The organism is Flavobacterium sp. 270 (assembly GCF_004368785.1).
Taxonomy (GTDB): domain Bacteria; phylum Bacteroidota; class Bacteroidia; order Flavobacteriales; family Flavobacteriaceae; genus Flavobacterium.
Map to the genome: position 1 here is coordinate 1 of NZ_SODM01000003.1, position 57,671 is coordinate 57,671.

The window sequence follows — 57,671 nt, forward strand, 5'->3', positions numbered from 1 at the left end:
CACCTCTTCCCATCCCGAACAGAGTAGTTAAGCCCGCCTGCGCAGATGGTACTGCAGTATTGTGGGAGAGTATGTCGTCGCCTTTCTTTTGAAAACCCTATCCTAAACGGATAGGGTTTTTTGCTTTTACGAATGTTTGAATTTTTTAAGCTAAATGCGAAAATCGATATATTCAATAAAATCTATCCATTTTATTCTGTCATATTTTATTACAGACGGGCATTTTAATAGCCTGCAAGGTTAGATTGCTTTGTAAATATACTCCAATTATATACTGATACTCTGTTAAATTATAGTCAATTTTGGTTATTAGATTAAAGTGAATTAGAGTTTTTAAATGTGAATCTGTATTTTTGTATTTCAAATTATAATCTGAATATGAAAAAAAGTATTTTATTGTTGACGCTATTTGTTATCTCAAATTTAAGTGCTCAACAGCGTCCAAAATTAGTTGTAGGTATTGTAGTTGATCAAATGAAAATGGAATATTTATATCGGTTTTCTGATGATTTTTCTCCAAACGGATTCAAGAGGTTAATGAATAATGGATATACTTTTCAAAATATGCATTATAATTATATGCCAACTTATACTGCACCAGGACATGCTTCTATTTATACAGGAACAACCCCTGCAACACACGGAATTGTAGGGAATGAATGGTTTAGCAGAACGCTTGGAAAAGATGTTTACTGCACAGATGATGCATCTGTAAAAACTGTTGGTGATGGAACTGCAGAAGAAGGTGCTATGTCTCCTAAAAATCTACAAAGTACTACAATCACTGATGAAGTGAGAATGGCTACTAATTTTAACGGAAAAGTAATTGGGATTAGTTTAAAAGACCGTGGTGCTATTTTACCAGCTGGACATTTTGCTAATTGGGCTTTTTGGTATAGTAAAACGGGCGCATTTATTTCAAGTACTTTTTATGGGGATAAATTGCCGGAATGGGTTTCTCAATTCAATAACGAGAAGCACTATATGCCTTATATAAATAAAGGGTGGGATTTATTTAAACCTGCTAGCACATATAATGAAAGTTTGCCAGACAATAACCCTTACGAAGGGAAACTTTATGGCAGTGCAGCTCCAGTTTTTCCATATAACTTGAAAACAATGTATGAGAAAAATGATGCTGGAATTTTAAGAGCTACTCCTTATGGGAATGATTTACTGGCTGAATTTGCAATGAAAGCTATTGAAAAAGAAGATTTAGGTAAAGATAATATTACGGACTTCCTGACAGTTAGTTTTTCATCTACAGATTATGTTGGGCACTTACTTGGACCGCGTTCTATAGAGCTTCAAGATACTTATTTAAGATTAGACCAAACTATTGCTGATTTTTTAGCCTACTTAGATAAAACGGTTGGAAAAGACAATTACTTACTTTTCTTAACAGCAGATCATGCTGGTGCTGAAAATGTAATTTATTTAAAAGATCATAAATATAATGTAGATAATTATCCATCAAAAGATGTAAAGAAAAGCATGCAGGATTTCTCTACTAAAACTTTTGGAGTAGATTTGGTTACTGATTACTCAAATTTTAATGTTTTCTTTAATAAACAGCTTATTAAAGAAAAAGGATTAGATTTAGTAAATGTAAAAAAAGCTTTTAAAGATTTTTTAATTGCACAGCCACAAGTTAAAAAAGTATATACAGAAGAAGAAATCTTAGCTAATTCTGGAAATGATTATTATCTAAACTTTGTTGCCAAAGGATATGATGTAACTCAAAATGGAGATTTAGTTATAATTGATAAACCTGGTGATATAGAATATTCAACAACAGGAACATCACACGGTACACCTTACAGCTATGATACTCATGTGCCTGCAATTTTCTACGGATGGCATATTAAAAAAGGAGAATCTTTTGATAAAAAAGTTATCACAGAAATTGCACCAACAATTGCTCAAAAAATTAAAGTTTCTTTCCCTAATGGAACTGAGGCTAAAGTATTGCAAGAAGTTTTAAATGAGAATTAAACTCTTATCTTAAATATATTAAACTGTCAATGACAGGTTTTTTTATACCCCATAAAAAAAGGCTTTTCAATTAAGAAAAGCCTTTTAAATTTAGTGTTTAGTAAGCACTTATTTAATGTTAGCCTATGCGTTTGCTAACACTAATTCTTCGTTAAAAGGAAGATTCCAAGCTTCTGCAACCCCTTTATAAAGGATTTTTCCATTAGCAACGTTTAATCCTTTTTTCAATTCTTCATTTTCAGCACAAGCTTTTTCCCATCCTTTGTTTGCTAATTGCAATGCATATGGTAAAGTTGCATTTGTTAAAGCTAATGTAGATGTGTAAGGAACAGCTCCTGGCATATTAGCCACACAGTAATGAACAATATCATCAATGATGAAAGTTGGATTCTCGTGTGTTGTAGGAGTACAAGTTTCGATACAACCACCTTGATCTACTGCTACGTCAACTACTACAGTTCCTGGACGCATTAATTTTAGCATATCACGAGTAATTAAGTGAGGTGCTTTTGCTCCCGGAATTAAAACTGCTCCAACAATTAAATCAGCATCTTTAATAGCTTTAGTAATATTATAGTGATTAGACATCTCTGTGTTTACATTTGCTGGCATAATATCATCTAACTGACGTAAACGTGGTAAACTCAAATCCATGATAGTTACTTGAGCTCCTAAACCAGCAGCCATTTTTGCAGCCTGAGTTCCAACGATTCCACCGCCTAATACTAATACTTTTGCAGGAGGTACACCTGGAACTCCACCTAAAAGAATTCCTCTTCCTTTTAATGGTTTCTCTAAATATTTTGCTCCTTGTTGAATAGCCATACGACCAGCAACTTCAGACATTGGTACTAATAATGGTAAACTACGGTCTGTTTTTTCAACTGTTTCGTAAGCTAAACATACTGCACCTTTTTCAAGCATTGCATGAGTTAATTCTTCTGAAGAAGCAAAATGGAAATAGGTAAAAAGCAATTGATTTTTTTTAATTAAAGGATATTCAGAAGCAATTGGCTCTTTTACTTTAATAATCATTTCAGCAATAGCATAAACTTCTTCAATAGTTCCTAAAACTGTTGCACCTGCATTTGTATACTCTTCATCAGCAAAACCACTTCCTAAACCTGCAGTTGCTTGTACATAAACTACATGTCCATGTTTTTTCATTTCAGAAACACCAGCTGGAGTTAAAGCCACACGATTTTCGTTATTCTTGATTTCTTTTGGAACACCTATTATCATATTGATATATTTTTTTGTTTTTTGAATTTTGTTCTTACAAAGCTACTGATAGAGAATATATTATTGATAATAGACTTATAAATAAGAAAATATTATTTTATTTTATACTTTTACAGAAAAATATTCTTTTTTGAGAATTAAATAAGCCTTCAAAAAGAAAAAATGACTGAATTTTAATGTTTAAATAAAACGTTTTCGTTATGGCTTTAGATGAAATTGACAAGAAAATCCTACGTCTTTTACAAGAAGATGCACATTATACGCTAAAAGACATTGCAAACAAGATAAATTTATCACTAACACCTGTTCATGATCGTGTGAAACGTCTTGAAAAAGAAGGAGTTATTGAGAAGTATGTTTCCATTTTAAACAAGAAAAAACTAGGAAATAATCTAACTGTTTATTGTCAGGTTACCTTAACAAAACAGACTTATGATACTTCTGAAGGTTTTAATCAATCTATTTTGAATTTACCGGAAGTTGTAGAATGTAATTATGTGTCAGGAAACTTCGATTATATGCTTAAAATAATCATTCCGGATATGGAAAGTTATCATCATTTTCACCAAAAAAAATTATCTGTTTTGCCCGAAGTTTCTTTGATAAATACTGTTTTTGTAATATCGGAAGTAAAAAGCACAACGGTTTTACCAATTTAAAATAAATTAAAAAGCCACCAAGAGAACTTGATGGCTTTAAAAAATGTGGTTTTGGTTTTATATTAATAGTAAGTGAATCTTCTAACTTTAGCAATATATTTCGCCAAACGAATAACTTGGTGACTATACCCATATTCGTTATCATACCAAATATAAAGGATAATGTTTTTCCCATCTTTAGAAACAATCGTAGCATTACTGTCATAAATTGAAGGAGCCGAAGTTCCTACAATGTCAGATGAGACCAATTCGTTGTTCAAAGAGTATTTAATCTGCTCCACCAATTCACCTTCAAGAGCATATTTTTTGATTATTTTATTAATTGCAAGAATAGAAGTCGCTTTTTTAACTTCTAAATTTAAAACCACCAAAGAACCGTTTGGGACCGGAACACGAATAGCATTCGAAGTTAATTTTCCTTCCAAAGAAGGCAATGCTTTTGCAGCAGCGCTTCCAGCTCCCGTTTCCGTAATAACCATATTTAGCGCAGCAGCTCTACCACGACGGTATTTTTTGTGCATATTATCAACCAAATTTTGGTCATTAGTATAAGCATGAATCGTCTCTAAATGCCCTTTTACAACTCCCAAAGTATCTTCGACAACTTTTAAGATTGGCGTAATGGCATTTGTAGTGCAAGAAGCCGCTGAGAAAATATTATTTTTATCCGGATCGTATTCGTTATGATTTACACCGTGTACAATATTAGGAACTCCCTTTCCTGGAGCAGTTAATAAAACCTTGCTGATTCCTTTAGAAGTCAGATGTCTTTTTAAAGCTTCCTGAGTTGTAAAAGCCCCTGTGTTATCAATTACCAGTGCATCATTGATTCCGTATTGTGTATAATCAATTTCTTCTGGTGAATCTGCTGTTATAATATGTACCGTGGTTCCGTTAATAATTAAAGCATTATTTTTAAGATCGGCAGTTACAGATCCTTGAAAATCGCCATGAATAGAATCATATCGCAAAAGAGAAGCTCTTTTCTCTAAACTTGATATATCGTTTTTATCACGGATTACAATTGCTCTCAGACGCAATTGATTTCCTTTTCCGGTTTTAGACATTAATTCGCGCGCCAATAAACGCCCAATTCTTCCAAATCCATATAAAACAACATCTTTGGGTTGAATTTCTTCAGATGATTTGGCTTTTTTTAATTTATCCATTACAAAATATCTGGCATCAGGATATTTTTCATCTTCCAATCGGTATTCATAAGTCAATTTTCCCAAATCGATTTTTGAAGGCGGAAGATCTAAAGATAGAACAACCTGTGCGATTTCAACCGAATCAAAAATTGTAATGGGCTTGCCTACAAATTCACCAGCGTATTGATGCAGGTTGATTATATCGCTGACATTTTTATCCAATAATTGATTTTTGAATAAAACCATTTCAATGGATTTGTCATACCATAAATCGCTTATAATTTTAATTAATTCGACGCCAGCTCTTCTTCGGTCGACTTGTAATGATACCTCTTTTTGGTATAAAGATTTTTTAGTCATGATTGATAAATTGAAAAAATAAAATGCTCACTATTTTAAAATTTTGCGCAAAAGTATCTATTTCAATCGATTTCGTAAACTATTTTGGTATTTATTTTCAAAAATAAAAAAGCCACCTTAATTTTTAAGGTGGCTTTAAAAATTTAAATTCTATTACTTTTAGATGATAATTCTGAAGATTTCTCCACCTTTATTTATCATTTCAATTCGAACGCTTTGACCTTCGTCTTTTTTACTTAAAAGTTTAGAAACAGTCTCAACATTTGTCGCTTTTACATTATCAATACTCAAAATAATATTGCCTTGTAATTCGTTTTGATATTGCATTAAATTCTCGTTTGTGATGTTTTTAATTTTAACACCATAATCAATTTTGAATTTCTTTTTATCCGCAGCATCAATATTCTCTAATTCAATTCCTTTAAATTCGGCGCTGAAAAATTCATTTTTGCTTAAAGTAACAGGAACAGTTTTTATATTTCCATCTTTACGATAAGTAACTTTTACAACATCATTCGGACGTTTGGTATTAATGTATCCGGAAAGATCTGCATAAGTAGAAATGTTCTGATCATCTAATTTTACAATAATATCTCCTTTTGCCAGACCCGCTTTTTCTGCTCCGGAATTTTTAGAAACTTTACTGATATAAAAACCTTGAGTTTCAGTAACGCCTAATTCTTTAGAAACAGAACTATTCAATTCACCTCCTTCAACACCCAAAATCCCTCTTTGCACATTACCAAATTCCATAATATCTTCGATAATTTTTCGGGCAATATTAGAAGGAACGGCAAAAGAATAGCCAACATAAGAACCTGTCATAGAAGAAATCATAGTATTAATTCCGATTAATTCACCTCGAGTATTCACCAAAGCACCACCGCTGTTTCCTGGATTAACTGCAGCATCTGTTTGAATAAAAGACTGAATACCGCTGGTGTCTAGATTTCTGGCTTTCGCCGAAACAATCCCGGCGGTTACGGTAGAAGTTAAGTTATACGGATTTCCAACTGCCAATACCCATTCTCCAACTTTTACATTATCAGAATTTGCAAAAGGTGTATAAGGAAGTTTTTCATCGGCATTGATTTTTAATAAAGCGATATCCATTTTAGAATCTGTACCAATTAATTTTGCCGTATACGATTTTTTATTGTTTAGAGTAATCTCAATTTCTGATGCATCTTTAATCACGTGATTGTTGGTAACAATATATCCGTCTTCAGAAATGATAACACCAGAACCTGTTCCTACTTGTTCTTGTTGCTGCTGACCGCCATAGCCATAGAAAAATTCCATCATAGGATTACTTACCGTTCTTCGCGAAACATTTTTTACGTGTACAACAGTATGAATTGTTTTATCTGCTGCTTCAGTAAAATCTACAGTTTCTGCTGCTAAGCCAACATTTTTTCCAAAAGAATTGGGGGCAAGAGTAACAACAGAATTTCCTTTTCCAAAAAAAGAATTGTTGCTTTCAAATAATAACTTGTAAGCACCAAGAGTAATAGCGCCACTTAATAACGACACTAAAAATAAGGCTGAAAATCTTTTCATATTAGAATTTATGTTTAAGTTATTTTACGTAAAATTAATTGAAAAAATTATTTCTAAAAATGCTTTAACGCTCTTTAACAATGATTAACATTTCATTAATTAATAGTTCGTACTTTTGTATTTCTAACAACTAAAAAATGCAAATAGAATTTTATAAATATCAAGGAACAGGGAATGATTTTGTAATGATTGATAACCGATCAGAATTTTTTCCAAAAGAAGATGTTAAACTTATAGAGCGCTTATGTGACAGACGTTTTGGCATTGGTGCAGACGGACTTATTTTGCTTGAAAATGACGCTAATACCGATTTTAGAATGGTGTATTATAACTCTGACGGAAATCAAAGTTCGATGTGTGGAAATGGCGGACGCTGTCTGGTTGCTTTTGCTAATAAATTAGGCGTTATCGAAAATAATACTATTTTTAATGCTACAGATGGTCTTCATCATGCCTCTATAGGAGCCGATGCGATTGTTTCTTTAGGAATGATTGATGTAAATGAAGTGCAAAGAAAAGATTCTTATACTTTTTTAAATACTGGTTCGCCGCATCACGTTCAGATTGTTGATGATTTGAAACATTATAATGTAAAAGATAATGGTGCTGCAATTCGTTACGGAGAATTATATGGCGAAAAAGGAAGCAACGTAAATTTTGTTGAAAAAATTGATAACGATACTTTTTCTCTTCGTACTTACGAAAGAGGCGTTGAAGATGAAACTCTTGCTTGTGGAACTGGTGCAACTGCCGTTGCAATTGCTATGAATGCCATTGGAGAAACAGACAAAACATCGATTAATTTGAATGTTGAAGGTGGGAAATTAGTAGTTTCTTTTGATAAAATGGGAGATCATTTCAGCAATGTTTTTTTAAACGGCCCTGCGAAATTTGTTTTTAAAGGAACAATTGAAATTTAATTTTGAAAATAAACTCCAAAATTTAAATCCCAAATCCCAATCTAAATTCTAAAATCAACAATCTAAAATAACAAATGATAACACTCAAAGGCGATTCTATTTATCTGCGTGCACTCGAACCTAATGATTTAGAGTTTGTTTATGCTATGGAAAATGATCAGAGTATTTGGGAAGTCAGCAACACACAAACGCCTTACAGTCGTTTTTTGGTTCGACAGTATTTAGAAAATGCACATCAGGACATTTATGAGGCAAAACAATTGCGTTTAGCAATCTGTCAGGATGAAGATTTTCCTGCTGTTGGATTGATCGATTTATTTGAATTTGACCCTAAAAATAATAGAGCAGGAGTTGGAATTGTGATTCAAAGTGCAGAAAACAGAAAACAAAATATTGGTTCTGAGGCATTAGGATTACTAATTAAATATGCATTTCATAATTTAAACCTACATCAATTATATGCAAATATTAGTACAAAAAATGCAGCAAGTATAGCTCTTTTTACTAAATTTGGTTTTGAAAATATAGGAATTAAAAAAGATTGGATTTTGCTAAATGGCCACTATCAAGATGAAGCAATTTTCCAGTTAATCAACAAACAAATTTAAAACATACAAAAGCTTTGACTATAAAAAAAATTATCTCGCTAACTGCCATAGCCGTAATTTCGGTTTTACTGATTTACGGATTTATATTAATAAGCAGGATTTTTAGTGCCAATACTAAATTTGAAGAAAAAGAACTTTATGTATATGTTCCAACAGGAGCTAATTATACTGATGTTAAAAAAATATTAGAACCCTACATTAAGAATTTTGAAGATTTTGAAATGGTGGCAAGTAAAAGAAACTATCCAGAAAATGTAAAATCGGGACGTTTCCTGCTTAAAAAAGATATGAATAATATCGATTTGGTTCGCGCCATGCGTTCTAATGTTCCTGTAAAACTTTCGTTTAACAATCAGGAACGTTTAGAAAATTTTGCCGGAAGGGTAGGATCTGAGATTGAAGCAGATAGTCTTTCATTGTTAAAAGCTTTTAGAGATCCAGCTTTTTTAAAGGAAAATGGTTTCAATGAAGAAAACGTTTTTTCAATGTTTATTCCTAATACGTATGAAATTTATTGGAATACATCGGCAGAAAAGTTCCGTGATAAAATGATTAAGGAATATCATAACTTCTGGACAGACGAACGAATTGCAAAAGCTAAAGCACAAGGATTAACCCCAGTTGAAGCTACAATTCTAGCGTCAATAGTTCATAAAGAGTCTGTTAAAAAAGACGAAAGACCTAGAATTGCCGGTGTTTATTTGAACCGTCTGCGTCTTGAAATGCCATTACAAGCAGATCCAACCGTTATTTACTCTTTAAAATTGAGAGATAATAATTTTGATCAGGTTATCAAAAAAGTATTCTATAATGACTTGCTGATAAAATCTCCATACAATACATATGTGCATACGGGGCTTCCTCCGGGACCAGTTGCTATGCCAGATATTACTGCGGTTGAAGCAGTTCTAAATCCAGAAAAACATGATTATATTTATTTCTGTGCTAGTATTGATCGTTTTGGATATCACGAATTCGCCTCAACTTATGCAGAGCATACCATTAATGCAAAAAAATACTCAGACTGGATTAACAAGCAAGGAGTAACAAGATAAGTTTTTCAAATCAAAACCGAAGTTTTAAAGCTTCGGTTTTTTTGTGTTCAATTCGAAAGTAAATAATAAAATTCGGATAAAAATTCAAAATGATTATTTTTCGTTTTAATGATGAAATCTTAATATCAAAATTCAATTTTTTTGATATATTTTGAGAAATTCAAAATTTAATTTGAAACAATTTAAAGAAAAATCAAAAACATATTGTAAGATTTTATCTATAAAATGTTAAAATTTCCTTAAAATTGAAATTTATTATGGGCTAATTTTCACTGTTTTTGGCTCAAAATAAAAGTAGTTCTAACAGGGCTTAGCTACTATAATCACAGTGCTTACCACGGTTAATAGATTTTTGATATAATTGCTAAATTGCTGAAAATCAGTATATATTTAAAAGTATTATCTTTGCATCGTAGAAATTTCAAGAGGGTGACAGCGTTTTGAAGAAAAACAATTTATGATAAAGAAGTGGTATTTTTATGCGAGTTTAATCGTTATTATTACATTTTTGAGTTTGGGTTTTAAACCCTCAAATCTAGAAACCAAACCTTGGTTTTTAATAGAAAAAACAGATGGGGCAGAATACATGTTTCCATCGCAAGAAAAGGATGATTATCCTAATCTAAACTTCCCATACACCGGAAATCATTTTATAGGTTTTAAAGAAGCAGTAGCTTTCAAAGAATCTCAAGGAAAATACCGGTTAGTCAATTCACTAGGTTATATGGGTAAATACCAGTTTGGTTCTAAAGCTTTAAGAGCAATAGGTATTTACAACAACCAGGCCTTTCTAAAAGATCCAGCTTTACAAGAAAAAGCATTTGTAGCTTTATTGTCTAAAAACAAATGGATTTTGCGTTATGAAATTCAAAAGTACGAAGGCAAAATAATCAATGGAATTGAAATTACAGAATCTGGAATTTTAGCAGCAGCTCATTTAGGTGGCGCAGGCTCAGTTAAGAATTTCTTTAAAAACAAAGGAAAAACACATTTCAGAGATGCTTTTGGAACTTCTTTAAGAAGTTACATGAAAGACTTTGGAGGTTATGATCTTTCTTACATTGAGGCAGATAGTAATGCCGTAATTAAGAAATAAAAGAAAATAAAAAATCCCGAATTATCGGGATTTTTTATTTTAATCAATTAAGATTTCCAGTATTTTAATAGCAGCTTCGCTAATCTTAGTTCCAGGGCCAAAAACAGCAATTGCACCAGCATCAAACAAGAATTGATAGTCCTGTGCCGGAATTACGCCGCCTACAATTACCATAATATCTTCTCGACCGTGTTTTTTAAGCTCTTCTATTACTTGTGGAACTAATGTTTTATGTCCGGCAGCGAGAGAAGAAACACCTAAAATATGTACATCGTTTTCAACAGCCTGCTTTGCCGCTTCTGCAGGAGTTTGAAAAAGCGGACCTATATCCACATCAAAACCTACATCGGCATAACCGGTCGCTACAACTTTTGCTCCACGGTCATGTCCGTCTTGTCCCATTTTAGCAATCATAATTCTAGGACGACGGCCTTCTTGTTTGGCAAAGGCATCGGCTAGTTTTTTTGCTTTTTCAAAATTCTCGTCATTTTTTATTGCTGCACTATACACACCGCTAAAGGATTTAATTTGTGCTTTAAATCGACCGAAGATAGTTTCGAGCGCATTACTGATTTCTCCTAAAGTCGCTCTGTTTCGAGCAGCTTCAATAGCAATTTCCAGTAAGTTACCTTCGCCGGTTTTTGCACAAAGTATTAATTTTTCCAGTGATAGATTTACTTTTTTAGTATCTCTTTTTGCTTTGATATCTTCAAGTCGCTCAATTTGTTGCTTACGAACCATTTGGTTGTCAACATCCAAAATATGTAAAGGATCTTCTTTTTCTAATCGAAACTGATTTACACCAACAATAATATCTTGTCCGCTGTCTATTCGCGCTTGTTTACGCGCAGCAGCTTCTTCAATTCGTAATTTCGGAATTCCAGCTTCAATCGCTTTAGTCATGCCGCCCAATTCTTCTACTTCCTGAATAAGTTTCCAGGTACTTTCAGTAATTTCATTTGTCAGGCTCTCCACATAATAACTTCCTGCCCAAGGATCTACTGTTTTGGTAATCTTTGTTTCTTCCTGTAAAAAAATCTGAGTATTGCGTGCAATTCTTGCAGAAAAATCTGTCGGCAATGCAATCGCTTCATCAAGCGCATTGGTATGCAAAGATTGTGTTCCTCCAAAAGCTGCTGCAGATGCTTCAATGCAAGTTCTGGCAACATTATTAAAAGGATCTTGCTCTGTCAGACTCCATCCACTCGTTTGGCAGTGTGTTCTTAAAGCCAATGATTTATCACTTTTAGGATTGAATTGTTGTAACAATTTCGCCCAAATCATTCGTCCGGCTCTCATTTTAGCAATTTCCATAAAATGATTCATCCCAATTGCCCAAAAGAAAGATAATCTGGGAGCAAACTCATCAATAGTCATTCCGGTAGATAATCCGGTTCTAATATATTCTAAACCATCAGCAAGCGTATAAGCCAATTCAATATCGGCTGTTGCTCCAGCTTCCTGCATATGATAACCCGAAATAGAGATAGAATTGAATTTTGGCATTTTCTTGCTCGTAAATTCAAAAATATCAGCAATAATTTTCATCGAAGGTGTTGGCGGATAGATATAAGTATTTCGCACCATAAACTCCTTTAAAATATCATTCTGAATAGTTCCAGAAAGTTTCTCAATTGCTACACCTTGTTCTTCGGCAGCAACAATATAAAAAGCCATAATTGGTAAAACAGCACCATTCATGGTCATAGAAACAGACATTTCGTCAAGCGGAATTTGATCAAATAGCACTTTCATGTCTTCAACAGAATCTATGGCAACTCCAGCTTTGCCAACATCACCAACAACGCGTTCGTGATCAGAGTCGTAACCGCGGTGCGTTGGTAAATCAAAAGCTATTGAAAGTCCTTTTTGGCCCGCAGCTAAGTTTCTTCTATAAAAAGCATTACTTTCTTCTGCTGTAGAAAATCCGGCATATTGGCGAATGGTCCACGGACGTCTTACGTACATTGTTGCATAAGGCCCGCGTAAATTTGGTGCAAAACCAGCTCCAAAATCAAGAAACTCTAAATCTTCAATATCTTTTTCAGAATAGGTTTTTTTGATTTCGATTCCTTCGGCTGTGGTAAAGTTTTGTGCTAAAGGTTCTGAATTATGCGTCTTTTCGCTTAACTCTTTACTTTTAACATCTAACTTTATATGTTTAAGGTCTTTTCTTATCATCGGAAATACTCTTTTGAGTAGTTTATTAATTACGTTGAAAAATGATTATTCAAGTTCTAGTCGCTCTTGCTCTATTTTTTCAGCTAATCTTTTTTCTATAATAGGTGTAATTAATGTTTTTCTCGGCTTAATTTTTACAAACGGAAACAATTCTAAATCATGTTTCATTTTGTCTTCTTTGTTCGGATATTTATTCGTTCCTAATAAAACTTCTTTTTTAGCATCAAATAATTCCTGTTCTTTATTGGCACTTTCCTGAATTTTCTTTTTGATTGTTCCGTCGTTCAAAAGTTTCAGAAAACCGCCATTGGCTTCAATATCTTTAAATAAAACCAAACTTTTTTCTGCCAATTGCATTGTTAAACTTTCAATATAATAACTTCCGTCTGCAGGATTGTTTACTTTATCAAAATAGCTTTCATGTTTTAAAATCAACAACTGATTTCTCGCAATTCTGTCGCCAAATTCATTGTCTTTATGGTATAATGCATCGTAAGGCAAATTTGCAACTGAATCTGCACCGCCAAGAATCGCCGACATACATTCGGTTGTTGTGCGAAGCATGTTTACATTATAATCGTAAATGGTTTTATTTCTTTTAGTTGGTGTAACCAATAAATGACATTCTAAATCTGGATTGTATTCAGAAGCAATTAATTTAAAAAGCATTCGTAAGGCACGAAGTTTAGCAATTTCAAAAAAATAATTAGTTCCTACTGCAACTTGAAAAAGGATTTGCTTTGGAATATTCGGCAGACGATTTAAATATTCGTTTGCATGAGCTAAACTATACGCAATTTGCTGTGTAATATTGGCGCCGGCATTTTGATACAAACCAGCATCTATACTAACTAAAGATAGATTTGTAGTTGCTTTTGAAATTAAATCTATAGTTTCAAAATTATTTTTATCCGATGTTGTAATCCAGTTTCCTTCTCTTGCAAAATATCCAATTGGATCTAAATTGCAATAAAAAATCGTTTTCTTTTGGATTGATATTGAGTCTAATAGTTTTACGAAATCGATTGAAATAAAATTCAAATTAAAGTAAACGATTCTGTTTTCTAAAGGAAGATTTTCTAGTAATTTTTGAACGTCAGTTTTTTCGTTTTCAATTGTAAAACGCAAACTTTCTGCACCTCTTTCAAGTGTGTTTATTGCTCTTTGAATGGATTTTTCGATATCGTAAACAAAGATATTCTGGCAGATTTTAAAATCAGCAGCTTTTGTTTCTACGTCAGCAGCTTTAGAAAATTCATCAATATGATAAAAAGGCTTCACCTGAATATCTTCTGGAGAATTCCAGATTACAGTTTCGTTATAATCGGCTCCATCTAATTCAAACTGAATTTTTTGTTTCCATTGTTTGGATGAAATCGGATTAAAATCGTCGAATAGGGTAGTAGCCATTTTTTATTTTTTCTGATTATTCTCTAGTATCTTGAATACTATCTTCTTCAAATTTTATGATGTAAATATCCTCGCTGTCTTTTTTCATAAAATACTTTTCGCGGGCATATTTTTCTATTTGTTCGGGATTTTTAAGCTCTTTTATCTGCTCTTGATCTTTTCTGATTTCTTCCTGGTAATATTTTTTATTATCCTGAAGTTCATTGATCTGACCGTCTAAAAAGCGATGATCAAAATAGGAGTAATTGTCTAAAAATAACATCCAAATGATGAAAAATAGTAAAACCCAGACATATTTATTGCCTAGGTATTTAAACCAGGATTTGTCTTTGTACGGATTTTTTAATTTAAATTTCAATTGAAAATAAGTTTAGTTTTATAATTCGGCTGGTCTTTTAGCCCCGATAGCAGTGAAAATCCTTTTGTGTCTCGTTTCTTTAACGAGACACAAAAGATTGTAACGGATAGCGGGAAACAGCTCCTAATTTTTATGGAATAAATTTACAATAAAAATTATGAAATTCTCTGATTAATTACGGCACGAACCACATCAATTGCTACAGTATTGTATTTGTCGTTAGGGATAATAATATCAGCAAAAGCTTTTGATGGTTCTATAAATTGCTCATGCATAGGTTTTAAGGTGTTTTGATAACGGTTTAAAACCTCGTCGATATCACGTCCGCGCTCTGAAATATCTCTTTTTAAACGACGAATTAATCTTTCGTCAGAATCTGCATGAACAAAAACTTTAATGTCAAAAAGCTCACGAAGTTCTGGATTTGTCAAAATAAGGATTCCTTCAACAATCATAACTTTTCTAGGATGTGTAGAAACGGTATCGTCTGTTCTATTGTGTTGAATAAACGAATATACAGGCTGATCGATTGTTTCTCCGGCTTTTAATGCTTTTAAATGTTTTACCAATAATTCAAAATCAATAGCGCGCGGATGATCAAAATTAATTAATGCTCTTTCGTCAAACGACAAATTGTGGGTTTCTTTATAGTACGAATCCTGAGAAATTACCCCCACTTCTGTGTCTGGTAATTCGTTCATGATTTGATGTACTACTGTTGTTTTTCCACTTCCTGTTCCTCCTGCAAGTCCAATAATGAGCATAAAATTGATGTTATATATTTGTTTGGCAAAAATAATAATTTAAGTGAATTGAATAAACATATTATGTATTTAAACCATATAAGTAATGTAAGTAAATATTAGCCTCAAAATATTTATATAAAAGAGAACTTAACTGAACTTATATCACTTATATAGTAAAATAAATAAAAAAAATCCCGAAAGCTATGCGATCGGGATTTTGGTGCAATCAGTATAGTTTTGATTTATTCTGACCTTAGTAAGCACTTTTCTATTTATTCTTTTTTGCTTTTATCATCATTTCAAGCTGATCCCAAAGCTCTTCTGGAATTGCTTCTAATAAATTAAATTGTCCGGCACCTTTCAGCCATTCGCCGCCATCAATAGTAATAACATCTCCGTTTACATAAGCAGAAAAATCAGATACTAAATAAGCTGCTAAATTTGCCAATTCCTGGTGATCGCCAACACGTTTTAATGGAACTTTTTTGGCCATATCAAATTTTTCAGCCAAATCGCCAGGCAATAATCTGTCCCAAGCGCCTTTTGTTGGAAATGGTCCCGGAGCAATTGCGTTAGAACGAATTCCGTATTTTGCCCATTCTACAGCAAGACTTCTTGTCATGGCCAAAACTCCAGCTTTTGCAGTTGCACTTGGCACCACATAAGCAGAACCTGTCCAGGCGTAAGTTGTCACAATATTTAATATCGTAACCGAAGTTTGTTTAGTGTCAATCCAATGTTTTCCAAAAGCCAGCGTGCAGTTTTTAGAACCTTTAAGTACAATATCTATAACAGTATCAAATGCATTTGCAGATAAACGTTCTGTTGGAGAAATAAAATTTCCGGCAGCGTTGTTCAAAAGAACATCAACCTTTCCGAAAACTTTTAAAGTTTCCTGAAGCATGTTTTCTACTTCTTCGTAATGACGAACGTCACATTGAAGAGGAAGACATTTTCCGCCAGTTTCGCTTTCCAGTTCCGAGGCTGTATTTTTTAGTTTTTCTAAATCTCTAGAAGTGATTGCGACCTGTGCGCCTAATTCTAAGAAATATTTGGTCATAGCTTTTCCTAAACCACTTCCGCCGCCTGTAACTACAATGACTTTACCTTTTAAAGCATCGTCACGTAACATTTTATCTGTATAACTCATACTTTTCTTTTTTACAATATTAATTAAATAAAATAGGATGCATGCATAATAATGTTATAAAATTTTAAAAACTTTATATATTAGATAATTTTTCTGCTGCAGATTCTAGAGTGAAGTCATCTTTGGCGAAGCAAAAACGTATTAATTTCTGGTCTTTATGATCAGAATAAAAGGTAGAAATCGGAATTGCTGCAACTCCGTGGTCGGTAATTAATTTTTTACAGAAAGTAACATCGTCTTCATTGGAAATATTCGCATAAGAAGCAACTTGAAAATAAGTTCCTTCACAAGGTTTTAATTCAAAACGGCTGTTTTGAAGAAGTTTTCGAAAATAATCTCGTTTTTCTTGATAGAATTTTCCAAGGAGATTGGTATCAACAATATCTAAATATTCACTTAGAGCTATTTGTGAGATACTATTTACGCTGAAAACCAAAAACTGATGTACTTTTTTGATTTCTATCATTAGATGTTCGGGAGCGACTGTATATCCAATTTTCCATCCTGTTATGTGAAATGATTTTCCAAAAGAAGAAACCATAATGCATCGATCTAAAAGAAAACTTTTTGTATGTGCCGAAATATGTTTTTCTTCAAATGTGATGTATTCGTAAACTTCATCAGATAAAACTAATAAATCAGGATATTTTGAAAGTATTTTTTCTAGCTGTATAAAATCTGAATCCAATAATATTTTTCCTGTTGGATTATGAGGGTTATTGATGATTATCATTCTGGTTTTTACAGAACAAGCTTTTTCAATCATTTCCCAATTTGGGGTGTAATCATCATTTAAAGCAATTCTTACAGGTTTAGCTTTGCATAGCAAGATTGGAGATTCATAAGAATCAAAACTCGGATCAAGCATAATTACTTCATCATTCTCTTTTATTAATGCCAGAATAGAAGTGAAAATCCCCTGTGTAGCGCCAGCTGTAACTAAAAGTTCTAAATCAGGATTTATAGTCCTTTTGTATGAATTAAAAAGGAGTTTACTAATTTGATTCATTAAAGGCGGATAGCCTGTTACAGGTGTGTATTGATGGACATTTTCCTTGGCTAATCTAGCAACAATATCAGTTAGCCTTTCATCGACAGGGAAATTTGGAAATCCTTGTGAAAGATTTATTGCATTATATTCGGCTGCCATTTTTGACATAATTGTAAATATACTGGTGCCAACGTTTGGAAGTTTACTCATAAAAAAATTGGTTAGAAAAGTTTTTTGAGTACAATATAAGGCAAATTTTATTTTATTGAATAATTAATTTACGAAATTATTTACAAGAATTGGTGCGGAAAAAAGAACTCTGACTAATTTACCATTTTGTTTTCCGGGATTCCAATTAGAAGAACTTTTTAGAACCCGAATAGCTTCTTCCTTAGTGCCAAAACCAAGATCTCTTAATACATTAATGTTACTTAATGATCCATCTTTTTCAATAATAAAAGTGGTGTATATCTTTCCTTTTAAATTTGGTTTATCTTGTGGAAGAATGAAGTTTGTAGTCAGAAATTTTTGAAAAGCTTCATATCCTCCAGGGAAACTAGGAACAACTTCTAATCCTGCAGCGTTGTAGAGTTGATTTTCATCTGCAATAACTTCTTCCTTTTGATAATTATCTAAATTACCTTTTAAATCATCTTTAGTTTTTTGATTTCCTTTATTTTGAGAAAATACATTTTGTACGCAACAAATTAAAATCAGAATTAGAAACTTTTTCATAGAAGAGAGTTTAAAAGTTAGTTTACATTTTATGAAGAATAAAAATGGTAGGTCTGTTATGCAAATCAACTTTTAATTTCTTCCAATCAGAAACTTTCATTGTTTTTATGAATTCTGTTGGCAAAGTAATATCTGTCGCAATACATAAATGTGTCGAAGGATTTAAAATCTGCAAAAGATCTTCCACTAATTTATTGTTTCTATAAGGAGTTTCGATAAAAATCTGAGATTGATTTTTGTCCTGAGATAATTTTTCAAAATGTCTCAATGCCGATTTTTTCTCGTCTTTATCAATTGGCAAATATCCGTTAAAAGTAAAACTCTGGCCATTCATTCCAGAAGCCATCATTGCTAATAAAATAGAAGAAGGGCCAACTAACGGCACAACCTGAATTCCTTTTTCATGCGCCAGTTTTACAATCACAGCACCGGGATCTGCGACTCCGGGACAACCGGCTTCGCTCATTAAACCCATATTTTTTCCTTCTAATAGAGGCTTTATAAAGTCTAAATGTTCGCTAGGTTCGGTTCGTTTGTTCAGAGTAAAAAGAACCAATTCAGATTGTTTTTTTTCTGGGTAAACTGCTTTTATAGATTTTCGGGCAGTTTTGTCGTTCTCTACAATATAATAATCTATAAGTTCGATACTTCTTTTTACAGTCTGCGGTAAAACGTCCATCGGATCGCTTTCGCCCATAGTTGTTGGAATTAGATATAATTTTCCTAGAAGTTTCATGTGCGTATTTTTAAGATTATAATTCGGGTGAATTATTGGTGTTTTTGAATAAGCTTTTCTGCAATCAAATCGGTTACTTCGTCCAGCATTTCATAAACATTGTCAAATCCATTTGCTGTACCATAATAAGGATCTGGTACATCGACATTTTCGTCTGGAAATAATTCGTTTAAGATAAGGCTGACTTTAGCTCTTTGTTCTGGAGTTTTTGCAAGGTGAATAACATCATTATAGTTTGAATTATCCATTACAAAAATATAATCAAACTCGTCAAAATCAGAAGTTTTAAATTGTCTTCCTTTTTGTGCGCTGATGTTAATTCCGTTTTTTTTGGCAGTTTCTATAGAGCGTTTATCAGGACAATGTCCAACGTGCCAGGAACCTGTACCGGCAGAATCTACAAAGAATTTGTCTTTAGGTAGTTTTGATGCCATAATACCCTCAGCTAAAGGAGATCTGCAAATATTCCCCAAACAAACCATTAAGATTTTTACAGGCATGACTTCGCGTTTACAGCGTTAGTTTTTTGTTGATGTCTTCGACAAACTTTTTGAATTGTTTGTCTGTAGAAACTAAATTGTCAACTGTTTTACAAGCGTGTAATACAGTAGCGTGATCGCGGTCTCCAATTTGTGAACCAATGTTTGCCAAAGAAGCTTTTGTAAATTTCTTTGCAAAAAACATAGCCAGCTGTCTTGCTTGTACAACGTGCCTTTTTCTGGTTTTAGATTGAAGTGTTTCGATATCCAATTGAAAATAATCAGATACAATTTTTTGAATATAATCGATAGAGATTTCTCTCTTTACGTTTTTAACAAATTTCTCTACAACACTTTTGGCAAGTTCAATTGTAACCTCTTTTTTGTTGAAAGAAGATTGAGCAATTAACGAAATAATCGCACCTTCTAATTCCCTAACATTAGATTTGATATTACGCGCAACATATTCTAAAATATCTTCCGGCATTTCTACACCATCACGATACAAAATGTTTTTTAAGATCGAAATACGGGTTTCGTAATCCGGCTGATGTAACTCTGCAGACAATCCCCATTTAAAACGAGACAATAATCTTTGCTCAATATCCTGCATATCAACAGGAGCTTTATCAGAAGTAAGGATTACTTGTTTTCCGTTTTGATGTAAATAATTAAAAATATGGAAGAAAACGTCCTGAGTTCCAGATTTTCCAGATAAAAACTGAACGTCGTCAATAATCAAAACATCGATCAATTGGTAAAAGTGAATAAAATCATTACGATTATTCTTTTTTACAGAATCAATATATTGTTGTGTGAAAATTTCGGCAGAAATATATAAAACCGTTTTTTCAGGATATTTATCTTTTACTTCTACACCTATAGCGTGTGCCAAGTGTGTTTTTCCTAAACCAACTCCACCAAAAATCAATAACGGATTAAATGATGTTCCTCCAGGTTTATTAGCAACAGCCATACCTGCAGAACGCGCCAAACGGTTAGAATCTCCTTCAAGGAAATTATCAAAACTGTAGTTGGCATTTAACTGCGACTCAATTTTTAAATTTCTAATTCCAGGAATTACAAACGGATTTTTAAGTTCAGGATTTAAGTTTTTAAACGGAGCATCAACCTCTTGCGGTTTCATTGGCACTCTATTGGCACTTGGCAGCTGCTCGGTAAACGGCTGTTTATTACCATAAGTGTTTTCCATTTTAATTTTATAGAGTAACTTTGCGTTTTTTCCCAGTTCTTTGGTAAGCGCAACTTTTAATAATTTTACGTAATGCTCTTCGAGCCATTCGTAGAAAAATTTACTTGGTACTTGAATATATAATGCGTTATCGGTTAGCTCAACTGACTTGATTGGTTCAAACCAAGTTTTGTATGCTTGATCTTGAATATTGTCTTTTATAAAGGACAAACAGTTTTCCCATACCGATTGAGCAGTTTTAGTCATAGATTCAAATAAGTTTTTTATTATTTATAAAGATTTTCCTAGTAAAAAAGGAGCAATTTTATTCCGAATTTCGGGATAACAAATATGTGAACAAATTTCTGTAAAAAAAAATAAATTGACCTCTAATTTTATAAAAAAATGTTGTAAGCAACTTTTTAAAACTAATTTTTTTTAATATATAAAGAATGAAAAATCATCAAACTCAAATTAGAGTTCGTTACTCAGAAACCGATCAAATGGGCATCGTATATCACGGAAATTATGTGCCTTATTTTGAGATAGGACGCGTGGAATGGCTTAGAGATAAAGGGATTTCGTATAAAAGCATGGAAGAAAGCGGTATCGGACTACCGATTGTTTCGATGCAGATAAATTACAAAAAATCGGCACGTTATGACGAGGTTCTTACAATTCATACTACTTTCAAAAGTCAGTCATCTGTCAAGATCGAATTTGACTGCGCGATCTATAATGAAGCAAATGAGTTATTAACAACTGCGGTGTTTATTTTAGTATTTGTATCGTTAAAAACAGGCCGTCCAACGGCGCCGCCAGATTACATTTTAGAGTTGTTTAAAACACTAGTATAATTGTTAAAATACAATGTGTTTTTATAATAATTTACATAGTTTTAATATCGATTTCAAACATTAAATCAAAAATGTCGAATATCATTTCGGCATTTTTTTTTCGTGTTTTTGTCTCAATTTTACCAATTGGCAATCCAGAATCTTCACTAATTTCCATTTCCTGAGACACAATATCAAGCTTCTTTTCTTTGATGACACGCATCACTTTATTCATGTTTTTATAATCAAAAGAAATCAAAAAATGCACATCAATTGTCTTTTCAATAATCTCACAAATTTCAAGTGTCATTTGCGCAGTCGTTTTATAAGCTGCAATCAATCCGCCGACACCTAATTTGGTACCGCCAAAAAATCGAACTACCACTACAAGAACGTTAGTTACGCCAAAAGATTGTATCTGGCCGTAAATTGGTGCTCCCGCCGTATTACTCGGTTCGCCGTCATCGTTTGCGCGGTAAGAAATCTTTGTGCCAGTACCTAATTGGTACGCATAACAGAAATGAACAGCGTGCGGATGTTGTTTTTTTAAAACTTCAATAATTGGTTTTACTTCGTCTTCACTTTCTATAGGAAAAGCATAACCAAAGAATTTACTGCCTTTTTCCTTCAGCAAAACCTCTTCAGATTCAAAAGCAATGGTCTGATACGTATCGTTGTAATCCAAAGTAAAAATCTAAATTATATTTTTTTCAAATAAATCAACGACATCTTCCTCGCCAACCTGTAAATTCCAAACATTAAAGCCTAAAGAAGCGGCGCTGTCTGTGTTTTCTTTTTTATCATCAATAAACAAGGTGCGTTTTGGAGACAATTCGTGTTTATTGATTAAATATTGAAAAACCTCAGGATTTGGTTTTCGCATTCCAATTTCAAAAGAAAAATAAACTTTCTCAAAACATTGGTAGAAATCGCTGTAAAAAGAAACTCCCGTTTTATTCTCAAAAGTTTCAATGTGAATAGAATCCGTATTGCTCAGTAAAAACAAGCGGTATTTTTTAGAAAGCATTTGTAGAAACTCTAAACGGTATAAAGGGAAATCTGCCAAAACTGCATTCCATGCTTCCAGAAAATCTTCTCGGGAAGCATTTGGAAGTTCTTTCTGAAAACCACTTACAAAAAGTTCATGCGAAATATCTCCCGTTTCAAACATAAGATTCAAACGGTCCATTTCGGCATTCCATTCCGTCATGCCTAATTTTTGCAATCCCGAAATTGTAGCTTGTTTATCTAAATTGATAAAAATATCTCCAAAGTCAAAAATTATAGTATCAATCATGATTTCTAATGTAAATTAATTCATCGCTCCCAATTTGCGTTTTCGAAATTCTATTCCCGCTAATAACAGGAGCTTTTGTCCCTTTTTCGAAAACAGTTTTTCCGATAAAAACGCGGGCTTCATCCCAAATATTGTGGTCGATAAAAGTTTGTAAAGTCTGTAAACCGCCTTCTATAATAATAGATTGTATTTGATTTTGATACAAAATACTTAACAGTTGAGGAACTATATTTTGATTAAAATCAATTACTATAAAGATAGTGTTTTCTTTTTCGCTGACAATTTCAGATTTTGTTAATACAATAGTTTTAACACTGTCATCAAAAATAAAACTGTCTTTAGAAATTCGATTGTGCTGGTCTAAAACTACCCGAACCGGATTATTGCCGCTCCAATCCCGAACATTCAATTTTGGATTGTCATCAATAACAGTTTGAGTTCCGACTAAAATTGCCTGTTCTTCGCTTCGCCATTTGTGCACCAATTGTCTCGAATATGTATTCGTAATCCAAACTGGTTTTCTCTCCTGATTAATTTCTTTTTCTGGTGCCAAAAAACCATCCTGACTTTCTGCCCATTTTAATATAATATAGGGTCTTTGTTTTTGATGAAAAGTAAAAAAGCGTTTATTAAGTTCGTTACATTCCTCTTCTAAAATGCCAACAACAACACTCGCGCCAGATTCTACTATTTTTTTAATCCCTCTTCCTGCAACTTTTTCGTTAGGATCTACCGTGCCTACTACGACATTCGGAATTCTATGCTCAATAATCAAATCACAACACGGAGGCGTTTTGCCAAAATGACTGCAAGGTTCTAAACTTACATAAATTGTGGCTTTTTTTAGTAACGATTTATCTTTTACAGATTTAATCGCATTTACTTCTGCGTGCGGTTCTCCGGATTTTTTGTGCCAGCCTTCGCCAATTATTTTGCCATCGTAAACAATTACACTTCCCACCATCGGGTTTGGGTAAGTTGTTCCGAAACCATTTTTGGCCAGTTCGATGCAGCGTTTTATGTATTTCTCATGTATATTCACAGTACAAAAGTAGTTATTTTTGAGTTTACCGTCGAGTTAAGAAAACTATCGGAAAACTATCTTTACTTTTGTAGATATAAGAGGAATAAAGAAAAATGGAAAATTGGATTATCAGAACAATTAAAAAAGAAGACAATCAGGCAGTTGCACAATTAATACGATCGGTTTTTGACGAAATGGAAATTCCGAAAGTAGGAACAGCTTACGAAGATCCGTATTTAGATTTAATGTTTGAAGAATATAATAAACCGCAGTCTGTTTATTTTGTGGTAGAAAATGAGGGCAAAATCATGGGATGCGCCGGAATTGCACCTTTAGAAAATGGAGACCCCGAAATCTGCGAATTGCAGAAAATGTATTTCTTGCCGGAAACAAGAGGTTTAGGAATTGGGAGTGAAATGATGGGGAAATGTTTGGAGCAGGCAAAAGATTTTGGTTTTAAAAAATGCTATATCGAGACGATGCCGTTTATGCATGCAGCTCAAAAATTATATAAAAAATCTGGTTTTGAATATTTAGATGCCCCAATGGGATCTACTGGGCATAGTTCTTGCCCTGTTTGGATGTTGAAAGATTTATACCGCTAAAAATTGTAATAAATTTTGGTTGTATATACTTATTATCGTAGAAAACAATTGGCTATGGCTGATAATTAATACTCAAATACCCGAAATGAAAATTAAACAATATCGTACACACTTTATTAAAGAATTATCACCTTTTTACGATGCGTACGAAGCGGAGAGTTTTTTCTATTTAATTCTGGAAGATAAAAATAAACTTAGGCAGATTGATTTGGCTTTAAATCATGAATTGGCTTTTGAGACAGCCGATTTTGTGTATTGGGATGCTATTTTAGAAGAACTAAAAAAAGAAGTCCCAATCCAGTATTTACTTGGGAAAACGAGCTTTTATAGTTTGGATTTTGAAGTAAATGAAAATGTTTTGATTCCGAGACCAGAAACCGAAGAATTGGTAGAATGGATTATTAATGAAAATTCAAAAACAGATAAGTCTAAGAAACTAAAGATTTTAGATATTGGAACAGGAAGCGGTTGTATTGCCATTTCGCTGGCTAAAAATCTTCCGAATGCCGAAGTTTATGCGATTGATGTTTCAAAGAAAGCAATTGAAACAGCCAAACGAAATGCGATAAGAAATAACGTAGAAGTTACTTTTGTATTTCAGGATATTTTAGAACTCGAACAATTAAGATGTACTTTTGATATTATAGTCTCTAATCCGCCTTATGTCAGGAATTTAGAAAAAGAAGAAATCAAAAAAAATGTGCTCGATTATGAACCGCATTTGGCGCTTTTTGTAGAAGATAGTGATGCTTTGATTTTTTATAGAAAGATAGCCGAACTGGCGCAAAAAAGTCTTCTTGAAAACGGACAATTGTATTTTGAAATTAACCAATATCTTGGTAAAGAGACAGCGGATTTATTAGAAAAATTGCAGTTTGAAAATATCGAAATAAGAAAAGATATTTATGATAATGACCGTATGATTTCCTGCAAGGTTTCCAAAACCTTGTAGGTATAAAACCGTTGCGCATACAATTAAATATAAAGGTTTTTGAAACCTTAAATATCGAGGAAAATTTACTCGCTATGAGGAAGATTTACTCGTAACGCAATGCCTCGATAGGATCTAATTTGGAAGCTTTTATAGCAGGATATAATCCGGAAACAATCGCAACCATAAAACTTGTAGCAAAGGCGGCAAAAATCGCCATCCACGGAATTACAAATGCAAAACCCATTGCGCCAGCAATACCAAATCCAAGAAGTATTCCTAATACAATTCCGACCAAACCGCCAATTTGTCCAATTAATAAAGTTTCGATGAAAAATTGAGTTGCAACAGTTACCCTTTTGGCGCCTAATGCTTTACGGACTCCAATTTCACGAGTGCGCTCTGTAACCGAAACAATCATAATATTCATTAAAGCAATCGAAGAACCTAAAATCGTTATAATACTGATAATCCAGGCAGCCCAGCCTAAATATTTGGTAATTCCGAGAATTCTGTTAATTAAGTCATCGCTTCGGCCAATACCAAAGTTATTGTCACGAACAGGACTTAATTTACGAACTCTTCGCATTGTACTTGTTGCGTTGTCAACAGCTTCGTCTAAAAGTTCTTTTTTAGAAACCATTACACTCATCGTATAATTAATATTAGGAGCCGTAAATAAAGAACGCGCTACCTGAATCGGAATTAAAACACGTAAATCCTGACTGTTTCCAAAAGTTGATCCTTTTTCTTTTAAAACACCGATAACTTTGAAACGTGCACCGCGAATAGAAATTATTTTATCAATTGGATTAACATCTTTTAATAAACCTTTTTCAAAATCAGAACCCACAATACAAGAATACGTATTGTTGTCGATATCAAACTGATTGAAGCTTCTTCCTAAATTAATTTCCAATCCAGAGTTGCTTATAAAATGTTCATCAACACCAACAACTTTAATTTCCGGATCTGTTTTTTTGTCTAAATATTTAACCTCTGCTGTAGAAGTTGCTGTAAAAGAAAGTGAAGTTTCTGTAAAAGGATATTTGTATTTGTTTTTGAAAGCAACAGCTTCAGGATAAGAAATGATAGGATTTATAACCTCACGTTCGTTACCGCCACGATTTCTAACCGTGTTTTCATATTGGTTGATATTGAAAGTATTCGCTCCCATCGATGCAAAATTGGTAGAAATCGTATTTTCTAATGCCGTTACAACGGTTAGAATCCCAACCAAAGCCGTGATTCCAATAGCGATAATTAAAACGGTAAGAATAGTACGCAGCAATTGGGTCTTAATGGAACCAAACGCAATTCGGATATTTTCTTTAAATAATTTTAGCATCATGACCAATTTGTCACGAAAATACGGTTTTTGTTACAAGTTTGTTTTGCAACTGCCATTATTTATTTTAAAAAATAAGATATTTGCACTCCATTAGAAAGTAAGAGAAATCTAAAATCTAAAAAATATAATAACCCATAAGATTTAATTTGAGATTGGAAAAAAAATCTAAAATCTAAAATCTGCAATCTAAAATAATAAAGAAGATGGCTTCAAAACCAAGCATACCACAAGGAACAAGAGATTTTTCGCCAGCAGAGGTGTCAAAACGTCAATATATTATTCAAACCATAAAAAGTAATTTCGAAAAGTTTGGTTTTCAGCCAATCGAAACACCTTCGTTTGAAAACTCAGATACTTTGATGGGGAAATACGGTGAAGAAGGAGATCGTTTGATTTTTAAAATATTAAACTCAGGGAATTTTTTCTTCAACAAGACAAAAATTGAATTACCAGAATCGCTGGAACAATTACAATTAAATTCTGCTGAAACAATTGATATCAACCAAAGAATTGAGCTGAATAAATTTACCGGAAAAATTTCTGAAAAAGCATTGCGTTACGATTTGACAGTTCCGTTTGCGAGATATGTGGTACAGCACCAAAACGAAATTGAATTTCCTTTTAAAAGATATCAAATTCAACCGGTTTGGAGAGCAGACCGTCCGCAAAAAGGACGTTACAGAGAATTTTTTCAATGTGATGCCGATGTTGTAGGTTCAAAATCTTTATGGCAGGAAGTAGAATTAGTACAATTGTACGATACTGTTTTTACTTCTTTAGGTTTAGAAGGCGTAACAATAAAAATCAACAACAGAAAAATATTATCTGGAATCGCAGAAGTTATCGGCGCTTCAGATAAATTAATTGATTTTACAGTTGCTTTAGACAAACTGGATAAAATTGGAGAAGACGGAGTAAAAAAAGAAATGATCGAAAAAGGAATTGCAGAAGAAGCTTTAGTAAAAGTACAGCCTCTGTTTAATTTCACTGGAACATTTGCAGATAAAATTACACAGCTTTCAGATTTACTTGCTTCATCAGAAGTTGGAATGAAAGGTGTTGAAGAACTTAAATTTATCTGTGATAATGTAGCGACTTTAGGATTGTCAACTGCGATTTTAGATCTTGATGTTACTTTGGCTCGTGGTTTAAATTATTATACAGGAGCAATTTTTGAAGTTGCGGCGCCAAAAACTGTTTCAATTGGTTCAATCGGCGGTGGCGGAAGATACGATGATTTGACTGGTATTTTTGGATTAAAAAATATGAGCGGTGTCGGAATCTCTTTTGGCTTAGATCGTATTTATTTGGTTTTAGAAGAATTACAGTTGTTTCCTGAAACTGTTGCAGCAACTTCTAAAGCTTTATTTATCAATTACGGAGATGCAGAAGCGTTGTACGCATCGCAGGCAATTCAGAAATTGAGAAAAGAAAATATAAAAGTAGAATTATATCCAGACAATGTAAAAGTTGGAAAACAATTTCAATACGCAGACAAACGTCTAATTCCGTTTGCTGTAATTGCTGGAGATAATGAAATTGCTTCAAATTCTTATTCGCTTAAAAATTTAGTAAGCGGAGAACAAATTTCTGTAGATTTTGAAGGATTGAAAAATGCATTGATTTAATAATCAGATTAAAAGATTTGTTTAACGCAGATTTTGCAAATTTTAGCAGATTAAATTTGATTTTTCTAATTTTAAAAAATCTGTGCAAATCAGCTTAAATCTTTTTAAATCTGCGTGAAATACTTGCTGGGGAAGAAAAAAAGCTTTTAATTTGCCGACCTTAAGCTACGGGCGTAGTTCAAGGGTAGAATAGCGGTCTCCAAAACCGTTGATGGGGGTTCGAATCCCTCCGCCCGTGCAATAAAATATTGTAATGACAAAATAGTTATTGAATATAAAAACTTCGAGTTAAGAAAAAAGCAAAAAAAAGCTTCGTCTGAAATAGGCGAAGCTTTTTTTAATATAAGGTAAACTTGAATTAATAATTATTTATAAGGCCGAGGCCAAACCCTTAAATTCAATTTTGGTGGTAATAAATTTGTTTTTAATTTTGAATCCAAATATAGTTCAAACTAAATCGTAATAGTCTTAAAATTATACTAAATTTTTTGTAGTAAAATCAGTAAAAAAATAAACCTTTGTTTTTGATAAAGTGACAATTTGACATTTTAAAAGATTTGGCAGTACTTTTGCAATCTAAAAGAAAGAATAAAAATGAAGTTTAAAAATATTTTTAAAAATAAAAGTAATATGACTACGGAAAATACAGAATTCGATCAGGAATTAGATGATGTAACGTTAGAGAACAATGCCAACGGTGAGCAGTTAATTGTTGAAGAATTAAGTGTTGAAGAGCAATTGGCTCAAGACTTGGCAAAAGAAAAAGATAAGTTTTTGAGATTATTTGCCGAATTTGAAAATTACAAAAAAAGAACTTCAAAAGAGCGTATTGATTTATTTAAAACAGCCAATCAAGAAGTTTTGTTAGCAATGCTTCCTGTTTTAGATGATTTTGACAGAGCTACTGTAGAAATTAACAAATCTGACGATGAGAATTTGAAAAAAGGAGTAGAGTTAATTCACGAGAAACTAAAAAGCACTTTGGTTGCTAAAGGTTTAGAGCAAGTTGAAGTAAGAGCGGGAGACGCTTTTAATGCTGATTTTGCTGAAGCAATTACTCAAATTCCTGCACCTTCTGACAAATTGAAAGGTAAGATTGTTGATGTTATTGAAAAAGGATACAAATTAGGAGACAAAATTATTCGTTTCCCAAAAGTAGTTATTGGAAACTAAAAAGTGCAAGTAATTTATTCTGAAAGACACTTTTAAAGTTGGAATTTGGAATTTAAAATTTGGAATCTAACCTAATTATGAAAAAAGATTTTTACGAAATACTTGGCATTTCTAAAGGTGCCGATGCTGCCGAAATTAAAAAAGCGTATAGAAAAAGTGCGTTAAAATATCACCCGGATAAAAATCCAGGCGACAAAGAGGCAGAAGAAAACTTTAAACTTGCGGCAGAAGCCTATGAAGTTTTAAGTGATCCGAACAAAAAAGCTAAATACGATCAATACGGACATCAGGCATTTGATGGTTCTGGTGGATTTGGCGGTGGCCACGGCGGTATGAATATGGATGACATTTTCAGCCAGTTTGGTGACATTTTTGGTGGCGGATTTGGCGGTTTCGGTGGAGGCGGTGGCGGTCCTCGTCGCGCTAAAGGAAGTAATCTTAGAATTAAAGTGAAATTAACTTTAGAAGAGATTGCAAATGGAGTTGAGAAAAAAGTTAAAGTAAAACGTAAAGTTCAGGCAAAAGGCGCTACATACAAAACTTGTACGACTTGTAACGGTCAAGGACAAGTTATGCGTGTAACCAACACCATTTTAGGAAGAATGCAATCTGCATCTACCTGTCCAACTTGTGGTGGTTCTGGACAAATTCTAGATAAAAAACCTTCTGAGGCAGATGCTCAGGGAATGGTTGTAGAAGACGAAACTGTATCTATCAAAATTCCTGCTGGAGTTGTTGATGGAATGCAGCTTAAAGTTTCTAACAAAGGTAACGATGCTCCTGGAAACAGTATTCCTGGTGATTTGATTGTTGCAATCGAAGAATTAGAGCACGAATTCCTGAAACGTGAAGGTGAAAATGTTCACTTTGATTTATATATCAGTTTCCCAGAAGCAGTTTTGGGAGTTTCTAAAGATATCGAAGCCATCAACGGAAAAGTTCGTATTAAATTAGAAGAAGGAATTCAATCTGGAAAAATCTTAAGATTAAAAGGAAAAGGAATTCCAAGCATTAATGGTTACGGAAGTGGTGATTTATTAGTTCACGTAAATGTTTGGACTCCAAAAACGTTGAATAAAGAGCAAAAGCAATTTTTTGAAAATGCACTAACCGACGAACACTTTGTACCGAACCCTGAAAAATCAGAAAAATCATTTTTTGAAAAAGTAAAAGATATGTTTTCATAATCGAGCTTTTTCTTAAATGTTAAAATAGTTTTAAAAAACCCATTCTACAGAAATATAGAATGGGTTTTTTGTTGATTAATAAAAAGTTTCGCTCCGAATTATTTACTTTTACACACGCAGACCACAAAAGGTCAAACTGACGCAGAAAATTCTAAAAACAGCATGAGCAACTTACTCGAAGTACATAAAGTCGTAAAACAATACGGTGATTATGTAGCGCTTAACGAAGTTTCATTAAATGTACCAAAAGGAAGCATTTACGGATTATTAGGTCCTAATGGAGCAGGAAAAACTTCCCTTATCAGAATTATAAACCAGATTACACTGCCAGACAGCGGTGAAGTAATTTTGGACGGAGAAAAATTACAGCCAAAACACGTGCAGACCATTGGTTATCTTCCCGAAGAAAGAGGTTTGTACAGCTCTATGAAAGTAGGAGAACAATGTTTGTATCTGGCACAAATGAAAGGACTTTCTAAAGCCGAAGCCAAACTGCAGTTAGAATATTGGTTTGACCGTTTAGGAATACAAGGATGGTGGAACAAAAAAATCCAAGAGCTTTCTAAAGGAATGGCACAGAAAATTCAATTTGTTGTTTGTGTTCTTCACAAACCAAAACTATTGATTTTTGACGAGCCTTTTTCTGGGTTTGATCCTGTAAATGCCAATGTGATAAAAGACGAAATTTTAGCTTTAAAAGAACAAGGTGCAACAATTATTTTCTCGACACACCGAATGGAAAGTGTAGAAGAACTTTGCGATCATATTGCTTTAATTCATAAATCGAATAAATTAATCGAAGGAAAACTAAGCGATGTAAAACGTCAGTTTAGAAAAAACAGTTTCGAAGTCGGAATCTTGACAGACAATGTTGAAGGTTTGATGTATGACATTACACAAAAATTTACCGTTTCTCCAGCAAATTTTAAATCTTTAAACGATGATTTAAAACTAGACATTCAGATCGGAAACGCTTCGCCAAACGAACTATTAAACGTTCTGACACAACGCGGACAAGTAACACACTTTGTGGAAAAAATTCCAAGTGTAAACGATATTTTTATTCAAACGGTAACAGAAAACAAAATTTAGATTTTAGACTTTAGATTTTAGATTGAAAAACCTAAAATCATAAATCTAAAATCAACAATCATAAATCTAAAATAAGAAATGAGCATAATTTCATTAATTATAAAAAGAGAATTTATTGCCAAAGTCCGCAATAAATCTTTTGTTGTTATGACTTTTTTAAGTCCGTTATTGTTTGTTGCAATAGCAGGATTTATTGGTTATTTGAGTTCGATGAAAGCCGAAACCAAACGAATCGCCATTCATGACGAAACAGGATTATTTGCCGATGATTTTGTAAAACTCAATAAAAAGGGCGGCGAATACAAATACCTAAATCTCTCTGCAATTGATGTACAAGCGTTAAAAGACAGCATTACAAAAGAAGATTTCAGCGGTTTAATTGTTATTCCTAAAACCAATACTTCTAAAGAATTAGAAAGTAAAATTGATTTTATTTCGAATAATAGTCCGAGTATTTCTTTTATCGAAAATACACAGGATGTTATAGCATCAAAAATTACTAAAATCAATTTAGAGAAAGCAAAACTTGATACGCTTGCGATTCAGAAAGCGCAGGCAGATGTAAACATACATTTGGCAAAAGCTTCCGGAGAAGAAAGTCTAAAAGGCCTAAACGAAATAAAAATCGGAATTGGCGGTGCCTTCGGATATTTGATCATGATGTTTATTATCATTTACGGAAACATGGTAATGCGAAGCGTAATCGAAGAAAAAACAAACAGAATTATCGAAATCATTATTTCATCGGTTAAACCATTTCAATTAATGATTGGTAAAATCGTCGGAACTTCGCTTGCTGGATTATTACAATTTATAATCTGGGCAATAATTGGCCTTAGTTTAATGTTTGCAGCTTCAGCATTTTTTGGAGTAAATGTAACACCGACAGCAAGAATTTCTCCAGAATTAATGCATTCTGCGCAACAAGAATTTTCTGGAACAGCACAAATGTACATTGCAGAATTATTGAATTTGCCAATTGCAAGTATTCTGTTTGGTTTTATAGTTTATTTTATTGGAGGCTACTTTTTATACAGTTCATTTTATGCCGCAATTGGCGCCGCTGTAGACAATCAAACCGATTCTCAGCAATTTCTACTGCCTATTATTATGCCATTAATTTTAAGCGTTTATATTGGTTTTTTCACTGTCGTGAATGATCCACACGGAACTGTAGCCGTTGTATTCTCTATGATTCCGCTAACATCGCCAATTGTAATGCTAATGCGAATTCCGTTTGGAGTGCCGTGGTGGCAAATTGCGATTTCGGTATCATTATTGTTTGCAACCTTTTTCCTTGTCGTTTGGTTCGCTGCAAAAATCTACCGAGTTGGTATTTTAATGTACGGCAAAAAACCAACGTGGAAAGAATTGTATAGATGGCTTAAATATTGATTTTTGAGTTTTTAAGGTTCTGAGTTACTAAGCTGCTAAGTTTTTTTAGCTGCTAAGTAAAAAGCTCAGAACCTTAGAATCTTAGTAACTTAGAACCTCAAAAAGAATGAGTAAAATACTAATTATAGAAGACGAAGCATCAATCAGACGCGTTTTGGTAAAAATTTTATCAGAAGAAAATGATGCCTATCAAGTAGATGAAGCGGAAGATGGTGTAGCCGGACTTGAAAAAATAAAAAACAACGACTACGATTTGGTTTTGTGTGATATCAAAATGCCAAAACTAGACGGCGTTGAGGTTTTAGAAGAAGTAAAAAAAATCAAGCCAGAAATTCCGATGGTCATGATCTCAGGTCACGGCGATATGGAAACCGCGATTCATACCATGCGTTTAGGAGCTTTTGATTACATCTCAAAACCGCCAGATTTAAACCGTTTATTAAATACAGTTCGTAATGCTTTAGACAAAAAACAACTTGTAGTTGAGAATAAAATTCTAAAGAAAAAAGTCAGCAAAAACTACGAAATGATAGGCGAGAGCGAAGGTATTAATCATATAAAAGTTATGATTGATAAAGTTGCCCCAACCGAAGCAAGAGTTCTAATTACAGGTCCAAACGGAACTGGTAAAGAATTAGTAGCGCATCAATTGCATGAAAAAAGCGAGCGTTGTAATTATCCTTTAATTGAAGTAAACTGTGCTGCAATTCCGAGCGAATTAATCGAAAGTGAATTGTTCGGACACGTAAAAGGTGCTTTTACATCGGCAGTAAAAGATCGCGCCGGAAAGTTTGAAGCTGCAGATAAAGGAACTATTTTCTTAGATGAAATTGGTGATATGAGTCTTTCGGCGCAAGCCAAAGTATTACGCGCGCTTCAGGAAAGTATGATTACGAGAGTTGGAGCCGAAAAAGATATTAAAGTAGACGTGCGTGTTGTGGCCGCAACCAATAAAGATCTAAAAACAGAAATTGCCGAAGGCCGTTTCCGTGAAGATTTATACCACAGATTGGCCGTAATCTTGATAAAAGTACCGCCATTAAACGAAAGACGAGATGATATTCCGGCTTTGATTATTCATTTTGCTGAGAAAATTGCTTCAGAGCAAGGAAATTCTGTAAAAGGATTTTCGGCGCAAGCCATAAAATTATTGCAGGAATACGATTGGACAGGAAATATTCGTGAACTTCGAAATGTAGTAGAAAGATTGATTATCTTAGGAGGAAACGAAATCTCAGAAACGGACGTGAAAATGTTCGCAAGCAAATAATGATGTAATTAGGTTGTATCTAAAACCTAAAATCAGAACTCTAAAATTAAAGAATGAAACTAAAAAAAATAAACGAGAAGCTGCAAGACGCATTAATTGAAAATGGTTTAACTGAAGCAAATATGCTGCAACAGGAAACTTTTTCGACTATAAAAAGTGGTGCCGACTGCATTATACTTTCTCCAGCAGGAACTGGTAAAACGACTACAATTGTGCTTAATGTAATTCAGCAATTGGCTGGAAGTACAGAAGAATCGCCAAGAGCTTTGATTATTGTAGAAGATAAACCAAAAGTGTTGGAAATGGTGGAGCTTTTTGCAAAATATGCGAAATACACTAATCTTGAAGTTTACGGTGTGCATGAAAAAGGCGATATGGATTATGATAAAAACTATATCTCTACCGGAATTGATGTTTTAATTGGAACTCCGGTAAAACTTAATGATATGTTTACAACCGCTGGTTTTAACGTTAACCGTTTAAAAATGTTTATTCTGGATGATGCTGATCCAATTTTGAAATTACGTAACGAAACTAAAATTATGCGTATTTCTAATAGTATCGCCAAAGTACAACGTATTGTTTTTGCAGAAGAATTAACAGAACGTATCGAAATCCTGACTGATAAAATGCTTCTGGAGCCTTACCTTTTTGATATGGATGAAGAAGGAGAAGAAGAACTGGACGAAGAAGAAGATCAGATTGAAGAGGAATAAACAATAAGCTGTATTAAAATTTTATATGGAGATATTTAGAACGCTTAAATTTTTAACGATAATTCTTTTAGGATTTTTTGTTGTAATTTATTTGCTGATTGTCACTTATGTATATTTTAATCAAGTTGGAATGATTTTTCAAAACGCATCATTGCCTAAGAATTATCAATTTAATTACCAATCAAAATTTGATGAATTAAATATTAAATCTTATGACGGCGTAAACCTAAACGGATTATTATTTAAAACAGAAAACTCAAAAGGGTTGGTTTTTTATCTTCACGGAAATGCAGGAACATTAGAAACGTGGGGAAAAATTGCTAATATTTATACCAATTTAGGATACGATATTTTTATTTTAGATTACAGAAGTTTTGGTAAAAGTGAAGGTAAGATTGAAAATGAAGACCAGTTAAACCAGGATGCTTCGATAGTTTATAAAACATTAGCTAAAAAATATCCTGAAAATAAGATAATTATTGCGGGCTATTCAATTGGTTCGGGATTAGCGACAATTTTAGCTTCAGAAAATCATCCAAAAGCACTGATACTGCAGTCGCCGTATTATAGTTTTACAGAATTATCAAGCAGCAGAGTACCATTTTTTCCGAATTTTATGAAGAAGTTTCATTTAGAGACTTTCGAATATCTGCCAAAAGTAAAAGCACCGATTTATATTTTTCATGGAAATGACGATCAATTAATTCCACATGAAAATTCGGTTCGTTTAAATAAGATATTAAATAATAAAGGGCAATTTTTTACTTTAAAAGGTCAGGGTCATATTGGAATGAATGAAAATGAAGAATTTCAAAATGAGTTAAAAACAATATTAGAATAAATTATAATTAAAAATATAGAGTTATGGGATTAATGAAAGTGTTTTCAGGAAGTGAAATTTTAGCAATTGCTTTACAAGAAAGATTAGAAGAAGCGGGAGTAGAAACAACAAAAAAAGATAATATTCAATCGGCAAGATTAGGTGGTTTTGGACAAACAGACTTAGCTGTTGAGGTTTTTATTCAGGAAACTGATTTTGCAAAAGCAAATCCGGTTATCGAGGATTTCAGAATGAGTATTTAATAATAAAATAATAAGTTGCCGTTTTCAGTCACAGTTTGCTGAAAGTTGGATTGTGACTGAAAACTAAATATAATGCAATATAAAATGCTAGTGCTCGACATGGATGATACCTTGTTGACAGACGATCATAAAATTTCTGAACGTAATAAAAACGCCATTCTAAAAGCTCAGGCAAAAGGAGTTTATGTGGTTTTGGCATCCGGTCGGCCAACTTCGGCAATGACGGCTTATGCGAAAGAACTAGAATTAGATCGCAATGATTCGTTTATAATTTCTTTTAACGGGGCTATTATCAGTACAGTAAAAGAAGATCTGATTTTATTTGAGCAGAAACTGACAATAGAGCAGATTCACGAATTATACGATTATAGTGTTAAAATGAAAACCGACATTATAACGTATCTGGATAATGAAATTATCAGCGAAACCGATTCTGAATATATCGAAATTGAAAAAGATATAACAGGATTACCACATCGTAAAGTACCTAGTTTTAAAGAAGCCATAAACAGGCCTACAGTAAAATGTATTTTATTACAAGAACCTTCTTATCTAAAAGGGTTAGAAGAAGACTTAAAAGCAGCAATGCCTCATTTAAGTATTGCGATGTCTAAACCTTTTTTCTTAGAAGCAGCACAGCAGGGAATTGATAAAGCGGCGAGCTTAAAACTTTTGGCATCAAAGCTGAATATTCATCAAAGTGAAATTATTGCGGTAGGAAACGCCGGAAATGATTTAACAATGATTGAATATGCCGGTTTGGGTGTTTGGGTAGATAATGTAACGCCTGAATTGCGTGACAGAGCAAATGCAATTGTGGCGTCTAATAATAATGATGGTGTTGCAGAAGTAATAGAGCGTTATATTTTAAATTAAAACAATGAAAAAAACAATTGAAACAGAGCGCCTAATTTTGAGAGAATTACTTCTTTCTGATGCAGACGGCATGTTTGAATTGGATGCTAACCCAAATGTGCATCTTTTTCTGGGAAATAAACCTGTTACAACTATTGAAGAAAGTATTGCGCAGATCAAAAATATTCAGCAGCAATACAAAGATTTTGGTACAGGGCGCTGGGCCGTTATCCTAAAAGAAACCAATGAATTTTTAGGCTGGTCTGGAATAAAATTTATTACTGCCGAAATCAACAATTATCAAAATTTTTATGAAATCGGATATCGATTTATAGAAAAAAATTGGGGAAAGGGTTATGCAACAGAAGCCGGATTGGCTTTTATTGATTATGCTTTTAACACCATGAATGTAGAAGTTCTTTACGCTTACGCGGATGAAGGAAACCAAAACTCAAGAAAAATTTTAGAAAAGCTTGGTTTTCATTATGTGAATTCGTTTGAGTATGAAAACGAACAAGAAGTTTGGTATGAAGTAAGAAATCCAAACAACTTATAAAATCCTAAGAAATGCATCCCAAATCTTCGTAACTTAACTCATTAAGTTTGCAAAGATTTGGAAAACAGCTCGTAGTTTAAATATCTGAAAGTATTTTATTTTTTATTTTTTTGCTACAGAAACAAAATATTTATTTCCGTCACCCATTGTAAGTTTTACACGTTCGTCGCAAAGATCGATTGCAAAAGCTGCGCTTTCGTAACAGCTGCAAGTTGTATTTTTATCTTTAGACATTTCTGTTTTGCAGTTGTTGTTTTTAAAAGTAGACAATTGCGGTGTATATAAACTTACTAAGTCAGTAGAAGCAGTTACCAAAGAAATAATACTTGCAGAGTTATTGTTTGTAATTCTGTAAACAATTCTGTCTGTGTAGTTTACTTCGTTTACAGTTACTTTACGAATATAAGTGTAAGAAGTAGATTCTGCACCTGGTTCTTTTACTTCAAACTTAAAACCAACTCCACGAATTGCTACATCAAATTGTTGCTGCGAGTTAAAACTTGCCCAATTGGTTAATGTACTGATAGATGGGAATGGATTTGCGTTTGCTGGTGCAGCATTATTGGTTTGTGCATTTGAACTGAAAACGGTTAAGAACATGAGGCAGATCGCGGGTAGAAATACTTTCATTTGGAGTTTGTGGATTTTAATTTTGCCTACAATTATTTGGGTTTCGGCTTGCCCAGCTTTTATTATAACAAAGCAACAACATAACGATGGAAAAACAAAATTGTTGTGCCTGTTTTGTTAGTAAATATTGATTTTTTTTTATTTAAAAATTTTAGAACGTGAATTTACTTCTTTTAAAACAAATTTTATTGACGTTAAATGTAAGAAAAATTCAATTTAATAAGGTAAAAAACGTTTTTAATCGATAATATTTGCACTTAATCGATAATTTTGTCATTTTATTCTTATCGAATTATAACGCTTTTTATTTGTTTAAATAAATTCCTGGATTAAAATTAAAGTTTTTCAATACCCTTTCAAATGTGTGTTTACTTCAAAATATTGATATATAGTACATTATTGATTTTATTTTAAAGAATATTGTATGTAAATTTGCAAACTCTTCAAAAGAGATGTAAATATAATATCTTACTACTTAAAACGTAGTTTATTCCCATGGAAAATAGAAAAAAAGTTGCTTTTTATACGCTTGGATGCAAACTGAATTTTTCGGAAACTTCTACAATTGCGAGAAACTTTAATGACGAAGGTTTTGATCGAGTTGATTTTGAAGAAGTTGCCGATATATATGTAATCAACACCTGTTCGGTTACAGAAAACGCAGATAAACAGTTTAAGCAGGTTGTAAAAAAAGCAATGAAACTCAACGACAAAGCTTTTGTTGCTGCCGTTGGATGTTACGCGCAATTAAAACCAGAAGAATTAGCAGCTGTTGATGGCGTTGATTTAGTTTTAGGAGCTACAGAAAAATTTAAAATCACCGATTATATAAATGATTTGAGCAAAAACGATATGGGTGAAGTTCACTCATGCGAAATTGCCGAAGCGGATTTTTACGTAGGAAGTTATTCGATTGGCGATCGTACCCGTGCATTTTTAAAAGTGCAGGACGGTTGTGATTATAAATGTACGTATTGTACAATTCCTTTGGCGAGAGGAATTTCCAGAAGTGATGCTCTTGAAAATGTTTTGCAAAACGCAAAAGAAATTTCGGCTCAAAACATCAAAGAAATTGTTTTAACGGGTGTAAATATTGGAGATTACGGAAAAGGGGAGTTCGGAAATAAAAAACACGAACATACTTTTCTGGATTTGGTTCAGGCTTTAGACAAAGTAGATGGAATTGAGCGTTTAAGAATTTCGTCTATAGAGCCGAATTTATTAAAAAATGAAACAATTGATTTTGTGTCTAAAAGCAGAACCTTTGTACCGCATTTTCATATTCCGCTGCAATCGGGAAGCAATGATATTTTAAAATTAATGAAACGCCGTTATTTACGTGAAGTGTATACAGAACGCGTAAATAAAATTCGCGAAGTAATGCCTCACGCTTGTATTGGCGTAGATGTTATTGTTGGTTTTCCTGGCGAAACAGAAGAACATTTTCTTGAAACGTATCATTTCTTAAACGAAATGGATATTTCATATTTACACGTTTTTACGTATTCTGAAAGAGATAATACAGAAGCGGCCAATATGGACGGAATTGTTCCTGCAAACGTAAGAGCAAAACGCAGTAAAATGCTTCGCGGTTTATCCGTAAAAAAACGTCGTGCTTTTTATGAAAGCCAATTAGGAACAAACAGAACTGTTTTGTTTGAAGGTGAAAATAAAGAAGGTTACATACACGGTTTTACAGAAAACTACGTAAAAGTAAAAACGCCTTGGAATCCCGAATTGGTGAATACTTTACAGGAAATTAATTTAACTAAAATAGACGAAGACGGAAGTGTTCGTTTGGAGTTTATAAATAAACTGGCGGAAGCGTAATAGATCAAACAGGTTATGTCATTGCGAGGAACGAAGCAATCTCACTAATATGGATAAGTGGATTTTAGCTAGTGAGATTGCTTCGTTCCTCGCAATGACAAACACAAAAAAAGCCCTTTTATAAAAAGGGCTTTTTCTATTATAACAAGTATTTTCTATTTCTCTTCCGGAATAACCAATTTCAAGGAATTGATATAATCCGTATCAAACTCAATTACTCTGATTTTTTCTGGATTAAAGCTCAATTCTCCTCCAAATTGCCCTTTTGTATCTAAGAAATCAATAGTCAATTCTTCGTCGTTAAGTTCGATCAGTTTTCCTAAATAAGCAGATTTTGAAGATTTTTTTGCAATCTGAAAAATGCCGTATTTATTAGTAATAAAATTTACGATTGTAGCCAAATCCTTAATCGGAATAATATCTTCTGAATTTGTTTTTAATCCTTTTAATCGAATTACTTTTTCTGTAAAGGCAAGATCCTGATCTCTATGAACGCCTTCGATATTTTTATTTCTTAGAATAACAAAACCATCCAGAATATAATCAACAGGATTGTTTCTCAATAAAATCCAGTCGTCTGAATAATCAATAAGAAAACCGGTATATATTTCTTTCTTGTCTGTAAATTCTATTGCAATTAATTGTCTTAAATATTCTTCCATCATTTTTATTTTTAAATCACAATATTAAAATTCCAAATTCCAATTCTCAAATCCAAATTCTTAAATTTAAGTAATTGGAATTTGGAATCTAAAAAATTTGGAATTTAAGTTACGGATTAGTAGACCAAATACTGCTGTTTTTTACAAAAACTCTTCGATTTAATTTCAACTGCGAAATAATCAATTCTGCCATATCTTCAGATTGCATCACTTTTTCAGGATTTCCGTCGGTTAAGTTTAAATCTTTTGCCATATCGGTTGCAACCGTACTTGGCGTTAAAGCAGTAACACGAATATTATGTTTTCTCATTTCCTGCATCAAAGAATCGGTAAGACCTAAAACTGCAAATTTAGAAGCGCTGTAGGCACTTGTCAATGCATTTCCGTTTAATCCTGCAGTAGAAGAAATATTGATAATGTCGCCTGTTTGTCTTTCAATCATATTCGGAATAACAGCACGGGTTACATAATACGTTCCCATTAAATTTACCTGAATAATTCTTTCCCAAGCTGTTGGTTCAAGTTCAAGGAATTTTCCAAAAGAAGCAATTCCGGCGCTGTTAATTAAAATATCAATATTTTTAAATGCAGCCAAAGCTTTTTCTACCGCACTATTTATAGAATTTAGATCAGAAACATCAGCTGCCAAAGCCAAGGCTCTTACGCCCAAGTTAGAAGCTTCGTCTGCCAGTTGGTCAATATCGCTCTGGGTTCTCGAAACTAAAATCAGGTTTACACCTTCTTTTGCCAAAGCAATTGCAACCGCTTTTCCAATTCCTTTGCCAGCGCCCGTGATAAGGGCATTTTTATTTTTTAAATCTGTCATGATCGTATTTTTAGAAATGCAAAAAGCATCATTTTATGTCTAACAAAAATAAGCTTTTGTAAACTAAAATGATGCTTTACTGTGTTTTGTTAATCTAAGTTTAACAACTTTTTGTTATTCCTTCAAAACCATATCTATACACATTACAGCTCCTAGAATCAATTGTCTCAACGGACTTTCGGCAGGTACAGTTTCTTCTACCTTAAGAACATAATTGTCTGCACTTGTAAAAAGTTCTTTTCCCATTCCTGCCCATTTTTTAGTAACTTGAGCAAGCTGTTTGTTTTCGTGCGAAAATGTAAAATCCCATCCCGTCCATTTTCCTTGCAGCGTTGCAAGAGGTTTTTCGTTTTTATCTAAAATTTCAAACTTTCCTCCAATAGAAAAGAATTTTTGTTTGAATGTTCCAACCAAACGATCTTTTTCGTCTAAAACCTCAACTGTAGATCTAAATATGGCAACACCACGTCTCACAGTGATTAATTTTTCACCAGAAGCGGTTGTAATTTCAATATTAAAAGGAGTCGCTCTTTTATAATCTGTAAAACGTAATATTTTGGTAAAAAAGCCCAGATTATTTTCACGGCAGTTCATTATGATTTGGTTGCTTTCTGGATTGTAAATGTCGTAGTTATTCGCTGCTTTAAACATTCCGATATGTTCTTTTACTAAAAATAGATTTTGGCTTAAAATAGGATTCATAATAGAGTATATGTTTTTTGAATTAAAAAACGTAAATGTAATACTTTTTTTATTAATTAATTCTGGCTTAAGCTATTCTAATGCAAACTTAATTTGTGCTGTACTTGATATTTTTATTTTTTCAAATTGAATGTCTGGTTCGTAATTTGAACTTTTATTTGCTCTATAGGCCGTAACGACAACTTCTTGAAGTGCTGATATTCCTCTGATTTGCCCATACATTTGATTTGGAATATTCATGTTAGTTATTTGTATAGCATTTCCAATTTTTTGATTCAGAGGTTTGCTATAACTTTCAGCAATTTGTTTTGCATTTTCTGCGGCCTTGCCATTAATTAAAAGCTGTATTTTCTTTTCTTCAGAGTTTTCTATTTTTTCAATATGAACATTCGAAATTCCAATAGTTTCTAATGCGATAAATACTCTAGAAGTTGTTTTGGCATCAACAACAATTACAGAATATGATTTTGTTTTAAAGATATCAGTTTGTTTCAGAAAATAATTTTTGAAGTTGCTTGTCATGTCATTGATTGTGATATTTTTTTCGGTATCAATACCAATTTCTTTTAGTTTATTAATCATTTCCATCTCTGTGTCTTCGATAGATTTTCTGCCTTTAAAATCTCTTTCACTAAGAAAAATATTTATCCAGATTTTGTTTGGCATTACTAATGTATCAGCTTGACCTGAAACTTCGATGAAAGGTTTGTCAAGTAAATTTTTATTTTGTGAAAATCCTGTAAACGTTGTCACGAAACATATAATGAAAGTGACGGCTGAAGAAATAAATTTTAGACTTTTCATAAATAAAATAATTGATTAAAGTTGTTTTACACCTTCAACAAGACGAATAAATTCTGCTTTGTAACCTTCGGAATCATTTGCTGCTCCTTGTTTTGCTAATTTCAAAATATCCTCAGAAGATTTATTAGTAATCAATTTTGAATCTCTCAATTTTAATCCAAACCAGGCAACGGCTGTACTGAATTTAAAATCTTCACTTGAATTTTGTAATGAAGCAGCTTTATTTTCAATAACATTGACCATTTCGATACTTTTGTCGCCGTCTGGTTTTTTGTAACGGAATTTTATTGTTGCCAACTCATTGCTATATACATTACTGTCATTTTCAACTTTGGTATATTTTAAAGCATCGGGTTGATTATTTAAATAGTCGCTTTTAACTCCCGCAGGAATAATTTCGTATAAAGCCGTAACAGTGTGATTACTTCCTAGTTCTCCGGCATCTATAGCGTCATTTTTAAAATCCTCAGCACGAAGTTTTCTGTTTTCGTAACCAATCAATCGGTACGCCTGAATTTGTTTTGGATTAAACTCAATCTGAATTTTTACATCTTTCGCGATAGCAAACATAGAACCTTTAAATTCTTTGCTCAAAAAACGATTCGCTTCCTGAATGTTATCGATATAAGCATAATTTCCGTTTCCTTTATCGGCAAGCGTTTCCATTTTACTGTCCTTATAATTGCCCATTCCGTAACCAAGACAAGTTAAGAAAACGCCTGTTTTACGTTTTTGCTCAATTAGAGTTTCCATGTCAGTGTTAGAAGTACTTCCTACGTTAAAATCTCCGTCTGTTGCCAAAACTACACGGTTGTTTCCATCTTTAATAAAATTTTCAGCAGCAATTTTATAAGCCAGTTCAATTCCTGCACCTCCGGCAGTACTTCCACCAGCATTTAAATTATCCAAAGCGGCAATAATAGTTTGTTTTTCGTCGCCAGAAGTTGGAGGCAAAACCAATCCAGCTGCGCCTGCGTATACTACAATTGCAACTTTGTCTTTTGAGCGAAGTTCGTTTACTAATATTTTCATCGATTGTTTTAGTAAAGGCAATTTGTTAGGATCGCTCATAGAACCCGAAACATCAATTAAGAAAACAAGATTGGAAGCAGGTAAATTTTCGGTCGGAATATTTTTCCCCTGAAGACCAATTCTTAAAATGCGATTTTCAGGATTCCACGGAGATTCGCTTAATTCTGTATTGATAGAAAACGGATTTTGATCTTTTGGCTGCGGATAAGTATATTTAAAGAAATTTACCATTTCCTCTACACGCACAGCATTTTTAGGAACCGCTTGTCCGTTATTAATAAAACGTCTAATATTAGTATAAGAAGCATTATCAACATCAATAGAAAAAGTAGACAAAGGGGCACCTTTTGGACTTTCGAATGCATTTTCTACAAAACCATCGTAATCTTCGTTGTTTACTTCTGGCTGTGCAGGAACAATCATGTTTAGTTTTTTATCGATTTCTTTCTCCGTAAGATTCTTGTACAAGTCATTTTTTGTAGAAAGAATAACAACTCCGTTTGCAGCTCTGCTTCCATAAATAGATGTGGCGTCTTTATCTTTTAATACTTTAACATCTTGAATATCATTTGGGTTGATTTTAGCAAATTGCTGTGATTTTATAGGAACTCCGTCTACAACATATAAAGGTTCATTTTTAGCAGAAATAGATTGGTTTCCTCTTATTGTTATTGCACTTGGCGCAGCAACATATTGCATACTATTTTGAACCTGAACTCCTGCAACATATCCCTGAACCATTTCAGCTTTTGCAGCTTTTGCTTTTTTTCTTTCAGATCTTTGAGGACGTGAATAGCTATTGTCTTCGTATTCTGAGTCACTTCTTCCGTAGCCTACAACTACAACTTCGTTTAGGGTTTGTTGAGCTGCAATTAATTTTACATTAATCGTATTTGAATTTTCAACCTTTTGTCTTTGTGAATCAAAACCAATGTAACTAAATATCAAAACATCTCCTTTTTGAGCCTGAATGCTGTACTGACCATCAAAATTTGTCTGGGCACTTTTTTTTGTGTTTTGATTAACAATATATGCTCCAGGAAGTGGTTGTCTGTTGTCGTCTGATACAATCCCGGTAATAGTTCTTTCCTGTGCAAATGTTACGAAACATATAAGCATAGTAATGGCTGATGAAATAAGTTTTAGACTTTTCATGATAGTAAATTTTAAGATTAATGTTCGGGTTTTCTTTGTCAGAGTTTTAAAAACTTTGACAAAGATTTGTGAAATGAATTTTTAGGTTTTTGCTATTGTTTTAAAATTCGTTTTATTGGGTAATAACATGGAACTGGAATTTGAAAGTCAACCGAATCGACCATTTTTAAATTAATATTGGTTTTTCGTTCTGTAGTTATAGTTTCTGTTTTAAGCCCAGCATAGCTAAAGACTAGTGTATCGTTTTTTTTAACTTTAATAATATAGTTTCCGTCAAAATCTGTTTTCACTTTATTTTCTGATCTTTGAGCTTTTATGTTCACTCCTGGAAGTGGGATAGAACTTTCGTCTAAAACAGTTCCCGAAATAATTCTTTTCTGTGCGAATGTCACGAAACAAACTAGCATAGTAATGGCTGATGAAATAAGTTTTAGACTTTTCATGATAGTAAATTTTAAGATTAATGTTCGGGTTTTCTTTGTCAGAGTTTTTAAAACTCTGACAAAGATTTATGGACTGAAATTTTAGGTTTAAGCTATTGTTTTAAAGCTGGTTTTCCTGATTTAGTAGTAATAATTACAACTCCTTTTTTTCCTTTATCACCATATTTATCGGTGGCTTCTGTATCTTGAAGAATTGTAATCGTTTTGATTTCCTGTTTGTTTAAAGGCGCGTAAGGACTCTTAGGATTTCTTCCAAATAAATCATCTTCAGAATAATAATTTCCGTCAATAATATATAATGGTTCATCGAGTATAACCAGAGATTCTACATTTTCCGGACTCATATTAGAAAGTTCGTTCTGCATCATTTTATCTCTTTTCTCCTCATTGCTGTGAGAAAGTGCTCTTCCGTTCATTATTACCAATGGCGCGCTGCTTTTCTTTGCCAATTGACTTTCTTTCTCAGAATCTGCAATTTGATACGATTCTCTTTTTGCCGATTTTGATAATTCAGCAGAAACGAAAGCTTTATCTTTTGTAACAGCTTTTTCGTCGCTTAGATAACCAGAAGTCAGAGACGGAGCAGGACCTGAACCTGAACTTGTACCGCTTAGAAACACTGCCTCATCGGAACTTTTTTTGTCACTGGCTTCAACAATTGGCATGTTATCAACAGAAGAAGCCTGAACTTCCTGCATTGCGACAACTTCTTTTTGTTTTGTTTGATTTTCCAGAATTTTTACCGCTTCTGATTTTGAAACTATTCCAGAATCTTCTGAAACCGCTACTTTTCCTTTTTTTGAATCAGGTTCTGAAAGCAATTCTTTTTGTGTTTCGTTGGTTACAACTTTATAAGTGTTTTGAATAGTTACTTTTTTATCCGTTTTAATAAATTGAGAACCTAAAGAGATTAATAATAAAAGCGATGCAGCAATCGAAACTTTTTTCCATAACGAAATTGCTTTTTTATCTTCTTTTTTGTCGAGTTTTTCCTCAACGCGCGACCAGACTTTTTCCATTCCCGGAAAGTCTTTCAGCTCTGCATTGTGTGCAGCGTCTTTAAATTTATCGAATATTTTATCTTGATTGTCCATGACTATTTTGCTTTTTGATAATACAATTTATTTACTAAATCCTTCAGCTTGGTTTTGGCGGCGTTCAATTGTGATTTTGAGGTGCCTTCAGAAATATTAAGCATTGCCGCTATTTCTTTATGCCCGAAACCTTCTATAACAAAAAGGTTAAAAACAGTTTTACAGCCGTCTGGAATGTGGTTTAATAAATTGAGTAAATCTTCTTCTTCTAATGTGTTTATTTCATCTGTAAAAGGCTGCGAAAGCATTTTTACATCGTCTAAATACATATTAAAGTTTGTATTCTTTCTAATTGTCGCTAAACAATGGTTTACCGTTATTTTTCTAGCCCAGGCTTCAAAAGCATAAGCTTCTTTCAGTTGATCCAATTTTGTAAATATGGTATAGAAAGCGTCGGCCATAGCTTCTTCTATTTCTTCTTCCTTTTTTAAATATCGCTTGCAAACACGATACAGTTTTGGCCCCATATAATCATACACCTGACGCTGGGCATCGCGGTGCATTTTTTTGCAGTTAGAAATTATAGTTTCGTTTATCACAATTGTTGTCTTTCTTATATAGAGAGATAAAAAGATAAAAAGGTTGGGATGGTTATTAAAAAAAATAAAATTAATGATTTTTGAGGTTGGTTTACAGGTTTTTGCTGTAAAGATGCGTAAAGATTGCACGCAAAGTTTTTCTGTAGAGACGTGGCAGTACACAGAATGTTTTGTTTTTGTATGTAAATTGGCTGTATCTATTAAACGAAAAAATTCTGTAGAAACAGATTAACCGTCTCTACAGAATAATTTTAGATTGTATTCGAATTTATTTCTGAATCTGAAATTTAGGATTGCCAACTTGCCATAATGCAAAAGCATACATATCAGCTTTGTCACCAAATGTAACATCTAAATCACTAGAGTGATGACCGTTGGCATAATTAACATGTAATAGAATTGGATTTTCTGAGTTGTTGTAGTTTTGCAGTATGGCAGCAAATTTACCTGGCTCCCAAGGTGCAACTCTAGGATCATTAATTCCGGTGAGGGCTAACATAGCAGGGTACTTTTCTCCTTTTCGTACTTTACTCTGCGAGTCCATTTCTAAAATGTGTTTTATATCTTCTTCATTTTTTAAAGAACCAACTTCTGGTATTTGATTTGGACCATTAGGAGTAGTTTCCATACGAATAGTATTAGTACAGCCAACTTCGACAAGAGCTACTTTGTAAAGATCGGGACGTTCTGTAATAGATCTGCCAATTAAAACACCTCCCATGCTCACACCGTTTCCTATAAGTTTTTCACTCGAAGTGTATTTTTCTCTAACCAGATATTCTGAACAAGCAATAAAATCTTTCCAAGTATTTGGTTTAGTTGCCTTCATTCCGTCTTTGTGCCATTGGCTGCCCTTTTCACCGCCGCCACGTATATGAGTAATCGCTACTATCGTATTTTGTTCTAGTAATGTCATTAATGAAGCACCTATGAAATTAGGGGTACGGCTAATTCCATAAGCTCCGTATCCTGTAATAAAACAAGGATTTGATCCATCTAATTTAATATCTTTAGGAAAAATTATTGATAGAGGTATCATAACGCCGTCATGACTTTTTACTTCAATTTCTTTTACATTATATTTTTGAGTAAAATCAGGATAAGAACTGTTGGATGTAAATTCTTCGCTTAACTTTAATTTTCCTGTCAAACCATTGTAATCGTATGCAATAGATGGCGTAATCCAACTATTGTTTGACAATCGCATATTATCATTTCCGCGTGGGTTTAGAGCATATCCTCCGTTAACACCTTTAGGCATTGTAATCAATTTGGTTTCTAACGTTTTTGTATTAATTTGATAATTATCTTGATTGATTCCGTCGCTTAAACAGTAATAAATAAAATTTTTAGATTTTCTTAATCTTCGTAAAACTTTTTCGGATTCAGGAACAACAATTGATGCATTATCAAAGTTGGGATTTTTAATAATTGTATAACCTATTTTATAATTTGGTGCATTTTTGTGAGTAAGAAAAAAGATCTTATCTCCTGTAAAATCATAACTAATAATTTCGTCCTCATATTTAATAAGCGGCATCCAATTTATTTTTTCATTTTTAAGCTCAGAAATTGGAGCATAAAAAGCGAGTTTTTCATTTTTGGTAGATCCTATATCTAAAATTATATAAGAATAATCGCTTGAAAATGAAGCGTCAGGAAACTGTTCTGTTAATAAATTTAAATCAGGATTATTAGTTTTTGATGCCAATATTTTGTCTGTTTCCGGATCAGTGCCAATTATATGGAGTAAAGATTTCATATTTTTCAAAAACTCATCACTGGTATTATCACTCGTACTCATCTTAGTATAAATGATCGCTTTGCTGTCTGGTGTAAACTCAAAGTTAAATTCACTCCAGACAGGATTCAGGATATCTTTAAGAAATGTCTTTGATTCCAAATCCATAATGTGAACATCACACACTTCTGCACCGTCTTTCGCTATTGTAAGTGCTAATTTTTTCCCGTCTGGACTTACTGTAAAATCTGTAATAGTTGAGCCATTTTTCAAGGTATTAGGATCCAACAATAAGACTTCATTTCCTTTAAGACCTTTTCGAAAATATAATTTTTCGATACGTTCTTCTTTTTTATTTTTAGTATAGTAATAATTTTCACCAAATTGTTTGATCGAATTGTATTTGTCTCCGCCTAAAGCCTGAATTACTTTCATTCTATTAAAAAGAGCATCACGACCAGGAATTTTTTTTATAATAGAATTGGTAAAATCAGATTCATCCTTAAACCATTTTTGAACTTCAGAACTATTCATATCTTCCAGCCAGCGGTAGGAATCTGTAATTTTTGTTCCGAAATAGTCATCAACTACTGGGCGTTCTGGCGTAGCTGGATAATTATATTGTGCGTTAGAAATTTGACTTATAACAAATAGTAAAAATGCAAAAGTGGTTTTTTTAATCATTGGTTTTTTAATGGTTATAGTTTATTTGTTATGAATTTAAGTGAGACCTAAAATTGGAATTTGGAATTTTTAAATTGAAATTTATTTTATTGGTAATGTCAATTTATAAATCTTAGTTTCTAAAACCTCTGTATCATTATCTTCACAAAGCAGAAACTCTATTTTTCCGTTTTCTTTTTTATAGAAAGTCAAACCTTCAAATTTATTTGTTGAAGTTATTTTTTGAGTGAAATCTATCTTCATGGTTTTAACGTCAATACGACCGATGAAACTTCCTAAGATTTCGCCGTCATCGTAAGTAGATTTGGTGTCTTCGGCAGTAGAAAGGAAATAGATTTTGTCTTCTACTAAAATCGCGTCAGTAAAACTAGAGCGAACACCTTTTATTTTTGGCAATTTATAATTGACAGAAATTAAAGCAAATTCTTCGCCGAGACTTTTAGCATGAATCGTAAAAATGGTGTTTTTGTTCGAAATTCCGTTTCCGCGATTGAATAAATACCAATTTTCACCATCAAAAATAGCACCTTCCAGATTAAAATCTTCTGGTTTAATTTCGCCAAAACTCTGCATTAAACCATATAAATCAACCAAATTGTTTTTTTGAAGAATAGTTTTATTCTTCAAATCAAATTCAATCATTTTGTTTCTGTTTTCGGTAGAGCCGGAGCCAAAAACATATAAAGTGTCATTATGATTTGTGATAGATTCAAAATCTGGCTTTAAGTTTTTTGGGATATTCTGCGTTGGATTATCAATTAGAGCATGTTGGTTTAACTGTTGATTCTGCATATTGTATTCATATAAGAATCCACTGTTGTCGCCAATTACATATAAGGCGTCATTATTGTAGAATAATCCTGAAGCCGAACCGATTCCGATGATTTGAAATAATATTTCTAATGTGAATTTTTCCATGAATGTTGTTTTGAAAGCTAAAATCTAATTTGATGACATATTGTAAATAAAATATTACAATATGTTATAAGGATATACTTCGTAAAAATAGTATATTTACTATTACAATAAAACCATATTATATGAAATCGATAGATCCAAATGATTTTAAAATTGTAGATAAAATAAGTCTAAAAAAAATTCCGACTTTATTAGATATAAAAGCTGATGATGACGAAAAGCAGGAAAAACTAGAAAAAGTTCAGAAAAAATTAAGTGAATTACAGGATGTAATGTATTCGCACAATAAATATGCAGTTCTAATCTGTCTGCAGGGAATGGATACTTCCGGAAAAGATAGTTTGATTCGGGAAGTTTTTAAAGAATTTAATGCGCGTGGCGTTGTAGTGCATAGTTTTAAAACACCAAATTCAACAGAATTGGAGCATGATTATTTATGGCGACATTACATTGCACTTCCTGAAAAAGGAAAATTTGCCATTTTTAATAGAACACATTATGAGAATGTTTTAGTTACGCGCGTGCATCCGGAATATATTTTAGGCGAAAATCTGCCGGGAATAAATTCGGTTAAAGATATAACTCCGAAATTCTGGAAAAATAGAATTGAACAGATTAATAATTTTGAAAAACATATTTCTGAAAACGGAACAATTGTAATGAAGTTTTTTCTGCATTTAAGCAAAGAAGAACAAAGAGAAAGATTATTACGTCGTCTGGAAGAAGGAAAACACAACTGGAAATTTTCTCCCGGAGATCTTAAAGAACGCGAACATTGGGACGAATATCAGGAATATTATGAAGAAGCAATAAATAAAACTTCTACAGATTATGCGCCTTGGTATATTGTTCCTGCTGATGATAAAGAAATGGCGCGATACATTGTAGCAAAAATTATCTGGGAAGAAATGCAGAAACATACCGATATTAAGGAACCTGAATTGGATGAGGAAATAAAAAGCAATATCGAAAAGTATAAGAAAGAGTTAGGGGCTTAGATGAATTAGATAATTTGTCAATTTGATAATTAGATAATTTTCTACGAATAAACCCGACAGGTTTTAAAAACCTGTCGGGTTTGCTTTATTACAGAATTGAAAAATTTACGTTTTTAAAATAAAAAAACCGGCAGAGTGAGATCTGCCGGAATTTTCCCAAAAACAAAAAAATAAAATAAACCTAATTTTATAAGTCGAAACCATAAGCAACACGTAATGCTACCTGATTGGTTCTAAAATCGTGATAATCTTCATATCTAACGCTTAAGTCGATGTATTTATTGGCATACCCAATTCCAGGAGCCCATAAAAAACTTGTTTTATCGTAACCATTTGTCACGGCAAAAGCAGCACCAACTTCTCCTAAAACATAGAATTGATCTTCCCAGATAAAAGCTTTAAAACCAGCTTTTGCAGGAATAAATCCTAGATCTTTTACGTCATTTCCAAGGTCATCTTTACCCCCAATAAATAAATTGGTAAAACCTGTGGTTAGGGTCAATGATGCTCTTTTTGTTAAATCATATTGTAAACGAACATCTCCACCAAGTGACCAATCGTAGTCGTTGTCAGTTGGTATACCGCCATTAATTCCAAATCCTAATCTAAAACCTTGATCATAATTTTTAATCTCACTGTCTTGAGCGAAAGTTGTATTGGCGTATAAAAAGGCAAAAGCTGCCAGGCATAACATTTTTAGATTTCTTGATTTCTTCATGACAATTTTTTTATTAATTTTTAATATTGTAAAAGTAACAGCAAGGTTTTAGGAGCTTGTTATATAATTTTTTAGAATTGTTATATAATGTTGGGGTTCGCGCGATATTTACCTTAATATTTGCTTATATTTTTAATACTGCCAAAGAATCCAAAGCTTCTGATTATCTTTGCCCACTAAAAAAGAAGTGAAGTGAATCTAAAACAATACACCAAAGAGTTCTCCTATAATTTAAGACTGGCTTATCCTATTATATTAGGAATGGTCGGACATACCTTAATTGGTATCGTAGATAATATTATGGTAGGAAAATTGGGAAGTACAGAATTAGCTGCTGTTTCTTTAGGTAATAGTATGATCTTTATTGCAATGTCGCTTGGTATTGGTTTTTCTACCGCAATAACACCAATTGTGGCAGAAGGTGATGCAGAAAAAAATGATACCAAAATTCGTTCGGCGTTTCATCACGGATTATTTTTATGTACCATTTTAGGACTGGTTCTTTTTGGCGTAATTATTTTGGCAAAGCCAATAATGGAATTGTTAGAACAACCTGCTGATGTAATTGCTTTGGCGAAACCCTATTTAGGCTGGGTTGCTTTTTCTTTGATTCCGCTAATTATGTATCAGGGATACAAACAATTTGCCGACGGACTTTCGCTTACCAAATATTCTATGTATGCAATGGTTATGGCAAATGTCCTTCACGTAGGTATGAATTATGTCTTGATTTACGGAATTTGGTTTTTTCCAAAAATGGGAATCATCGGCGCGGCGCTTGGAACTGTAATTTCGAGAATATTTTTGGTAATGTTTATGCATATAATGCTGTCCAGAAGAAATGACTTAAAACGTTTCTTTAAAAATTTCAGTTTTGATGAAATTAAAAAAGAAACCATAAAAAAAATAATCAATATCGGATTTCCGTCTGCTATGCAAATGCTTTTTGAAGTAGTTCTTTTTACAGCTTCCATTTGGCTTTGCGGTAATATTGGTAAAACCAGCCAAGCAGCCAATCAGGTTGCCTTAAGTTTATCATCACTTACTTTTATGTTTGCTATGGGATTAAGCGTGACTTCGATGATCAGAGTCAGCAACCAGAGAGGATTGATGGATTTTAAAAAATTGGTAGTTGTCGCTCGTTCCATTTTTTTACTTGCCATTATGCTGGAAACTGTTTTTGCTGCGCTGTTTATAATTTTCCACAATTTTTTGCCGCATATCTTTTTGAATATGGAAAACAGCGGACAACTTTTGGATAATACCGAAGTGGTAAGTATTGCATCAAAATTACTTTTAATTGCAGCTGTATTCCAAATTTCTGACGGAATTCAGGTTGTGGTTTTAGGAGCGTTGCGCGGTTTACAAGACGTTAAAATACCCATGTATATTACTTTTGTCGCCTATTGGGTAATTGGTTTTCCAATTTCCTATTATTTAGGAGAACATACAGAATGGAAAGCGCAGGGAGTTTGGATTGGGCTTTTGGCCGGATTGACTTCTGCAGCGATATTCTTGTACCTTCGTTTTCATTACTTAACAAAAAAATTAATCAATAATTCATTTTCAAATACTTAAATTTGAAATCTTTAAAATCAAAATAATATGGAATTACCTAAATTTTTACTCGGAGATAATACTGATTTTCCAGATGATATCTTTATCATTCACCTTGATTATCCACGATTTATAATTAATCTTAAAGATGATGAGGTTGAGTTTATGGAAGAAGCTGAAGATCTTGATGAAGCAGAATTAAATGCCGAAATGGAAGGTTTGATTGTTTTAGCAAATGAGTTTTACGACAGAGAAATAAATCGTTACGAAGAGTAATTATTTTATCCATTTTAATTTTATATCTGTTTAATGAAAAAATTGAGTTTTTTAAAACCGGTAATTAATTTTATAGCAATCGGATTGGTTATTACGACTTTAAGCCGAATTGTTTTGTTTTTTATATTTAAAGATAGAGTAGTAGAAACACAAGATTTCTGGTATATTTTTCCAATTGGTCTTAGAATGGATTTAATATTACTGTGCTATTTGTCTTTTCTTCCATTTCTGCTGCTTACTTTTCTTCCGGCAAAATGGATCAAATTCACCAATAATTTTCTGGTTGCTTACAGTTTCTTATTTCTGTTTCTGATTCTTTTTGTAGAATTGGCTTCACCAGATTTCATCAAACAATACGATACACGACCAAATAAGATTTTCTTAGATTATCTTATTTATCCAAAAGAAGTAGTCGGAATGCTTTTAAAAAGTTATCTGACATCAATCATCGTTACTTTCCTGATTATGGGAGTGGTTTTGTATTTTGCTTTCAAAAAAGGAAAAAAGTTTTTTTATACTACGGCATCAGAATATAAATTCAAATTAATGGTATTTCCGTTAATTGCTTTTCTATTGTTTTTTGGAGCACGTTCTAGTTTAACTTCAAAACGACCAATTAATGCCAGTAATGCTGTATTTTCTACAGATCAGTTAACAAATACATTAGGTTTAAATTCATTTTATACAGTAGCTTTTGCCGCGTATTCTATTAAAAATGAAGGAAACACAAAGATGTATGGTAAAATGGATGAAGCCGAAGCAATTGCTCGTGTAAAAAAATACATGATTGCCGGTCCAAATGATTTTACAGACAAAGATATTCCGTTCCTGCATGTACAGCAACCCGATACGGTGGTGAAGAAACCTTATAATTTGGTGATTTTTCTGCAAGAAAGTTTAGGTGCAGAATATGTTGGAATTTTAGGCGGAAAACCATTAACACCAGAATTTGATAAATTATCTAAAGAAGGTTTATTATTTACCAATTTATATTGCACAGGAACAAGAAGTGTACGCGGTATTGAAGCGGTTGTAACCGGATTTTTACCTTCACCATCTGAAAGTGTTGTGCGATTAGGAAACTCACAGCAAGGCTTTTTTACATTGGCAGATGCCTTAAAACAAAAAGGGTACGATACCAGTTTTATTTATGGCGGAATGGCCAATTTTGATAATATGGCTTCGTTTTTCAACGGAAATGGTTTTCAGGATATTGTAGACCAAACTGATTTTGAATCTGATGGAAATAAATACGCCTTTAAAGGAACCTGGGGTTATTCTGATGAAGATTTAGTAACCAAAGCCAATAGTTATTTTAAATCTAAAGGAAACAAACCGTTCTTTTCTTTGATGTTCTCAACTTCAAACCACGAACCTTTTGAATATCCTGCAGGAAGAATTAAACCTTACGATAAAAAGGCTGCAACAGTAAATAATGCAATGAAATATGCTGATTTCTCTATTGGGAAATTCTTTGAAATGGCTAAAAAAGAAGCTTATTTTAAAAACACAATTTTCATTGTAATTGCCGATCATAATACAAGGACATACGGAAAGAATTTAGTGCCGATAAATAAATTCCATATTCCGGCTTTAATAATGGGGCCAGGAGTTCAAAAAGGAGCTGTTTATAATAAATTGGCAAGTCAAATCGATATTCCGCCAACATTATTAGGTTACGTAGGACTTCCGTTTGAAACACCAATGGTAGGAAGAAATTTAACCAAATTAGATGCTAAAGTTCCGGGAAGGTCAATCATGCAGTTTAACGATATCAATGCCTTTAGAATAGAAAACCAAGTTGTTATTATGCAGCCAAATCTAAAACCACTGCAATTTGAAATCAAAAATGACACGACTTTTGTTCCTGTAAAACTAAATGAAGAATTAGCAAAAGATGCTTTGGCACACGTGATTACAGCAGGGAATTTGTATAAGGAGAGTAAATATAAGCTTAGAAAAAAATAGTTGCTAAGATACTGAGGTTCTTAGGTTCTAAGTTTTTTCTTAGTAGCTTAGAACCTTAGTTACTTAGAACCTTTGAAATATAATTTTAATAAAATCTGAGCAGCTGCAAAAGGTGATATTTCATCATTTTGCACTGCTTTTTTGTTTTCTTCTAATGCTGCAATTATTTCGGGTTGATTGTAAAAGTTTTGTTTCAATTCCTCGTTGATGGTTTCCATCATCCAGAATTGATTTTGTTCTTTTCGTTTTTCCTGAAAATAACCAGTTTCGTTTGTCATTTCAAAATAGCTTAAAATCGTATCCCAGATTTCAGGAATTCCTTCTTTTGTTAGAGAACTGCAAGTAGTAACTTTTGGTTGCCAATTGGATTGCTTTTGCGGAAATAAATGCAAAGCCCGATTAAATTCTAATTTCGCCAGATTTGCTTTTTTAATATTATCGCCATCTGCTTTATTGATTACAATTGCATCTGCCATTTCCATAATACCACGTTTAATACCTTGAAGTTCATCGCCGGCGCCGGAAATCTTCAATAATAAAAAAAAGTCCACCATACTGTGTACAGCGGTTTCGCTTTGTCCAACGCCAACAGTTTCAATTACAATAGTATCAAAACCTGCAGCTTCACATAAAATAATGGTTTCTCGTGTTTTTCTTGCCACACCGCCCAAAGTATCTCCAGAAGCACTCGGTCTTATAAAAGCATTTTCATCTTTCACCAATTCTTCCATTCGGGTTTTATCTCCAAGAATACTTCCGTGTGAAAGCGAACTGCTTGGATCAACGGCTAATACGGCAACTTTTTTATTCAAGGCTGTTAGCGATTTTCCAAAAGCTTCAATAAATGTACTTTTTCCAACGCCTGGAACTCCCGTAATTCCAATTCTAATAGATTTATTAGAATAGGGAAGACAGCCTTTTATAACTTCGTTTGCTTTTTGAGCATGTTCAGGATTTGTACTTTCTACCAAAGTAATCGCACGGCTTAGCGCAGTTCTGTTACCGTTTAAAATTCCAGCAATTAATTCTTCAGAAGAAGGGAGTTGCCGTCTTCTATGTTGTATTTGAGAGATTAATGCAACATTGGTAATTTCAGGAGACGAAATTCCAGCTTTTTCTTGTAGACTGCTTTCTTGTTTTTTTGAACTTGACAAAACGTATTTTTTGGTTTTGTAAAAGTACAGAAAACAAAAACAGTTTCAAAAAAGACTATTGTGCTTTTGAAACTGTTTTGTGATGTATAAAACACGAATTGCACGAATTAGTACAAATTTTTAAGGGCGTAAAAATTTTTGCCACGAATTACACCAATCTACATTAATTTTTTTAAATCTTAATTAGTGCAATTTGTGTAATTCGTGGCAAAAAAACTTAGAACCTCAGAATCTTAGAACCTTAGCAGCTTAAAAAAAATTAATACGCCGCTGTAAAACGCACTTGGTTATGTTTTGCATTTTCAGCTTCATCTGCA

The 57,671-nt window shown here is 33.1% G+C and carries 56 protein-coding genes, 1 tRNA gene and 1 rRNA gene (1 of these 58 running past the window's edge); 27 read left to right on the forward strand and 31 right to left on the reverse strand.

Going from position 1 to position 57,671, the window contains the following annotated elements:
- Together rrf and pafA are read left to right on the forward strand one after the other, a co-directional pair.
- Positions 1-86: ribosomal RNA gene (gene rrf, locus EV144_RS11425) — 5S ribosomal RNA — on the forward strand; the annotation flags it as partial.
- 292 nt (positions 87-378) lie between these two features.
- Positions 379-1,995, forward strand: coding sequence for an alkaline phosphatase PafA (gene pafA / locus EV144_RS11430; protein WP_134148943.1), 1,617 nt, complete (start codon positions 379-381; stop codon positions 1,993-1,995).
- A 123-nt stretch (positions 1,996-2,118) separates the two neighbouring features.
- Here the strand turns inward: pafA and ald are convergent, their stop codons facing one another.
- The gene (ald, locus tag EV144_RS11435; protein ID WP_134148944.1) at positions 2,119-3,237 is read right to left on the reverse strand and encodes an alanine dehydrogenase; all 1,119 of its coding nucleotides are present in this window, start codon (positions 3,235-3,237) and stop codon (positions 2,119-2,121) included.
- Positions 3,238-3,437: 200 nt separating this feature from the next.
- On the opposite strand from ald, the gene EV144_RS11440 reads away from it, so the two are divergent.
- Positions 3,438-3,896 (forward strand): Lrp/AsnC family transcriptional regulator, encoded by a 459-nt coding sequence (locus EV144_RS11440; protein ID WP_134148945.1) that lies wholly within the window; start codon positions 3,438-3,440, stop codon positions 3,894-3,896.
- A gap of 62 nt (positions 3,897-3,958) precedes the next feature.
- Here the strand turns inward: EV144_RS11440 and EV144_RS11445 are convergent, their stop codons facing one another.
- Both EV144_RS11445 and EV144_RS11450 read right to left on the reverse strand, forming a co-directional pair.
- Positions 3,959-5,407: a glyceraldehyde-3-phosphate dehydrogenase gene (locus EV144_RS11445; protein ID WP_134148947.1), complete on the reverse strand. Its 1,449-nt coding sequence runs from the start codon at positions 5,405-5,407 to the stop codon at positions 3,959-3,961.
- A 159-nt stretch (positions 5,408-5,566) separates the two neighbouring features.
- Positions 5,567-6,967, reverse strand: coding sequence for a S1C family serine protease (locus EV144_RS11450; RefSeq protein WP_134148948.1), 1,401 nt, complete (start codon positions 6,965-6,967; stop codon positions 5,567-5,569).
- Between the two features lie 137 nt (positions 6,968-7,104).
- On the opposite strand from EV144_RS11450, the gene dapF reads away from it, so the two are divergent.
- From dapF to EV144_RS11470, 4 genes are all read left to right on the forward strand, one after another.
- On the forward strand, positions 7,105-7,887 hold the full coding sequence (gene dapF, locus EV144_RS11455; RefSeq protein WP_134148950.1) for a diaminopimelate epimerase: 783 nt from the start codon (positions 7,105-7,107) through the stop codon (positions 7,885-7,887).
- A gap of 74 nt (positions 7,888-7,961) precedes the next feature.
- Entirely contained in the window at positions 7,962-8,495 is a 534-nt protein-coding gene (locus EV144_RS11460; protein WP_134148951.1) for a GNAT family N-acetyltransferase, read from the forward strand.
- 14 nt (positions 8,496-8,509) lie between these two features.
- A complete protein-coding gene (gene mltG / locus EV144_RS11465; RefSeq protein ID WP_134148952.1) occupies positions 8,510-9,550 on the forward strand; it encodes an endolytic transglycosylase MltG in 1,041 nt (346 codons plus the stop codon).
- 457 nt (positions 9,551-10,007) lie between these two features.
- Complete coding sequence (locus EV144_RS11470) at positions 10,008-10,646, forward strand: peptidoglycan-binding protein LysM (RefSeq protein ID WP_134148954.1); 639 nt, start codon at positions 10,008-10,010, stop codon at positions 10,644-10,646.
- A 39-nt stretch (positions 10,647-10,685) separates the two neighbouring features.
- On the opposite strand, the gene scpA is transcribed toward EV144_RS11470, so the two are convergent.
- The 10 genes from scpA to dnaA all read right to left on the reverse strand — a co-directional run bounded on the left by scpA (position 10,686) and on the right by dnaA (position 20,891).
- Positions 10,686-12,827 (reverse strand): methylmalonyl-CoA mutase, encoded by a 2,142-nt coding sequence (gene scpA / locus EV144_RS11475; RefSeq protein WP_166670564.1) that lies wholly within the window; start codon positions 12,825-12,827, stop codon positions 10,686-10,688.
- Positions 12,828-12,872: 45 nt separating this feature from the next.
- Positions 12,873-14,237, reverse strand: a complete 1,365-nt coding sequence (locus EV144_RS11480) for a methylmalonyl-CoA mutase subunit beta (protein ID WP_134148955.1) — start codon at positions 14,235-14,237, stop codon at positions 12,873-12,875.
- A gap of 16 nt (positions 14,238-14,253) precedes the next feature.
- On the reverse strand, positions 14,254-14,595 hold the full coding sequence (locus EV144_RS11485) for an FtsB family cell division protein (RefSeq protein ID WP_134148956.1): 342 nt from the start codon (positions 14,593-14,595) through the stop codon (positions 14,254-14,256).
- 155 nt (positions 14,596-14,750) lie between these two features.
- Positions 14,751-15,359 (reverse strand): uridine kinase, encoded by a 609-nt coding sequence (udk, locus tag EV144_RS11490; protein ID WP_134148958.1) that lies wholly within the window; start codon positions 15,357-15,359, stop codon positions 14,751-14,753.
- 250 nt (positions 15,360-15,609) lie between these two features.
- The gene (locus EV144_RS11495) at positions 15,610-16,491 is read right to left on the reverse strand and encodes an SDR family oxidoreductase (protein WP_166670565.1); all 882 of its coding nucleotides are present in this window, start codon (positions 16,489-16,491) and stop codon (positions 15,610-15,612) included.
- Positions 16,492-16,564: 73 nt separating this feature from the next.
- Positions 16,565-17,692, reverse strand: a complete 1,128-nt coding sequence (locus tag EV144_RS11500) for a methionine aminotransferase (protein WP_134148959.1) — start codon at positions 17,690-17,692, stop codon at positions 16,565-16,567.
- A 63-nt stretch (positions 17,693-17,755) separates the two neighbouring features.
- On the reverse strand, positions 17,756-18,217 hold the full coding sequence (locus EV144_RS11505; RefSeq protein WP_134148961.1) for an energy transducer TonB: 462 nt from the start codon (positions 18,215-18,217) through the stop codon (positions 17,756-17,758).
- Between the two features lie 22 nt (positions 18,218-18,239).
- Positions 18,240-18,953 carry an SAM-dependent methyltransferase gene (locus EV144_RS11510; RefSeq protein WP_134148962.1) on the reverse strand — a complete coding sequence of 238 codons (714 nt, stop codon included), beginning with the start codon at positions 18,951-18,953 and terminating at the stop codon, positions 18,240-18,242.
- Between the two features lie 32 nt (positions 18,954-18,985).
- Positions 18,986-19,453: a low molecular weight protein-tyrosine-phosphatase gene (locus tag EV144_RS11515; RefSeq protein WP_134148963.1), complete on the reverse strand. Its 468-nt coding sequence runs from the start codon at positions 19,451-19,453 to the stop codon at positions 18,986-18,988.
- A 10-nt stretch (positions 19,454-19,463) separates the two neighbouring features.
- Positions 19,464-20,891 (reverse strand): chromosomal replication initiator protein DnaA, encoded by a 1,428-nt coding sequence (gene dnaA / locus EV144_RS11520; protein WP_035690135.1) that lies wholly within the window; start codon positions 20,889-20,891, stop codon positions 19,464-19,466.
- Positions 20,892-21,076: 185 nt separating this feature from the next.
- On the opposite strand from dnaA, the gene EV144_RS11525 reads away from it, so the two are divergent.
- Complete coding sequence (locus EV144_RS11525; RefSeq protein WP_134148965.1) at positions 21,077-21,481, forward strand: acyl-CoA thioesterase; 405 nt, start codon at positions 21,077-21,079, stop codon at positions 21,479-21,481.
- Positions 21,482-21,512: 31 nt separating this feature from the next.
- On the opposite strand, the gene EV144_RS11530 is transcribed toward EV144_RS11525, so the two are convergent.
- Genes EV144_RS11530 through ribD form a run of 3 tightly spaced genes read right to left on the reverse strand, consistent with a single transcriptional unit; the run spans position 21,513 to position 23,799 of the window.
- Positions 21,513-22,145, reverse strand: coding sequence for an IMPACT family protein (locus EV144_RS11530; protein WP_134148966.1), 633 nt, complete (start codon positions 22,143-22,145; stop codon positions 21,513-21,515).
- Positions 22,146-22,154: 9 nt separating this feature from the next.
- Positions 22,155-22,757: an HAD family hydrolase gene (locus tag EV144_RS11535; protein ID WP_134148968.1), complete on the reverse strand. Its 603-nt coding sequence runs from the start codon at positions 22,755-22,757 to the stop codon at positions 22,155-22,157.
- Entirely contained in the window at positions 22,750-23,799 is a 1,050-nt protein-coding gene (gene ribD / locus EV144_RS11540; RefSeq protein ID WP_134148970.1) for a bifunctional diaminohydroxyphosphoribosylaminopyrimidine deaminase/5-amino-6-(5-phosphoribosylamino)uracil reductase RibD, read from the reverse strand. Before ribD ends, EV144_RS11535 begins: the two co-directional genes overlap by 8 nt.
- A 95-nt stretch (positions 23,800-23,894) precedes the next feature.
- Here ribD and EV144_RS11545 point away from each other — a divergent pair, with 95 nt between their 5' ends.
- Together EV144_RS11545 and prmC are read left to right on the forward strand one after the other, a co-directional pair.
- Positions 23,895-24,386, forward strand: coding sequence for a GNAT family N-acetyltransferase (locus EV144_RS11545; protein ID WP_134148972.1), 492 nt, complete (start codon positions 23,895-23,897; stop codon positions 24,384-24,386).
- A gap of 85 nt (positions 24,387-24,471) precedes the next feature.
- Positions 24,472-25,338, forward strand: coding sequence for a peptide chain release factor N(5)-glutamine methyltransferase (prmC, locus tag EV144_RS11550; RefSeq protein WP_134148974.1), 867 nt, complete (start codon positions 24,472-24,474; stop codon positions 25,336-25,338).
- An 85-nt stretch (positions 25,339-25,423) separates the two neighbouring features.
- Here prmC and EV144_RS11555 read toward each other — a convergent pair whose 3' ends face one another.
- Entirely contained in the window at positions 25,424-26,668 is a 1,245-nt protein-coding gene (locus tag EV144_RS11555) for an ABC transporter permease (protein ID WP_166670566.1), read from the reverse strand.
- 203 nt (positions 26,669-26,871) lie between these two features.
- Between EV144_RS11555 and hisS the strand changes: the two genes are divergently transcribed.
- From hisS to EV144_RS11615, 12 genes are all read left to right on the forward strand, one after another.
- Positions 26,872-28,296 carry a histidine--tRNA ligase gene (gene hisS / locus EV144_RS11560; RefSeq protein ID WP_134148976.1) on the forward strand — a complete coding sequence of 475 codons (1,425 nt, stop codon included), beginning with the start codon at positions 26,872-26,874 and terminating at the stop codon, positions 28,294-28,296.
- 167 nt (positions 28,297-28,463) lie between these two features.
- Positions 28,464-28,534 (forward strand) — tRNA-Trp (locus tag EV144_RS11565).
- A gap of 356 nt (positions 28,535-28,890) precedes the next feature.
- Entirely contained in the window at positions 28,891-29,469 is a 579-nt protein-coding gene (locus tag EV144_RS11570; RefSeq protein WP_035632003.1) for a nucleotide exchange factor GrpE, read from the forward strand.
- Between the two features lie 77 nt (positions 29,470-29,546).
- Entirely contained in the window at positions 29,547-30,656 is a 1,110-nt protein-coding gene (dnaJ, locus tag EV144_RS11575; protein WP_134148978.1) for a molecular chaperone DnaJ, read from the forward strand.
- 162 nt (positions 30,657-30,818) lie between these two features.
- Positions 30,819-31,748: an ABC transporter ATP-binding protein gene (locus EV144_RS11580; RefSeq protein ID WP_134148979.1), complete on the forward strand. Its 930-nt coding sequence runs from the start codon at positions 30,819-30,821 to the stop codon at positions 31,746-31,748.
- A gap of 78 nt (positions 31,749-31,826) precedes the next feature.
- Complete coding sequence (locus EV144_RS11585) at positions 31,827-33,143, forward strand: ABC transporter permease (RefSeq protein WP_134148981.1); 1,317 nt, start codon at positions 31,827-31,829, stop codon at positions 33,141-33,143.
- Between the two features lie 106 nt (positions 33,144-33,249).
- Positions 33,250-34,413, forward strand: a complete 1,164-nt coding sequence (locus EV144_RS11590; RefSeq protein WP_134148983.1) for a sigma-54-dependent transcriptional regulator — start codon at positions 33,250-33,252, stop codon at positions 34,411-34,413.
- Between the two features lie 53 nt (positions 34,414-34,466).
- Positions 34,467-35,129, forward strand: coding sequence for a DEAD/DEAH box helicase (locus EV144_RS11595; RefSeq protein ID WP_134148985.1), 663 nt, complete (start codon positions 34,467-34,469; stop codon positions 35,127-35,129).
- Between the two features lie 130 nt (positions 35,130-35,259).
- Complete coding sequence (locus tag EV144_RS11600) at positions 35,260-35,970, forward strand: alpha/beta hydrolase (RefSeq protein WP_243854656.1); 711 nt, start codon at positions 35,260-35,262, stop codon at positions 35,968-35,970.
- Positions 35,971-35,993: 23 nt separating this feature from the next.
- Positions 35,994-36,212 carry a putative signal transducing protein gene (locus tag EV144_RS11605; RefSeq protein ID WP_134148988.1) on the forward strand — a complete coding sequence of 73 codons (219 nt, stop codon included), beginning with the start codon at positions 35,994-35,996 and terminating at the stop codon, positions 36,210-36,212.
- A gap of 72 nt (positions 36,213-36,284) precedes the next feature.
- Positions 36,285-37,088 (forward strand): Cof-type HAD-IIB family hydrolase, encoded by an 804-nt coding sequence (locus EV144_RS11610; protein WP_134148990.1) that lies wholly within the window; start codon positions 36,285-36,287, stop codon positions 37,086-37,088.
- A gap of 4 nt (positions 37,089-37,092) precedes the next feature.
- Positions 37,093-37,623, forward strand: coding sequence for a GNAT family N-acetyltransferase (locus tag EV144_RS11615; RefSeq protein ID WP_134148992.1), 531 nt, complete (start codon positions 37,093-37,095; stop codon positions 37,621-37,623).
- Positions 37,624-37,725: 102 nt separating this feature from the next.
- On the opposite strand, the gene EV144_RS11620 is transcribed toward EV144_RS11615, so the two are convergent.
- Entirely contained in the window at positions 37,726-38,253 is a 528-nt protein-coding gene (locus EV144_RS11620; RefSeq protein WP_134148994.1) for a hypothetical protein, read from the reverse strand.
- Positions 38,254-38,748: 495 nt separating this feature from the next.
- On the opposite strand from EV144_RS11620, the gene mtaB reads away from it, so the two are divergent.
- On the forward strand, positions 38,749-40,083 hold the full coding sequence (mtaB, locus tag EV144_RS11625; protein WP_134148996.1) for a tRNA (N(6)-L-threonylcarbamoyladenosine(37)-C(2))-methylthiotransferase MtaB: 1,335 nt from the start codon (positions 38,749-38,751) through the stop codon (positions 40,081-40,083).
- A gap of 155 nt (positions 40,084-40,238) precedes the next feature.
- Here the strand turns inward: mtaB and EV144_RS11630 are convergent, their stop codons facing one another.
- The 10 genes from EV144_RS11630 to EV144_RS11675 form a co-directional block, all read right to left on the reverse strand.
- Complete coding sequence (locus EV144_RS11630) at positions 40,239-40,745, reverse strand: hypothetical protein (RefSeq protein WP_134148998.1); 507 nt, start codon at positions 40,743-40,745, stop codon at positions 40,239-40,241.
- A gap of 109 nt (positions 40,746-40,854) precedes the next feature.
- Entirely contained in the window at positions 40,855-41,571 is a 717-nt protein-coding gene (locus EV144_RS11635) for a 3-ketoacyl-ACP reductase (protein WP_134149000.1), read from the reverse strand.
- A 114-nt stretch (positions 41,572-41,685) separates the two neighbouring features.
- Positions 41,686-42,273: a phospholipid scramblase-related protein gene (locus EV144_RS11640; protein WP_134149001.1), complete on the reverse strand. Its 588-nt coding sequence runs from the start codon at positions 42,271-42,273 to the stop codon at positions 41,686-41,688.
- Between the two features lie 72 nt (positions 42,274-42,345).
- A complete protein-coding gene (locus tag EV144_RS11645) occupies positions 42,346-43,077 on the reverse strand; it encodes an SIMPL domain-containing protein (RefSeq protein ID WP_134149003.1) in 732 nt (243 codons plus the stop codon).
- Positions 43,078-43,092: 15 nt separating this feature from the next.
- On the reverse strand, positions 43,093-45,264 hold the full coding sequence (locus EV144_RS11650) for a vWA domain-containing protein (RefSeq protein ID WP_134149005.1): 2,172 nt from the start codon (positions 45,262-45,264) through the stop codon (positions 43,093-43,095).
- 92 nt (positions 45,265-45,356) lie between these two features.
- The gene (locus tag EV144_RS11655; RefSeq protein WP_134149007.1) at positions 45,357-45,707 is read right to left on the reverse strand and encodes a carboxypeptidase-like regulatory domain-containing protein; all 351 of its coding nucleotides are present in this window, start codon (positions 45,705-45,707) and stop codon (positions 45,357-45,359) included.
- A 92-nt stretch (positions 45,708-45,799) separates the two neighbouring features.
- A complete protein-coding gene (locus EV144_RS11660) occupies positions 45,800-46,801 on the reverse strand; it encodes a hypothetical protein (protein ID WP_134149009.1) in 1,002 nt (333 codons plus the stop codon).
- Positions 46,802-46,803: 2 nt separating this feature from the next.
- Complete coding sequence (locus tag EV144_RS11665; protein ID WP_134149011.1) at positions 46,804-47,304, reverse strand: RNA polymerase sigma factor; 501 nt, start codon at positions 47,302-47,304, stop codon at positions 46,804-46,806.
- A gap of 304 nt (positions 47,305-47,608) precedes the next feature.
- Entirely contained in the window at positions 47,609-49,765 is a 2,157-nt protein-coding gene (locus tag EV144_RS11670) for a prolyl oligopeptidase family serine peptidase (protein WP_134149012.1), read from the reverse strand.
- Positions 49,766-49,846: 81 nt separating this feature from the next.
- A complete protein-coding gene (locus EV144_RS11675; RefSeq protein WP_134149014.1) occupies positions 49,847-50,683 on the reverse strand; it encodes a DUF6929 family protein in 837 nt (278 codons plus the stop codon).
- Between the two features lie 122 nt (positions 50,684-50,805).
- Between EV144_RS11675 and EV144_RS11680 the strand changes: the two genes are divergently transcribed.
- Positions 50,806-51,681 (forward strand): PPK2 family polyphosphate kinase, encoded by an 876-nt coding sequence (locus EV144_RS11680; RefSeq protein ID WP_134149016.1) that lies wholly within the window; start codon positions 50,806-50,808, stop codon positions 51,679-51,681.
- A 187-nt stretch (positions 51,682-51,868) separates the two neighbouring features.
- Here the strand turns inward: EV144_RS11680 and EV144_RS11685 are convergent, their stop codons facing one another.
- A complete protein-coding gene (locus EV144_RS11685) occupies positions 51,869-52,399 on the reverse strand; it encodes a hypothetical protein (RefSeq protein ID WP_134149018.1) in 531 nt (176 codons plus the stop codon).
- A 192-nt stretch (positions 52,400-52,591) separates the two neighbouring features.
- Between EV144_RS11685 and EV144_RS11690 the strand changes: the two genes are divergently transcribed.
- The 3 genes from EV144_RS11690 to EV144_RS11700 are packed head-to-tail and all read left to right on the forward strand — an operon-like array spanning position 52,592 to position 56,200.
- Entirely contained in the window at positions 52,592-53,977 is a 1,386-nt protein-coding gene (locus EV144_RS11690; protein WP_134149020.1) for an MATE family efflux transporter, read from the forward strand.
- Between the two features lie 27 nt (positions 53,978-54,004).
- Complete coding sequence (locus EV144_RS11695; RefSeq protein ID WP_017495128.1) at positions 54,005-54,232, forward strand: hypothetical protein; 228 nt, start codon at positions 54,005-54,007, stop codon at positions 54,230-54,232.
- A gap of 33 nt (positions 54,233-54,265) precedes the next feature.
- Positions 54,266-56,200, forward strand: a complete 1,935-nt coding sequence (locus tag EV144_RS11700) for an LTA synthase family protein (RefSeq protein ID WP_134149022.1) — start codon at positions 54,266-54,268, stop codon at positions 56,198-56,200.
- A 59-nt stretch (positions 56,201-56,259) separates the two neighbouring features.
- Here the strand turns inward: EV144_RS11700 and meaB are convergent, their stop codons facing one another.
- Positions 56,260-57,354, reverse strand: coding sequence for a methylmalonyl Co-A mutase-associated GTPase MeaB (gene meaB / locus EV144_RS11705; RefSeq protein ID WP_166670567.1), 1,095 nt, complete (start codon positions 57,352-57,354; stop codon positions 56,260-56,262).
- A gap of 259 nt (positions 57,355-57,613) precedes the next feature.
- Positions 57,614-57,671, reverse strand: partial view of an NAD(P)-dependent oxidoreductase gene (locus EV144_RS11710; RefSeq protein ID WP_134149025.1) — the 3' portion only. 584 nt of this gene lie beyond the right edge of the window; only the last 58 of its 642 coding nucleotides appear in the window; the start codon falls outside the window, past its right edge; the stop codon is at positions 57,614-57,616.

What these genes read in the sequence shown, in the direction of transcription:
- pafA (WP_134148943.1), top strand. Translation starts at nt 379, where the DNA reads ATGAAAAAAAGTATTTTATTGTTGACGCTATTTGTTATCTCAAATTTA.
- ald (WP_134148944.1), bottom strand. Translation starts at nt 3,237, where the DNA reads ATGATAATAGGTGTTCCAAAAGAAATCAAGAATAACGAAAATCGTGTG.
- EV144_RS11440 (WP_134148945.1), top strand. Translation starts at nt 3,438, where the DNA reads ATGGCTTTAGATGAAATTGACAAGAAAATCCTACGTCTTTTACAAGAA.
- EV144_RS11445 (WP_134148947.1), bottom strand. Translation starts at nt 5,407, where the DNA reads ATGACTAAAAAATCTTTATACCAAAAAGAGGTATCATTACAAGTCGAC.
- EV144_RS11450 (WP_134148948.1), bottom strand. Translation starts at nt 6,967, where the DNA reads ATGAAAAGATTTTCAGCCTTATTTTTAGTGTCGTTATTAAGTGGCGCT.
- dapF (WP_134148950.1), top strand. Translation starts at nt 7,105, where the DNA reads ATGCAAATAGAATTTTATAAATATCAAGGAACAGGGAATGATTTTGTA.
- EV144_RS11460 (WP_134148951.1), top strand. Translation starts at nt 7,962, where the DNA reads ATGATAACACTCAAAGGCGATTCTATTTATCTGCGTGCACTCGAACCT.
- EV144_RS11470 (WP_134148954.1), top strand. Translation starts at nt 10,008, where the DNA reads ATGATAAAGAAGTGGTATTTTTATGCGAGTTTAATCGTTATTATTACA.
- scpA (WP_166670564.1), bottom strand. Translation starts at nt 12,827, where the DNA reads ATGATAAGAAAAGACCTTAAACATATAAAGTTAGATGTTAAAAGTAAA.
- EV144_RS11480 (WP_134148955.1), bottom strand. Translation starts at nt 14,237, where the DNA reads ATGGCTACTACCCTATTCGACGATTTTAATCCGATTTCATCCAAACAA.
- udk (WP_134148958.1), bottom strand. Translation starts at nt 15,359, where the DNA reads ATGCTCATTATTGGACTTGCAGGAGGAACAGGAAGTGGAAAAACAACA.
- EV144_RS11495 (WP_166670565.1), bottom strand. Translation starts at nt 16,491, where the DNA reads ATGAGTTATACAGATAAAATGTTACGTGACGATGCTTTAAAAGGTAAA.
- EV144_RS11500 (WP_134148959.1), bottom strand. Translation starts at nt 17,692, where the DNA reads ATGAGTAAACTTCCAAACGTTGGCACCAGTATATTTACAATTATGTCA.
- EV144_RS11505 (WP_134148961.1), bottom strand. Translation starts at nt 18,217, where the DNA reads ATGAAAAAGTTTCTAATTCTGATTTTAATTTGTTGCGTACAAAATGTA.
- EV144_RS11510 (WP_134148962.1), bottom strand. Translation starts at nt 18,953, where the DNA reads ATGAAACTTCTAGGAAAATTATATCTAATTCCAACAACTATGGGCGAA.
- EV144_RS11515 (WP_134148963.1), bottom strand. Translation starts at nt 19,453, where the DNA reads ATGCCTGTAAAAATCTTAATGGTTTGTTTGGGGAATATTTGCAGATCT.
- dnaA (WP_035690135.1), bottom strand. Translation starts at nt 20,891, where the DNA reads ATGACTAAAACTGCTCAATCGGTATGGGAAAACTGTTTGTCCTTTATA.
- EV144_RS11525 (WP_134148965.1), top strand. Translation starts at nt 21,077, where the DNA reads ATGAAAAATCATCAAACTCAAATTAGAGTTCGTTACTCAGAAACCGAT.
- EV144_RS11535 (WP_134148968.1), bottom strand. Translation starts at nt 22,757, where the DNA reads ATGATTGATACTATAATTTTTGACTTTGGAGATATTTTTATCAATTTA.
- EV144_RS11545 (WP_134148972.1), top strand. Translation starts at nt 23,895, where the DNA reads ATGGAAAATTGGATTATCAGAACAATTAAAAAAGAAGACAATCAGGCA.
- prmC (WP_134148974.1), top strand. Translation starts at nt 24,472, where the DNA reads ATGAAAATTAAACAATATCGTACACACTTTATTAAAGAATTATCACCT.
- EV144_RS11555 (WP_166670566.1), bottom strand. Translation starts at nt 26,668, where the DNA reads ATGATGCTAAAATTATTTAAAGAAAATATCCGAATTGCGTTTGGTTCC.
- hisS (WP_134148976.1), top strand. Translation starts at nt 26,872, where the DNA reads ATGGCTTCAAAACCAAGCATACCACAAGGAACAAGAGATTTTTCGCCA.
- EV144_RS11570 (WP_035632003.1), top strand. Translation starts at nt 28,891, where the DNA reads ATGAAGTTTAAAAATATTTTTAAAAATAAAAGTAATATGACTACGGAA.
- dnaJ (WP_134148978.1), top strand. Translation starts at nt 29,547, where the DNA reads ATGAAAAAAGATTTTTACGAAATACTTGGCATTTCTAAAGGTGCCGAT.
- EV144_RS11580 (WP_134148979.1), top strand. Translation starts at nt 30,819, where the DNA reads ATGAGCAACTTACTCGAAGTACATAAAGTCGTAAAACAATACGGTGAT.
- EV144_RS11585 (WP_134148981.1), top strand. Translation starts at nt 31,827, where the DNA reads ATGAGCATAATTTCATTAATTATAAAAAGAGAATTTATTGCCAAAGTC.
- EV144_RS11590 (WP_134148983.1), top strand. Translation starts at nt 33,250, where the DNA reads ATGAGTAAAATACTAATTATAGAAGACGAAGCATCAATCAGACGCGTT.
- EV144_RS11595 (WP_134148985.1), top strand. Translation starts at nt 34,467, where the DNA reads ATGAAACTAAAAAAAATAAACGAGAAGCTGCAAGACGCATTAATTGAA.
- EV144_RS11600 (WP_243854656.1), top strand. Translation starts at nt 35,260, where the DNA reads ATGATTTTTCAAAACGCATCATTGCCTAAGAATTATCAATTTAATTAC.
- EV144_RS11605 (WP_134148988.1), top strand. Translation starts at nt 35,994, where the DNA reads ATGGGATTAATGAAAGTGTTTTCAGGAAGTGAAATTTTAGCAATTGCT.
- EV144_RS11610 (WP_134148990.1), top strand. Translation starts at nt 36,285, where the DNA reads ATGCAATATAAAATGCTAGTGCTCGACATGGATGATACCTTGTTGACA.
- EV144_RS11615 (WP_134148992.1), top strand. Translation starts at nt 37,093, where the DNA reads ATGAAAAAAACAATTGAAACAGAGCGCCTAATTTTGAGAGAATTACTT.
- EV144_RS11620 (WP_134148994.1), bottom strand. Translation starts at nt 38,253, where the DNA reads ATGAAAGTATTTCTACCCGCGATCTGCCTCATGTTCTTAACCGTTTTC.
- mtaB (WP_134148996.1), top strand. Translation starts at nt 38,749, where the DNA reads ATGGAAAATAGAAAAAAAGTTGCTTTTTATACGCTTGGATGCAAACTG.
- EV144_RS11630 (WP_134148998.1), bottom strand. Translation starts at nt 40,745, where the DNA reads ATGGAAGAATATTTAAGACAATTAATTGCAATAGAATTTACAGACAAG.
- EV144_RS11635 (WP_134149000.1), bottom strand. Translation starts at nt 41,571, where the DNA reads ATGACAGATTTAAAAAATAAAAATGCCCTTATCACGGGCGCTGGCAAA.
- EV144_RS11640 (WP_134149001.1), bottom strand. Translation starts at nt 42,273, where the DNA reads ATGAATCCTATTTTAAGCCAAAATCTATTTTTAGTAAAAGAACATATC.
- EV144_RS11645 (WP_134149003.1), bottom strand. Translation starts at nt 43,077, where the DNA reads ATGAAAAGTCTAAAATTTATTTCTTCAGCCGTCACTTTCATTATATGT.
- EV144_RS11650 (WP_134149005.1), bottom strand. Translation starts at nt 45,264, where the DNA reads ATGAAAAGTCTAAAACTTATTTCATCAGCCATTACTATGCTTATATGT.
- EV144_RS11655 (WP_134149007.1), bottom strand. Translation starts at nt 45,707, where the DNA reads ATGAAAAGTCTAAAACTTATTTCATCAGCCATTACTATGCTAGTTTGT.
- EV144_RS11660 (WP_134149009.1), bottom strand. Translation starts at nt 46,801, where the DNA reads ATGGACAATCAAGATAAAATATTCGATAAATTTAAAGACGCTGCACAC.
- EV144_RS11665 (WP_134149011.1), bottom strand. Translation starts at nt 47,304, where the DNA reads ATGCACCGCGATGCCCAGCGTCAGGTGTATGATTATATGGGGCCAAAA.
- EV144_RS11670 (WP_134149012.1), bottom strand. Translation starts at nt 49,765, where the DNA reads ATGATTAAAAAAACCACTTTTGCATTTTTACTATTTGTTATAAGTCAA.
- EV144_RS11675 (WP_134149014.1), bottom strand. Translation starts at nt 50,683, where the DNA reads ATGGAAAAATTCACATTAGAAATATTATTTCAAATCATCGGAATCGGT.
- EV144_RS11680 (WP_134149016.1), top strand. Translation starts at nt 50,806, where the DNA reads ATGAAATCGATAGATCCAAATGATTTTAAAATTGTAGATAAAATAAGT.
- EV144_RS11685 (WP_134149018.1), bottom strand. Translation starts at nt 52,399, where the DNA reads ATGAAGAAATCAAGAAATCTAAAAATGTTATGCCTGGCAGCTTTTGCC.
- EV144_RS11695 (WP_017495128.1), top strand. Translation starts at nt 54,005, where the DNA reads ATGGAATTACCTAAATTTTTACTCGGAGATAATACTGATTTTCCAGAT.
- EV144_RS11700 (WP_134149022.1), top strand. Translation starts at nt 54,266, where the DNA reads ATGAAAAAATTGAGTTTTTTAAAACCGGTAATTAATTTTATAGCAATC.